The sequence below is a fragment of the Streptomyces sp. NPDC005811 genome (assembly GCF_040630405.1).
Taxonomy (GTDB): domain Bacteria; phylum Actinomycetota; class Actinomycetes; order Streptomycetales; family Streptomycetaceae; genus Streptomyces.
In genome coordinates, this window is sequence record NZ_JBEXXK010000079.1 from 1 (window position 1) to 45553 (window position 45553).

36 protein-coding genes, 1 tRNA gene and 1 pseudogene are annotated in these 45553 nt (G+C 71.0%); 24 read left to right on the plus strand and 14 right to left on the minus strand.

Going from position 1 to position 45553, the window contains the following annotated elements; all coding sequences use genetic code 11:
- Nucleotides 1-109: 109 nt before the first annotated feature.
- Nucleotides 110-2926, minus strand: coding sequence for a penicillin acylase family protein (locus ABZ490_RS47630; protein ID WP_359005650.1), 2817 nt, complete (start codon nt 2924-2926; stop codon nt 110-112).
- A 229-nt stretch (nt 2927-3155) separates the two neighbouring features.
- Between ABZ490_RS47630 and ABZ490_RS47635 the strand changes: the two genes are divergently transcribed.
- From ABZ490_RS47635 to mscL, 6 genes are all read left to right on the plus strand, one after another.
- On the plus strand, nt 3156-4682 hold the full coding sequence (locus ABZ490_RS47635; RefSeq protein WP_359005739.1) for a potassium/proton antiporter: 1527 nt from the start codon (nt 3156-3158) through the stop codon (nt 4680-4682).
- Nucleotides 4683-4961: 279 nt separating this feature from the next.
- Complete coding sequence (locus ABZ490_RS47640) at nt 4962-6215, plus strand: MFS transporter (protein WP_359005653.1); 1254 nt, start codon at nt 4962-4964, stop codon at nt 6213-6215.
- A gap of 67 nt (nt 6216-6282) precedes the next feature.
- Nucleotides 6283-6609: an FmdB family zinc ribbon protein gene (locus tag ABZ490_RS47645; protein ID WP_359005656.1), complete on the plus strand. Its 327-nt coding sequence runs from the start codon at nt 6283-6285 to the stop codon at nt 6607-6609.
- A gap of 99 nt (nt 6610-6708) precedes the next feature.
- Nucleotides 6709-7542 carry an S-methyl-5'-thioadenosine phosphorylase gene (locus ABZ490_RS47650; protein ID WP_359005659.1) on the plus strand — a complete coding sequence of 278 codons (834 nt, stop codon included), beginning with the start codon at nt 6709-6711 and terminating at the stop codon, nt 7540-7542.
- A 184-nt stretch (nt 7543-7726) separates the two neighbouring features.
- A complete protein-coding gene (locus ABZ490_RS47655) occupies nt 7727-8281 on the plus strand; it encodes a hypothetical protein (protein ID WP_359005662.1) in 555 nt (184 codons plus the stop codon).
- A 138-nt stretch (nt 8282-8419) separates the two neighbouring features.
- Nucleotides 8420-8896 carry a large conductance mechanosensitive channel protein MscL gene (gene mscL, locus ABZ490_RS47660; protein WP_359005665.1) on the plus strand — a complete coding sequence of 159 codons (477 nt, stop codon included), beginning with the start codon at nt 8420-8422 and terminating at the stop codon, nt 8894-8896.
- Nucleotides 8897-8948: 52 nt separating this feature from the next.
- Here mscL and ABZ490_RS47665 read toward each other — a convergent pair whose 3' ends face one another.
- Nucleotides 8949-9131, minus strand: coding sequence for a hypothetical protein (locus ABZ490_RS47665; RefSeq protein WP_359005668.1), 183 nt, complete (start codon nt 9129-9131; stop codon nt 8949-8951).
- Between the two features lie 62 nt (nt 9132-9193).
- Between ABZ490_RS47665 and ABZ490_RS47670 the strand changes: the two genes are divergently transcribed.
- The 4 genes from ABZ490_RS47670 (at nt 9194) to ABZ490_RS47685 (ending at nt 13789) form a co-directional block, all read left to right on the plus strand.
- Nucleotides 9194-10408 (plus strand): low temperature requirement protein A, encoded by a 1215-nt coding sequence (locus tag ABZ490_RS47670; protein WP_359005671.1) that lies wholly within the window; start codon nt 9194-9196, stop codon nt 10406-10408.
- 36 nt (nt 10409-10444) lie between these two features.
- Nucleotides 10445-11470: a P1 family peptidase gene (locus ABZ490_RS47675; protein ID WP_359005674.1), complete on the plus strand. Its 1026-nt coding sequence runs from the start codon at nt 10445-10447 to the stop codon at nt 11468-11470.
- Between the two features lie 143 nt (nt 11471-11613).
- Entirely contained in the window at nt 11614-12840 is a 1227-nt protein-coding gene (locus ABZ490_RS47680) for an Ig-like domain-containing protein (RefSeq protein ID WP_359005742.1), read from the plus strand.
- A gap of 202 nt (nt 12841-13042) precedes the next feature.
- Nucleotides 13043-13789, plus strand: a complete 747-nt coding sequence (locus ABZ490_RS47685) for a DUF6227 family protein (RefSeq protein ID WP_359005677.1) — start codon at nt 13043-13045, stop codon at nt 13787-13789.
- Nucleotides 13790-13953: 164 nt separating this feature from the next.
- Here ABZ490_RS47685 and ABZ490_RS47690 read toward each other — a convergent pair whose 3' ends face one another.
- From ABZ490_RS47690 to ABZ490_RS47700, 3 genes are all read right to left on the minus strand, one after another.
- Nucleotides 13954-16062, minus strand: coding sequence for a fructose-specific PTS transporter subunit EIIC (locus ABZ490_RS47690; RefSeq protein WP_359005680.1), 2109 nt, complete (start codon nt 16060-16062; stop codon nt 13954-13956).
- A gap of 118 nt (nt 16063-16180) precedes the next feature.
- Entirely contained in the window at nt 16181-17128 is a 948-nt protein-coding gene (gene pfkB, locus ABZ490_RS47695) for a 1-phosphofructokinase (protein ID WP_359005745.1), read from the minus strand.
- Between the two features lie 26 nt (nt 17129-17154).
- Nucleotides 17155-17916, minus strand: a complete 762-nt coding sequence (locus ABZ490_RS47700) for a DeoR/GlpR family DNA-binding transcription regulator (protein WP_359005683.1) — start codon at nt 17914-17916, stop codon at nt 17155-17157.
- Between the two features lie 203 nt (nt 17917-18119).
- On the opposite strand from ABZ490_RS47700, the gene ABZ490_RS47705 reads away from it, so the two are divergent.
- The gene (locus tag ABZ490_RS47705) at nt 18120-19106 is read left to right on the plus strand and encodes a YafY family protein (protein WP_359005686.1); all 987 of its coding nucleotides are present in this window, start codon (nt 18120-18122) and stop codon (nt 19104-19106) included.
- 1 nt (nt 19107) lies between these two features.
- Here the strand turns inward: ABZ490_RS47705 and ABZ490_RS47710 are convergent, their stop codons facing one another.
- Both ABZ490_RS47710 and ABZ490_RS47715 read right to left on the minus strand, forming a co-directional pair.
- Nucleotides 19108-19716: a TetR family transcriptional regulator gene (locus ABZ490_RS47710; protein WP_359005748.1), complete on the minus strand. Its 609-nt coding sequence runs from the start codon at nt 19714-19716 to the stop codon at nt 19108-19110.
- 459 nt (nt 19717-20175) lie between these two features.
- Nucleotides 20176-21171 carry a sigma-70 family RNA polymerase sigma factor gene (locus ABZ490_RS47715; protein ID WP_359005689.1) on the minus strand — a complete coding sequence of 332 codons (996 nt, stop codon included), beginning with the start codon at nt 21169-21171 and terminating at the stop codon, nt 20176-20178.
- 213 nt (nt 21172-21384) lie between these two features.
- Here ABZ490_RS47715 and ABZ490_RS47720 point away from each other — a divergent pair, with 213 nt between their 5' ends.
- Nucleotides 21385-21912: an N-acetyltransferase family protein gene (locus tag ABZ490_RS47720; RefSeq protein WP_359005692.1), complete on the plus strand. Its 528-nt coding sequence runs from the start codon at nt 21385-21387 to the stop codon at nt 21910-21912.
- 19 nt (nt 21913-21931) lie between these two features.
- Here the strand turns inward: ABZ490_RS47720 and ABZ490_RS47725 are convergent, their stop codons facing one another.
- Nucleotides 21932-22717 (minus strand): class III extradiol ring-cleavage dioxygenase, encoded by a 786-nt coding sequence (locus ABZ490_RS47725; RefSeq protein ID WP_359005695.1) that lies wholly within the window; start codon nt 22715-22717, stop codon nt 21932-21934.
- A 129-nt stretch (nt 22718-22846) separates the two neighbouring features.
- On the opposite strand from ABZ490_RS47725, the gene ABZ490_RS47730 reads away from it, so the two are divergent.
- The gene (locus ABZ490_RS47730) at nt 22847-23356 is read left to right on the plus strand and encodes a MarR family transcriptional regulator (RefSeq protein WP_359005698.1); all 510 of its coding nucleotides are present in this window, start codon (nt 22847-22849) and stop codon (nt 23354-23356) included.
- Nucleotides 23357-23388: 32 nt separating this feature from the next.
- Here the strand turns inward: ABZ490_RS47730 and ABZ490_RS47735 are convergent, their stop codons facing one another.
- The gene (locus ABZ490_RS47735; protein ID WP_359005701.1) at nt 23389-24921 is read right to left on the minus strand and encodes an MFS transporter; all 1533 of its coding nucleotides are present in this window, start codon (nt 24919-24921) and stop codon (nt 23389-23391) included.
- Nucleotides 24922-25052: 131 nt separating this feature from the next.
- Nucleotides 25053-25706 (minus strand): TetR/AcrR family transcriptional regulator, encoded by a 654-nt coding sequence (locus tag ABZ490_RS47740; protein ID WP_359005751.1) that lies wholly within the window; start codon nt 25704-25706, stop codon nt 25053-25055.
- Between the two features lie 240 nt (nt 25707-25946).
- On the opposite strand from ABZ490_RS47740, the gene ABZ490_RS47745 reads away from it, so the two are divergent.
- The 3 genes from ABZ490_RS47745 to ABZ490_RS47755 all read left to right on the plus strand — a co-directional run bounded on the left by ABZ490_RS47745 (nt 25947) and on the right by ABZ490_RS47755 (nt 29552).
- Nucleotides 25947-27266 carry a M6 family metalloprotease domain-containing protein gene (locus ABZ490_RS47745; protein ID WP_359005704.1) on the plus strand — a complete coding sequence of 440 codons (1320 nt, stop codon included), beginning with the start codon at nt 25947-25949 and terminating at the stop codon, nt 27264-27266.
- 127 nt (nt 27267-27393) lie between these two features.
- Nucleotides 27394-29025, plus strand: a complete 1632-nt coding sequence (locus ABZ490_RS47750) for a helix-turn-helix domain-containing protein (RefSeq protein ID WP_359005707.1) — start codon at nt 27394-27396, stop codon at nt 29023-29025.
- A gap of 128 nt (nt 29026-29153) precedes the next feature.
- Nucleotides 29154-29552 (plus strand): VOC family protein, encoded by a 399-nt coding sequence (locus ABZ490_RS47755; RefSeq protein WP_359005710.1) that lies wholly within the window; start codon nt 29154-29156, stop codon nt 29550-29552.
- A gap of 40 nt (nt 29553-29592) precedes the next feature.
- Here ABZ490_RS47755 and ABZ490_RS47760 read toward each other — a convergent pair whose 3' ends face one another.
- The 3 genes from ABZ490_RS47760 to ABZ490_RS47770 form a co-directional block, all read right to left on the minus strand.
- Nucleotides 29593-30708, minus strand: coding sequence for a LacI family DNA-binding transcriptional regulator (locus ABZ490_RS47760; RefSeq protein WP_359005713.1), 1116 nt, complete (start codon nt 30706-30708; stop codon nt 29593-29595).
- Nucleotides 30709-30783: 75 nt separating this feature from the next.
- Nucleotides 30784-32754 (minus strand): beta-L-arabinofuranosidase domain-containing protein, encoded by a 1971-nt coding sequence (locus tag ABZ490_RS47765; RefSeq protein WP_359005716.1) that lies wholly within the window; start codon nt 32752-32754, stop codon nt 30784-30786.
- A 322-nt stretch (nt 32755-33076) separates the two neighbouring features.
- Nucleotides 33077-34090: a hydroxyacid dehydrogenase gene (locus tag ABZ490_RS47770; RefSeq protein WP_359005719.1), complete on the minus strand. Its 1014-nt coding sequence runs from the start codon at nt 34088-34090 to the stop codon at nt 33077-33079.
- A 384-nt stretch (nt 34091-34474) separates the two neighbouring features.
- Between ABZ490_RS47770 and ABZ490_RS47775 the strand changes: the two genes are divergently transcribed.
- The 8 genes from ABZ490_RS47775 (at nt 34475) to ABZ490_RS47810 (ending at nt 45245) form a co-directional block, all read left to right on the plus strand.
- The gene (locus ABZ490_RS47775) at nt 34475-35806 is read left to right on the plus strand and encodes an extracellular solute-binding protein (protein ID WP_359005722.1); all 1332 of its coding nucleotides are present in this window, start codon (nt 34475-34477) and stop codon (nt 35804-35806) included.
- Nucleotides 35807-36012: 206 nt separating this feature from the next.
- Nucleotides 36013-36966: a sugar ABC transporter permease gene (locus tag ABZ490_RS47780; RefSeq protein ID WP_359005724.1), complete on the plus strand. Its 954-nt coding sequence runs from the start codon at nt 36013-36015 to the stop codon at nt 36964-36966.
- Complete coding sequence (locus tag ABZ490_RS47785; protein WP_359005727.1) at nt 36963-37829, plus strand: carbohydrate ABC transporter permease; 867 nt, start codon at nt 36963-36965, stop codon at nt 37827-37829. The genes ABZ490_RS47780 and ABZ490_RS47785 overlap by 4 nt, the downstream gene beginning before the upstream one ends.
- An 11-nt stretch (nt 37830-37840) precedes the next feature.
- On the plus strand, nt 37841-41260 hold the full coding sequence (locus tag ABZ490_RS47790; RefSeq protein ID WP_359005730.1) for a Tat pathway signal sequence domain protein: 3420 nt from the start codon (nt 37841-37843) through the stop codon (nt 41258-41260).
- 140 nt (nt 41261-41400) lie between these two features.
- Complete coding sequence (locus ABZ490_RS47795; protein WP_359005733.1) at nt 41401-42564, plus strand: alginate lyase family protein; 1164 nt, start codon at nt 41401-41403, stop codon at nt 42562-42564.
- Nucleotides 42565-42584: 20 nt separating this feature from the next.
- Entirely contained in the window at nt 42585-44192 is a 1608-nt protein-coding gene (locus ABZ490_RS47800; RefSeq protein WP_359005754.1) for a glycoside hydrolase family 43 protein, read from the plus strand.
- Nucleotides 44189-44983, plus strand: coding sequence for an alpha/beta hydrolase (locus tag ABZ490_RS47805; RefSeq protein ID WP_359005736.1), 795 nt, complete (start codon nt 44189-44191; stop codon nt 44981-44983). The genes ABZ490_RS47800 and ABZ490_RS47805 overlap by 4 nt, the downstream gene beginning before the upstream one ends.
- 189 nt (nt 44984-45172) lie before the next feature.
- Nucleotides 45173-45245 (plus strand) — tRNA-Arg (locus ABZ490_RS47810).
- A 92-nt stretch (nt 45246-45337) separates the two neighbouring features.
- On the opposite strand, the pseudogene ABZ490_RS47815 reads toward ABZ490_RS47810, so the two are convergent.
- Nucleotides 45338-45466: pseudogene (locus ABZ490_RS47815) on the minus strand (IS5/IS1182 family transposase); the annotation flags it as partial.
- Nucleotides 45467-45553: the final 87 nt, after the last annotated feature.

Below are 45553 nucleotides of genomic sequence, written 5' to 3' on the forward strand. Positions count from 1 at the left end.
CACCGTTGCCGGCCAAGGACGTTCACATGAACTCTCCTCGAAACGATGAATCGCACTTCTTCAAGCGGCTCACGTGAAGGGCCCCTTCCTGGTGTTCGCTCTCAGTCGCTCACGGTTTGAGCACCAGGGTGTCGCTGGTGCTCTTTTCGACCGCCTTCGACGAGAAGGACCAGTCGAGCAGTTCGCCCTTGGCCCACTTGCCGGTCTGGTCGGTGTAGTGGGCGCTGAAGGCGTGCCCGGAGGCACCGGTGAGGTTGATCCACTTCGACTTGTCGAAGTCCTCCAGGTTGACCACCATGCGCATCGACGGCACCCAGACGACGCCGTAGCCGCCGGCCGCGTTCCAGCCGGTCGCGTCGACCGCCGCCTCGCCGCCGCCGAGCTGCCAGGGGCCACGGTTGAGGATGTACTGCAGGAAGCCGGGGCCGCTGGTGCCGAGGGTCTGGTTCTTCAGGAACAGGCGGTGCAGCCGACCCCAGCTCCAGGTGTCGATGTCCTTGCCGAGCTTCGCGGTGAGCTCCCAGCGCGCGTCGATCATGGCGCGCTTGAACAGGTCGTCGCGGTTGTGGTCGGCGCCTTCGCGGCCGGTGGCCGACTTGGGCGTGGTCCACCAGTCGCTGTCCGGCTTGTCCATGAGGTTGCGCACGACCTGGAACCAGCGGTCGCCGCCGTCCGGCTGCGCCTGGTCGGCGTCGCGCTGGCCGCACTCGCGGACCTTCGCGGTGTCGTCGACGGCGTTGGTGGCGTTCGCCGGGTCGACCCACAGGCACTGGCCCTCGACGCGCAGTTCCTTGGGCAGCTTGTTGCCGAAGGCGAGCTTGAGGATGTTGCGCCAGACGGCGTTGAAGTAGGCGGCGGCAGCCGAGTCGGCGTCCTGCGTGCGCTCCCAGTTCTGGAGCAGTTCCTGCGCCTCACGGACGTCCGGGTCGTCGATGTTGATCTTCAACAGAGTGGGGACGAGCAGCTTGGCGATCTCGCTGCTGTTGTCCATCTGCATCTGCCGCATGTCGTCGGTGGAGATCTTGCCGCCGCCCTTGATCTTCTGTTCGATCAGGTCGGTGATGCGCTGGCTGCGGGTGCCGTAGCCCCAGTCCGTGGTGAGCGTGTACGGGTACGTGTCGTCGACCACGGCCTGGTTGGCGGTGACGATGAAGCCGCGCTTCGGGTTGAGCTCGTTGGGCAGTGCCTTGAAGTCGATGTAGCCGGTCCAGGCGTTCTTGGAGTCCCAGCCCGCCACCGGGACCGAGCCGTCGTCGCCCTTCGCGCGCGTGGGGATCTTTCCGGGCAGCTGGTAGCCGATGTTGTCCTCGGTGTCCGCGTAGATCAGGTTCTGCGAGGGCACGTCGAACAGCTTGGCCGCGTCACGGAAGTCGTCCCAGTCCTTGGCCCGGTCCATCGCGAAGACGGCGTCCATGGTGGTGCCGGGCTCCAGCGCGGTCCACTTCAGGGCGACGCCGTAGCCGTCGCCGCGGTCGGGTGCCGCATTGTCGACGCCGGCCTTCTGGCCGACCTTGACGAGTTCCTTGCTGCGGTCGGACAGCAGGGGCATGCCGTCCTCGGTCTGGCGGACGACGATCTTCTTCGCGCTGCCGCCGGCGACCTTGATGGTCTCCGTGCGCGTCTCGAAGGGCTTGGTCTTGCCGTCGTAGAGGTAGCCGTCGCCGGAGAGCTTCTCCAGGTAGAGGTCGGTGACGTCGACGCCGGAGTTGGTCATGCCCCAGGCGACGTTCGCGTTGTGCCCGATGATCACACCGGGCATGCCGGCAAAGGTGTAGCCGGAGACGTCGTACTGGCACTTGCTGGAGACGGTGCGGCAGTGCAGGCCCATCTGGTACCAGACCGACGGCAGTGAGGCCGACAGGTGCGGGTCGTTCGCCAGCAGCGGCTCGCCGGTGATGGTGTGGTCGCCGGAGACGACCCAGGAGTTGGAGCCGATGCCGTTGCCGTTCACGCCGACGGCCGTGGGCAGGTCGTCCAGGACGTCGTAGAGGCCCTCCAGCTGGCCCTGCAGGCCCGTGCTGTCCGCGGAGGCCCCGGTGGCGGTCCCGGAGCCGCTCGTCGAGCTGCCGGTACCCGTGGAGCCGCTGCTGGAGGTGTCGCCGGAGCCGCTGTTCGTGCCGCTGCCGTCGCTGTCCTCGAACGCCTCGCTGAGCTCGTTGTACTCGCCCTGCTGGACGATCGTGTTGGACTTGCCGTCGACCTTGTACGGGTACTCCGGGTACAGGTCGGCGATCTGCTGCGGGCCGAGGCGGCTCGTCATCAGGGCGCGGTCGATCTCGTCCTGCATGTTGCCGCGCAGGTCCCAGGCCATCGCCTTCAGCCAGGAGATCGAGTCGACCGGGGTCCACTCGGTCGGCTTGTAGTCGTTGGCGAAGCCCAGCGCCGCGTACTCCAGGGAGATGTCCGCGCCGTCCTTGCCCTTGAGGTAGGCGTTGACTCCCTTGGCGTACGCCTGGAGGTACTTCTTGGTGGAGTCCGACAGCGTGGTGTCGTACTCCTTCTTGGCGATCCGGTCCCAGCCCAGGGTGCGCAGGAACTCGTCGTTGTCGACCTGGCTCTTGCCGAACATCTCCGACAGGCGGCCGGACGTCATGTGGCGGCGCACGTCCATCTCGTAGAACCGGTCCTGCGCCTGGACGTAGCCCTGCGCCATGAACAGGTCCTCGTCGGAGGACGCGTAGATCTGCGGGATGCCGTAGCCGTCCCGCTTCACGTCCACGGGCCCGGACAGGCCGTCGAGCGTGATCGAACCCTTGGTCTGCGGGAAGGAGGCACGAACCGTACTGATGGACCAGTAGGCGCCGAAAGCGATGCCGCCGATGACGGCCAGCACCAGTACGAGCACGATAAGACGGGCTTTTCGCCCCTTCTTCCTGCCGGACTTGCCGGGCTTGTCACCCGTTGTGGCGGTGGTGTTGGGGGGCATCGCTGTCCTTGCTGTCCTAACGCGAGCGGCAGGCGGTCCTGGAGTGCTGGAGCAACCATAGGCGCAGGGGTCTGCGCCACTTGACGCGGAGTCGGGTACCAGCACGGAAGGATGTTCGATCTTGCCTCTTCGAGCGTCAAGAAATCGTCAAGAGTTAGGTAAGGTAATGAAGTAGTTGGGCCTCGGGGCGGACAGCTTCGTGTCCCATGTACGTGTGCGCCCGCGCGCGATTCGTGCGCGCCAGGGAAGGGAACCGCCGCTGACTGTCCACCACCTCAACCAGCTCCTGCTCGTCTGCTCGCTCGTCCTGCTCGTCGCCGTCGCAGCGGTACGCATCTCCTCGCGCAGCGGGCTCCCCAGCCTGCTCGTGTACCTCGGCATCGGCGTCCTCATGGGCCAGGACGGCATCGGCGACATCCGCTTCGACAACGCCGAGCTGACCCAGGTCATCGGCTATGCGGCCCTGGTCGTGATCCTCGCCGAGGGCGGTCTGGGCACGAAGTGGAAGGAGATCCAGCCGGCCCTTCCGGCCGCCTCCGCGCTGGCGCTCGCCGGCGTCGCGGTGAGCGTGGGCGTCACCGCGGCCGGTGCGCACTATGTGACCGGGCTGGAATGGCGGCAGGCCCTCATCATCGGCGCGGTGGTGTCCTCCACGGACGCGGCGGCGGTGTTCTCCGTCCTGCGCCGCATTCCGCTCCCCGCGCGCGTGACGGGCACGCTGGAGGCCGAGTCCGGCTTCAACGACGCCCCCGTGGTCATCCTGGTGGTGGCGTTCTCCCAGACCGGCCCGGTCGAGCACTGGTACGTATTGGTGGGCGAGATAGCCCTGGAGCTGGCCATCGGCGCGGCTGTGGGACTCACCGTGGGCTGGCTCGGCTCCTGGGGTCTCAGGCATGTCGCGCTGCCCGCCTCCGGCCTCTACCCGATCGCGGTGATGGCGATCGCGGTCACGGCCTACGCGGCCGGCGCCCTGGCGCACGGCAGCGGCTTCCTCGGCGTCTACCTCGCCTCGATGGTCATGGGCAACGCGAAGCTGCCGCACTGGCCGGCCACGCGCGGGTTCGCCGACGGTCTCGGCTGGATCGCGCAGATCGGCATGTTCGTCCTGCTCGGCCTGCTCGTCTCGCCGCACGAACTGGGCGACGACGTGTGGCCTGCTCTCGTCATCGGCCTGGTGCTCACGATGGTGGCGCGCCCGCTGAGCGTAGTGCTGTGCCTGACGCCGTTCCGGGTGCCCTGGCAGGAGCAGACCCTGATGTCGTGGGCGGGGCTGCGCGGCGCCGTCCCCATCATTCTGGCGACCATCCCCATGGTCAGCGGCATCGAGGCCAGCCGTCGCATCTTCAACATCGTGTTCGTCCTGGTCGTCGTCTACACCCTGGTGCAGGGGCCGACGCTGCCCTGGCTGGCCCGCAAGCTGCGCCTGGGCGAGGACTCCGAGGCCGCCGACCTCGGCGTCGAGTCGGCGCCACTGGAGCGGCTGCGCGGGCACCTGCTCTCGGTCGCGATCCCCGAGGGGTCGAAGATGCACGGCGTCGAGGTCAATGAGCTGCGGCTGCCCGCAGGGGCCGCCGTCACGCTCGTCGTCCGCGAAGGAAAATCGTTCGTTCCGCTGCCGACGACCGTGCTGCGGCAGGGCGACGAACTCCTCGTCGTCGCCACCGACCCCGTCCGGGACGCCGCCGAGAAGCGCCTGCGCGCCGTGGGACACGGAGGCAAGCTGGCCGGCTGGCTGGGCACGGGCGGCGGCCGCTGAGGGCACGTCCCGCGCCGCGTACGGTCAGGTCCACGAACCATTAAGGGCAGGTTTCGGAGTGCTCACTCTCACAGGCCATGAGCACGCCACGCCCGGTACGATGAACCCGCACCTTGATCGAACCAACTCTGCCTGACGCAGAGCTGGCGCGACCGTATGGCGGCCGGGACGCCTCCCTCACAGGCCCGGTATCTACCGCAGTAGCGCAAGAGGACAGCTCTCGGCGCCCCTCGCCCGCACAGTGGGGTCGCGCTACCAGGCGGCAGAAAGGCACGGGCCGTGGCATCCACGGTCTCCATCGGATACGGCCGGCTGCTGCGCACGCGCGGCGCGTGGACGTTCCTGCTCCCCGGTTTCGCGGCACGCCAGCCGTTCGCGATGCTCACCATCTCCATCGTGCTCCTCGTGCAGCACACCACCGGCTCGTACGGCGTGGCAGGTGCCGCCGCCGCGGTCACCGGTGTCTCCATGGCCGTGTTCGCGCCGTACGGCGGGCGACTCGCCGACCGCTACGGACAGCGCACGGTGCTCGTCCCCGGCGTCCTCGTGCACGGATTCTCCGCTCTGACACTGACGGCACTCGCCCTGGCCGACGCGCCCTTGTGGGCGCTGTTCGCCGCGGCCGTGCCCACGGGTGCCTCGGTGCCGCAGATCGGGCCCATGGTGCGGGCCCGCTGGGGCGTGAAGCTGAAGGGGTCGCCGCTGATGAGCACCGCGGCGGCCTTCGAGTCCGTCACGGACGAGCTGACCTTCGTCGTCGGCCCGCTGCTGGCGACGGCCCTGTGCACCGCGGTGAACCCGGCCGCCGGGCTGGTCGCCGAGGCCTCGCTGACCCTGATCGGCGGTCTGCTGTTCGCCGCGCAGAAGAGCACTCAGCCGCAGACCGCCACCGCCCACGCGCGCGTGGAGCACGCCTCGGCGCTGCGCATCCCCGGTGTCCGTGTGCTGGTCGTGGCCTTCCTGGGCATCGGTTCGGTCTTCGGCGGCATGCAGGTCTCCCTGGCCGCGTTCACCGAGTCGATCGGCGAGCCCGGCCTCAACGGGGTCCTGTACGGGACGTTCGCCGCCGGCAACATGCTTTCCGGCCTGGTCTGCGGCGCCATCGCCTGGAAGACCGCCCCGCAGCACCGTCTGGTCGTCGGATACGTCGCCCTGGCCCTGACGGCCTCCGGCCTGTGGGCCGCGCACTCGGCGCTCCTGCTGGCGGGCCTGGGCCTGCTGGTCGGCATGTGCATCGCGCCCGCGCTGATCACCGGCTACACGCTGGTCGAGAGCCTGGTGCCGGCCCAGGCGCGCACCGAGGCGTTCACGTGGCTGACGGGCGCGGTCGCGCTCGGGCAGGCGGCCGCCGTGACAGTCGCCGGCCAGCTGGAGGACCACTTCTGGGGAGGCGCCGGATTCCTGGTGCCGCTGGGCGGCACGCTGCTCGCCCTGGTCACGCTGCTGGCGCTGCGATCGCGGCTGGTGGCGCACCCCAGGGGCCGTACCGTGGCACGTGGCGTCGGTCACCGCGTGCCGCTGACAGTGGACTGATCCTCAGGAATACGTCACTATGGACCGTCGTTAGCACTCACTGAGTGAGAGTGCCAGGAGGAAGACAGTGCCGACCTACCAGTACCAGTGCACCGAGTGCGGCGAGGGCCTCGAGGCGGTGCAGAAGTTCACCGACGACGCCCTGACCGAGTGCCCCAACTGCGGTGGCCGCCTCAAGAAGGTGTTCTCCGCGGTCGGCATCGTCTTCAAGGGCTCCGGCTTCTACCGCAATGACAGCCGCGGCTCCTCGTCGAGCAGCTCGCCGGCCTCGTCAAAGCCGTCGACGTCCTCGTCGTCCTCCACGGACTCCTCGTCCTCTTCTTCTTCGTCTTCGTCGTCCTCCTCGGACTCGAAGTCGAGCTCCGGCACCTCGGCGGGCACCTCCGCCGCGTAGGACCTCCTTCTGAGGACCCGGTCGTCGTACGACGACCGGGTCCTCGGTGTTTCCGCGGTCGGGAGCTGACCGTGTTCGATTCCGGCTACTGTGCTGGTCATGGCGAACGCAGAGATCGGCGTCATCGGCGGCTCGGGCTTCTACTCGTTCCTCGACGACGTCACCGAGATCCAGGTGGACACCCCCTACGGGGCGCCCAGCGACTCCCTCTTCCTCGGTGAGATCGCCGGCCGGCGGGTCGCCTTCCTGCCCCGGCACGGGCGGGGTCACCATCTGCCGCCCCACCGGATCAACTACCGGGCCAACCTGTGGGCGCTGCGGTCGGTGGGGGCACGCCAGATCCTGGGCCCGTGCGCGGTGGGCGGGCTGCGCCCCGAGTACGGGCCGGGCACGCTGCTGGTGCCCGATCAGTTGGTCGACCGTACGAAATCCCGGGTGGGGACCTACTTCGACGGGCTGCCGCTGCCCGACGGCACGGTGCCCAACGTGGTGCATGTGTCGCTGGCCGACCCCTACTGCCCGACCGGGCGCGCGGCCGCTCTGAAGGCGGCGCGCGGGCGGGAGTGGGAGCCGGTGGACGGCGGGGCTCTGGTCGTGATCGAGGGGCCGCGGTTCTCGACACGTGCCGAGTCGTTGTGGCACCAGGCACAGGGCTGGTCGGTTGTCGGCATGACAGGCCACCCCGAGGCGGCGCTCGCCCGCGAACTGGAGCTGTGCTACACGTCGTTGACCCTGGTCACCGACCTGGACGCGGGCGCGGAGTCCGGTGAGGGCGTATCGCACGAAGAGGTGCTGACCGTGTTCGCGGCGAACGTGGACCGCCTCCGGGGCGTGCTCTTCGACGCGGTGGCCGCGCTGCCGCCGAACGAGGAGCGAGACTGTGCCTGCGGGAAGGCGCTGGGCGGGATGGATCCGGGCTTCGAGCTGCCGTAGCGGAACTCGTCGTTCGGGTGACGGAGTTTTCCACAATCCGTGGATGATCCACCGGCTCCGGCGGGTGGCGGCGTGAGCGGGCATCGTGGCCTGGCTAGCCGTTCCCTCGCCGCAGGTGGTGATCCCGTTGTCCCCCTTTTCCCCTTCGCCTTCCGCCTCCTCCGCTTCGTCTCCTGCCCACCCGGTGCCTCCGCCGTACGAGGTGCCGCAGTTCGCTCCCGTGCGGGTCAAAGGCGGGTGGTGTCTGCTGCACCGGCTCGTACGGAACCGGCAGCGTGCCGTGGCACTGGGTCTCGCCGTCACGGCAGCCGCGCTCGTGGCGGCGGGACCCAGGGGCGGTGAGCCGGCTCCGGCGCGCGGGCATCCGGACCGCGACACATCCGCCGCCCGCGCCCGCTCCTCATCGGGCGAACCCGTCCGCAAGCGACCCTCGAGCGGGCAGGTGAAGGTGACGGCGCCGGTGCGGATCGCCGACGCGGCGACCGTCCGGCTGCTGCAGCCCGGTGACCGGGTCGACGTCATCGCCGTACCCGCAGACGGCCCCACGGCGGTGGGCGGAGAGGCGCGGGTGGTTGCGCGTGGGGCGCTGGTGACGAAGGTGCCCGAAGCCGTGGACCCGTCCTCGGTCACCGGTGACGGTGACGGAGGAGCGCTGGTCGTGCTGTCGGTGTCCCGCTCCATCGCGACGCGTCTGGCGGGCGCGGGCGGATCGTCCCGGCTGGCGGTGACCTTGTGGTGAAGAAGGAGTCAAGTCCTTCGTTGGAGCTACCGGATGGGGCACGCGTGGCCCAGGGTGACGTAGGTTGCGGAGCTGTTCGTTCCACAACTTGTGTCACCTCGTGTGCCACAAAGCGTCCATACAAGGGGAGTTCCCGCGGTGAGCAAGAAGAACAATCCGAGCATCTGGCACGGCTTCAAGGCCTTCCTGATGCGAGGGAACGTCGTCGATCTCGCCGTGGCGGTGGTGATCGGCGCGGCCTTCACGAACATCGTGAACTCGGTGGTGAAGGGCATCATCAACCCGCTGGTCGGCGCGATCGGGACGAAGAGCCTGGACAGCTACAGCTCCTGCCTGGAAGAGCCGTGCAAGGTCGCGGCGGACGGGACGGTCACAAGCGGCGTGCCGATCCTGTGGGGCACCGTCCTCGGCGCGGCGCTGAACTTCGTGATCACCGCGGCGGTGGTCTACTTCCTGATGGTGCTGCCGATGGCGAAGTACCTGGCCCGGGTGGAAGCCCGCAGGAAGGCGCGCGAGGGCACTCAGGAGATCATCGAGGTGACCGAGCTGGAGGTGCTGAAGGAGATCCGCGACGTGATGGTGGCCCAGCGGGGTCCGGGGTCCGCCGGACGGTAGTCGCCGCCTACCGGAGGCTGTGCGGCGCCGTTCGGACGGTGCGCGGCATGGTTCAGAGGTGGTGGGGCGGCTTCTCGTCCAGGAAGCGCCTGAGGTCGGCCGCGCTGTCGCCGGAAGAAACCGGACGCTCGCCCCAGCCGCCGTCGGTGTCGTCCGAGGACTGCTGGTCCAGCGGGTCGTCGAAGGACAGCGCTGCCTTCGGGTCGCGCGGCTCGGGGGCGGCGGGGGTGCTCATGCCTCCAGGGTACGTCTCCCCCGGCCAGGACTTTTCGGCGCACATCTGCTGTGCTGAGGCCCATGACGTCCAGTACTGCTCGCGATCAAGCGAGACCCCTGCGCAGACTCACCGCTCGGGGGCGAGGGGAGTCGCACCGGGTCGCCTCCCCGCTCGAACTCTTCTTCGACCTGTGTTTCGTGGTTGCCGTCGCCCAGGCGGGCGTGCAGTTGGTGCATGCGGTGGCCGAGTCCCATGCGGGGGAGGGCATCCTCAACTACGCGATGGTGTTCTTCGCCATCTGGTGGGCGTGGATGAACTTCACGTGGTTCGCGTCGGCGTACGACAACGACGACGTGCTGTACCGGGTGGTCACGCTGGTGCAGATCGCCGGGGTGCTGGTGCTAGCGGCGGGAATCTCGCGGGCGTTCGAGGACCACGAGTTCGCGGTCGTCTTGCTGGGCTACGTGATCATGAGGTTCGCGCTGAGCTGGCAGTGGCTGCGCGTCGCGTGGTCGGCCGAAGGCCCGGAGCGGACGATGGCGCTGCGGTACGCCGGGGGCGTGCTGCTGTGCCAGGTGGGCTGGGTGGGGCTGGTGGTCCTGCCGGAGGGCGGCAGGACCTGGCTGTTCCTGGTGATGGCAGTGCTCGAGATGTGCGTGCCGGTGTACGCGGAGAAGGACCATCCGACGACCTGGCATCCGCACCACATCGCGGAGCGGTTCGGACTGTTCACGATCATCGTGCTGGGCGAGACGATCGCGGCGGCGACGGTCGCCGTGAAGTCGGCCGTCGCCGAGAACGACGCGCTGGGCGAGCTGCTGCCGATCGCGGTGGGCGGTCTGCTGATCGTCTTCGCCGCGTGGTGGATCTACTTCGTGGTGCCGATCCACGGGCATCTGCGGTCCAACCAGCAGTCGTTCGTGTGGGGCTACGGTCACTACTTCGTGTTCGCCTCTGCCGCGGCGATCGGTGCGGGCCTGGAGGTGGCGGTGGAGCAGGCGGTCGGCAAGGTGCATCTGTCGACGCTCGCCGCGTCGGCGGCGGTGACGCTGCCGACGGCGTTGTATCTGCTGACGGTCTGGTTGCTGCACGCCCGTTTCTTCAAGGTGGGCCTGGCCCAGCAGTTGGTGCTGCCTGGCTCCGCGCTGCTGGTGATCTGCTGCACCTTCGTCGGCGACTGGGCGGTCCTCGCGGCCGGTCTGGTGGCGGCGCTGACGGTGGCGACGGGGACGACGCTGACGGCACGCGCGGCCGCGCGGGAGAGCGCGGCAGGCGCCGGGGACGGAGCGGGATAGCCGTACCGGCGCCGGGGCTGGGCGAGACTGGCTGCCATGACAGTTGACGCTCTGACGGATATTGCGGGCGTGCGGGTGGGGCATGCCACCCGGGCCGGCGACGGTTGGCTCACGGGCACCACGGTCGTGCTCGCGCCGGAGGGCGGCGCCGTGGCCGCCGTGGACGTGCGCGGGGGTGGTCCCGGCACCAAGGAGACCGACGCCCTCGATCCGCGCAATGTGGTGCAGCGGGTGGACGCGGTCGTGCTGACGGGCGGCAGCGCCTACGGGCTGGACGCGTCGTCCGGGGTGATGGCCTGGCTGGAGGAGCGGGGGCGCGGGGTGCCCGTGGGGGTGGACCCCGCGCACGTGGTGCCGGTGGTGCCCGCCGCCTGCGTCTTCGATCTGGGGCGAGGCGGTGACTTCCGGGCCCGGCCGGGTGCGGAGCTCGGGCGGGCCGCGGTCGAGGCGGCCGCGGCGAGCGCGCCGGGGGCGCCGGTGCCGGAGGGGGGTGTGGGGGCCGGGACGGGGGCGGCGGTCGGGCCGATGAAGGGTGGGATCGGCAGTGCGAGTGTCGTCCTCGGCTCGGGGATCACGGTGGCGGCGCTGGTGGTGGCCAACGCGGTGGGGTCGGTGACGGATCCGGAGACGGGGGTGCTGTACGGGGAGTTGTTCCAGGGGCGGGTGGAGTATCCCGAGGCGCGTGTGCATGAGCTGGCGCGCCAGAGGCTCGCGGAGAGCGCCGCGCGGAACGCCCCTCCCCCGCTGAACACGACGCTCGCGGTGGTCGCCACCGACGCGGAGCTGACGAAGGCGCAGGCGCAGAAGCTGGCGGGTACGGCGCACGACGGGATCGCGCGCGCGGTGCGTCCGGTGCATCTGCTGCACGACGGCGACACCGTGTTCACCCTGGCCACGGGCGCCCGTCCACTGGCCCCCGCGCATCCCCTGGCGCTGAACGGGATCCTCGCGGCGGGCGCCGATGTGGTGACGCGGGCGATCGTGCGGGCCGTGCGGGCCGCCGGGTCGGTGGCGGGGCCGGGTGGGGCCTGGCCGTCGTACACGGAGCTGTACGGGGGCTGAGGAGCCGGCGGTGGGGTGATTGTCTTGGTTCTGTCACGTCCTCGCGTTCATTGGGCCAAGGAGGGAACCCCGGCGGATGCCGGGGCCCTCCTTTCTCACGTACTGGAGCGGATCACGCACATCACATGAAGCTGGAGCAGCCCGTGACAACGGCGGACATAGCAGCGCGGCGCGTACTGGGAGCCTGTGCCGTCCTGGTGGCCGGCGCCCTGACCCTGACCGCCTGTGGGGGAAGCGCCGACGCCAAGAGCGGTGACGACGGCAAGGGCGGCAAGGGGACCTCACCCAAGACGTCCACCGCGAAGATCGTCATCTCGGCCAAGGACGGCTCGACGGGCGCGTCCATCAACACGACCGGGGTGAAGGTCAATGACGGGCGGCTGACCGAGGTGAAGATGACGGTGGCCGGTACGGCGCAGGCCGTCGCGGGCGCGCTGTCGGCCGACGGCAGCAGCTGGAAGCCGAAGGAGCAGCTGGAGCGCGGGACGAAGTACGAGATCTCGGCGACCGCCAAGGACGGGAGCGGCAAGGTCGCCGCCGCCAACTCGATCTTCACCACGGTCACTTCGGCGAGCAGTTTCATCGGGACGTACACGCCGGACGACGGGACGACGGTCGGGGTGGGGATGCCGGTGTCGTTCACGTTCGACAAGGTGATCAGCGACAAGAAGGCCGTGCAGTCGCACATCACGGTGACGTCGAGCAGTGGGCAGCAGGTGGCGGGGCACTGGTTCGGGGCGCAGCGGCTCGACTTCCGGCCCGAGGAGTACTGGAAGGCCGGCTCCAAGGTCACGATGAAGATCGACCTGGACGGGGTCGAGGGCGCGAACGGCGTCTACGGGGTGCAGAAGAAGACGGTCAGTTTCGAGATCGGCCGTTCGCAGGTGTCCACGGTGGACGTGAACACGGAGATGATGACGGTCGTGCGGGACGGGCAGGTCCTGCGGAAGGTGCCGATCTCCTCGGGCAGCCCTCAGCACACCACGTACAACGGCCAGATGGTGATCTCGGAGAAGTTCACGCAGACGCGGATGAACAGCCAGACCGTCGGTCTGGGCGGGGAGTACGACATCCCGGACGTGCCGCATGCGATGCGGCTGACGACGTCGGGGACGTTCATCCACGGCAACTACTGGTACGACAGGGGGAACCCGCCGTTCGGCCGGGTGGGTACGAGCCACGGGTGTGTGGGGCTCGCGGATGTGCAGGGCGCGCAGGGCGACACGACGGCGAAGTGGTTCTACGACAACTCGCTGATCGGGGATGTCGTGATCGTGAAGAACTCGCCGGACAAGACGGTGGCGCCGGACAACGGGCTCAACGGCTGGAACATGTCGTGGGCCGAGTGGACCGCGGGGAGCGCGGCCTGAGCAGGGTGAAGCGGATGCCGGTGTTCCGGGGCAACAGGCCTCCCACCGGCGGTTTCTGAGGGATCGTGGGACCGCGCGGGAACTTTTCGCGCGGTCCGCGCGTTTTCCCCGACGTAGGTTTCTCGGTTCCCGGACATGATGTCGGACCGAGGGGCTACGGTATGCACCCACAAGGTGACATGCAGCAACGCCGGGAGAAACCTTGAGCGTTCCGTACGAGACTGCAGCGTACGAACCAGCCGAGTCGCCCGAGTCTCCGGAGGAGCATCTCGCGCGGCTGCTAGGTCGTGCCCTGAACTCGTTCGAGCTGCCGGACGACGTCCTTCGGCGGCTCGACTGCGCGCTGGCGCACGACAGCTCGCTGCACTCCGCGCATCACAGCGCGGGTCTGCACCGTGAGACCTACCGGCACACCTGGCTGCTGGCCGACGGGTGTGCGCTGACGCTGTGGGAGCTGGTGCACAACGCCACTCCGGGCAGCGAACCGCAGCATGAGGTGTACGTCGACGAGGAGGAGTTGCGGACGGCGACCGCGCGGTTGCCGTTGCCGCCGGACGAGCCGGATTTCGAGCTGCCGGTGCTGGCGCCGCTGGAGCCGGTGTCCGCGCCGCGGCATGTGTATGTGCCGGACGACTCGGCGGACCATGCGCGCCGGCTGCTGCGGCGCGCGGAGAACGCCGACCGGCCGGGTGCGGACACGGCCGAGCTGTTGAGGTCGGCGTTCGCGCATCAGATCACGCAGGCGTTCGGGCGGCCGTGCCGGGCGGGCCGGGTCGGTCTGGGGTTCTCGCTGTACGAGCACGCGTTCCTGTTGCGTGACGGGCGGGAGATCTCCCTGTGGGAGGTGGAGCACACGGCGACGCCGGACGGGCGGCACATGTGCGAGGTGTACGAGTCGGAGGCCGAGGCGCGGGAGGCGATGGAGCGCCGGGCGGCGCAGGTCTCCTGACGTCCGAACCGTCCGCCGGCCGCCGACAGCAGGCAGAAAAGGCAGTAGGCGGTAGGCAGTAGGCGCTGACCGGTAGGCAGTGGGCAGAAATCGAGCGGCCGGTCGCGGCCCCGTTGTGCGGGGCCGCGACCGGCCGTCGGTGCAGGTGGCGTGGGGCCTGTGGGTCAGGCCGCGACCGGCTGCTTGGGTTCCGTCGCGGTGGCGGTGGCGTCGCCGCGGGTGGCCGGGGTGGGCATGCTGCCGGGTGCCGGCTTGCGCAGGCCCTTGAGGACGACGACCAGGGCCGTGGTGACGCAGACACCCGCCGCGATGGCGATCAGGTAGAGGAACGGGTTGCCGATCAGCGGGACCACGAAGATGCCGCCGTGCGGGGCCCGCAGGGTGGCGCCGAAGGCCATCGACAGGGCGCCGGTGACCGCGCCGCCCACCATCGAGGAGGGGATCACGCGCAGCGGGTCGGCCGCGGCGAACGGGATCGCGCCCTCGGAGATGAAGGAGGCGCCGAGGACCCAGGCGGCCTTGCCGTTCTCGCGTTCGGTCTCGGTGAAGAGCTTGCCGCGCACGGTCGTGGCCAGGGCCATCGCGAGCGGCGGGACCATGCCGGCCGCCATGACCGCGGCCATGATCTTCATGGCGGAGTCGCTGGGGCTGGCGACGGCGATGCCGGCGGTGGCGAAGGTGTACGCGACCTTGTTGACGGGGCCGCCGAGGTCGAAGCACATCATCAGGCCGAGGAGGGCGCCGAGGAGGACGGCGTTGGTGCCGGTGAGGCTGTTGAGGCCGTCGGTGAGGGCTTTCTGGGCGGAGGCGATGGGCTTGCCGATGACGACGAACATCAGGAATCCGACGATCGCCGAGGAGATCAGCGGGATCACCACGACGGGCATGATGCCGCGGACCGCCGGCGGGATCTTCACCTTCTGGATCGACAGCACCACACCACCGGCGATCAGACCGGCGGCGAGGCCGCCGAGGAAGCCCGCGTTGATGGTGACGGAGATCGCGCCGCCGACGAAGCCGGGCACGAGTCCGGGCCGGTCCGCCATGCCGTAGGCGATGTAGCCGGCGAGGACGGGGACCAGGAAGCCGAAGGAGACGACGCCGATCTGGAAGAGCAGGGCGGCCCAGCTGTCGCTCTGGGTCCACACGAAGTGGTCCATGACCGACGGCGCCTTGTTGATCTTGTATCCGCCGATCGCGAAGCCGAGGGCGATGAGCAGACCGCCGGCCGCGACGAACGGGACCATGTAGGAGACGCCCGACATCAGCCACTTGCGGAGCTTGGTGCCGTAGCCCTCGGAGGAGTCGCCCGCGCGTTCCACCGGCGTGCCGGGCGCGGCGGCGGCGGTGGCCTCGCCGCGTTCCGCCTTGCCGCGCACCTCGGTGATCAGCTCGGCGGGGCGGTTGATGCCCGCCTTCACGCCGACGTCGACGGTGGGCTTCCCGGCGAAGCGGTCCTTCTCGCGGACGGGGACGTCGTGGGCGAAGATCACGCCGTCGGCTGCGGCGATGACGGCCGGGTCGAGCCGGGTGAAGCCCGCCGAGCCCTGGGTCTCGACGGTGACCTCGACGCCCGCCTCGCGGCCCGCGTTCTCCAGGGACTCGGCGGCCATGTAGGTGTGGGCGATGCCGGTGGGGCAGGAGGTGACGGCGACGATCCGGAAGGGGCGCGCCGCGGGCTCGGGGGTGGTGGCCGTGTCGGTGTCGGCGGAGGCCGCCGCCGACACCGACACGGAGTTCTCGGCGGAGCCCACGGAGGCACCCGCGGCCTCGGTCCCACCCTCACCCTCACCCTCACCCTCGGCACCGGTGCCGGTGCCGGCGGCCGGGGCTTCCTCGCCGCGGATCAGGGCCGCCGCGGCCGCCGGGTCGCCGACCGCCCGCAGGGCGTCGGTGAACTCGGCGTTCATCAGCTGGCGGGCGAGGGACGACAGGATCGTGAGGTGGGCGTCGTCGGCGCCGGCGGGGGCGGCGATCAGGAAGATCAGGTCGGCGGGGCCGTCGGCGGCGCCGAAGTCGATGCCGGCGGCGCTGCGGCCGAAGGCGAGGGTCGGCTCGGTGACGTGCTCGCTGCGGCAGTGCGGGATGCCGATGCCGCCGTCGAGGCCGGTGGGCATCTGGGCCTCACGGGCGGCCACGTCGGCGAGGAAGCCGTCCAGGTCGGTCACCCGGCCCTGGGTCACCATGCGTGCGGCGAGGGACCGCGCCGCGGCTTCCTTGGTGTCGGCGGACAGGTCGAGGTCGACCAGGTCCGCGGTGATCATGTCGCTCATCGCGGGCTCCTTCGCACGCGTATCGCCCGGGACGTGGGGTGGGCGCGGGTGAGGGTGGGGACGGGAGTGGGGGTGGGGTGGGGAGAGGGAAGGCGGGCGGCGCGTAACAGGAGGGTCGTCATGACGCCGGCTCCTTCAGTTCGCGGTCCACCGGCACGTCCGCGGTGACCGTCACCGCCGCCGGGTCCAGGTCGCCCGGGGTCGGCATGACGCTGCCGGGCAGCTGTACGGCCGCCGCGCCGTGGGCGACGGCGGAGGCGAGCGCCGCCGGGCCGCGGCCGCCGGCGATGAGGAACCCGGCGAGGGAGGAGTCGCCGGCGCCGACGTTGCTGCGGACGACGTCGACGCGGGCGCTCGCGAACCAGGTGCCCGCGTCCTCCACGAGGAGCTGTCCGTCGGCGCCGAGGCTGGCGAGGACGGTACGGGCGCCCATCTCGCGCAGTTCCTCGGCCGCCTTCACCGCGTCGCCCACCGTGGCCAGGGGGCGGCCGACGGCCTCGGCGAGTTCCTCGGCGTTCGGCTTGACCACGTCGGGCCGCTCGCGCAGCGCTTCGAGGAGGGCGCGTCCGGAGGTGTCCAGGGCGATCCGCGCGCCGCCGGCGTGCGCCCGGGCGACGACCTCGGCGTACCAGGAGGGCGCGAGGCCGCGCGGCAGGCTGCCGCAGCAGGCGATCCAGTCGGCGTCGCGCGACTGCTCGCGGACGGTCTCCAGGAGCAGTTCCTGTTCGTCCGGGGAGAGCTCGGGGCCGGGCGCGTTGATCTTCGTCAGGACGCCGTCGGACTCGGCGAGCGCGATGTTGGAGCGGGTGGCTCCGGCGACCGGCACGGGGGCGACCTCGATGCCCTGGGCGTCGAGGAGCTCGGCGACGAGTGCGCCGGGCGCGCCGCCGAGGGGCAGCACGGCGACCGTGCGGCGGCCGGCGGCGGCGACCGCGCGGGAGACGTTGACGCCCTTGCCGCCGGGGTCCATCCGCTCGCCGGTGGCGCGGATGACCTCGCCGCGGTCGAGGGAGGGCACCTCGTAGGTGCGGTCCAGGGAGGGGTTGGGGGTGACCGTGAGGATCACGCCGCCGGGGGTCATGGGGGTGCCGCTCATGCTCGTACTACTTCCGTACCGCCGCGCTCGATGGCGGCCGCGTCGTCGTCGCTCAGCCCGCTGTCGGTGATCAGCAGGTCCACGTCGCTCAGGTCGCCGAAGCGGGCGAAGTGCTCCTGGCCGTGCTTGGCGGAGTCGGCGAGCAGGACGACCCGGCGCGCCGCGGCGACGGCGGCCCGCTTGACCGCGGCCTCGGCGAGGTCGGGGGTGGTCAGTCCGTGCTCGGTGGAGAAACCGTTGGCCGCCACAAAAAGTACATCAGCCCGGATTTCGCCGTAGGCGCGGAGCGCCCAGGCGTCCACGGCGGCGCGCGTACGGTGCCGTACGCGCCCCCCGACGAGATGGAGCTGCATACCGGGGTGGTCCGCGAGGCGGGCCGCGATGGGCAGGCTGTGGGTGACGACGGTGAGCTCGGCCTCCAGCGGGAGCGCGGCCGCGAGGCGGGCGACCGTGGTGCCGGCGTCGAGGATCATCGTGCCCTCGGAGGGCAGTTCCGACAGGGCCGCCTTGGCGATGCGGTCCTTCTCGTCGGTGGAGGTGCCCTCGCGTTCGGCGAGGTCCGGTTCGAAGTCGAGGCGTCCGGCCGGTATGGCACCGCCGTGGACCCGGCGCACCAGGCCGGCGCGGTCGAGGGCCTTCAGGTCACGGCGGATCGTCTCCGCCGTCACCTGGAACTCCTCGGCCAGCGACAGGACGTCCACCCGGCCGCCCTCACGGGCGAGCCGCAGGATCTCCTGCTGCCGCTCCGGTGCGTACATGTCCGCTCGCTTCCGATTGCTTCCGATTACTTCCGGATCATGCCCGAACTTGTGGTTTCGCTGCGAGGCTACGCCCGGATTTCCGGAAAGTAAACAGGTTCGGGCCTGATTCGGGCATGAACGGACTTCCGGATCAACAGGCGGATCAAACAGGTGACCCACTAGGCCAGGTTCCGTCCTACTTCTGCGGCATGCTCGGACGCATGACGACGGACACTCCGGCACGGCTGCTGCAGTTGCTCTCCCTCCTCCAGACGCCCCGCGAGTGGCCCGGCGGTGAGCTGTCCCGGCGGCTCGGGGTGTCCCGGCGTACCGTGCGGCGGGACATCGACCGGCTGCGTGAGCTGGGGTATCCGGTGCAGGCCAGCAAGGGCGCGGACGGCGGATACCGGCTGGTCGCGGGCAAGGCGATGCCGCCGCTGCTGCTGGACGACGAGGAGGCCGTGGCGATCGCGGTCGGGCTGCGGGCGGGCGCCGGGCACGCGGTGGAGGGAGTGGACGAGGCGTCCGTGCGGGCCCTGGCCAAGCTGGAGCAGGTGCTGCCCGCCCGGCTGCGCCGCCGCGTCACCACGCTCCAGGCCGCGACCACCCCGCTGACCAGCGGGGACGGAGCGACCATCGCACCGGAGACACTGACCGTGATGGCGTCCACGGTCGCCGGGCAGGAGCGGCTGCGGTTCGCCTACCGGGCGAAGGACGGCACCGCGTCGCGGCGGCTGACCGAGCCGTACCGGCTGGTGTCGACGGGGCGGCGCTGGTACCTCGTGGCGTACGACGTCGACCGGGCCGGCTGGCGGACGTTCCGGGCGGACCGGGTGAGCAAACCGTTCGCGACCGGGGCGCGGTTCACGCCCCGGGAACTGCCGGAGGGGGACGCGGCGGAGTATCTGCGGCGGTCCTTGCAGGGGCAGGCGCACGAGTACACGTTCGAGGTGGTCTTCGAGGAGCCGCCGGAGGCCGTCGCGGCGCGGCTGCCCGCGTGGATGGGCCGGCCGGTGGAGGACGGGGCGGGCGGGAGCCTGCTGCGGGGGACGACCGCCGATCCGGTGGAGTGGCTGGCGCTGCGGCTGGCGATGTCGGGGTGCGAGTTCTCGGTGCGGGAGCCCCGGGAACTGGTCGAGTGCGTACGGGAGTTGGGGGCGCGGCTGGGGCGGGCGGGGGGCGCGGGGGGCGCGGGGGGCGCGCGTTGAGTCAGGTGCGCTCCGGCTCCCAGGCGAACTCCCGCAGTGCCTCCAGGTTGCGCAGCGCCAGGGCCGCCGGGCCGTCCGGGGCGGTGGCGGGGGTGTCGCTCGCGGCCCAGCTCTGTACGGCGACACGGACCGCGGCGCTCATGACGGCGGCGCCGAAACGCAGGTGCGGCGTGACACCGGCGTTCCCGGCACCGCCCCGCTCACCATCGTCTGTGAGCCGGGCCGCCAGGACGCCCGCCAGTGACTCCTCCGACGCCTGGCAGACCTCCGCCCAGACCTTCCCGAGGGCGGGCACCGACCCCGCCAGGCGGATCAGGGTGCGGACCCATTCCCAGGAGGCGGCCGAGACGCCCCGGCCCGGGACGAGGGTGTGGTGGACGGCGTGGGCGAGGGCGTCGGGGAGCGGAAGGGCGGGCGGGGCCTCGCGGACCGCGTCCACCCAGCGCTGGGCGCCGGCCGCGTAGAGGGGGGCGACGGCCTCTTCCTTGGTGGCGAAGTAGCGGTAGAAGGTGCGCGGGGCGATGCCGGCGGCCTGGGCGATGTCCTCGGCGCGGGTGGCCTTGAGGCCGTGGGCGACGAAGAGGCCCGCCGCGGCCCTGGCGATCTCCATCCGGGTCGCCGCCTTGCGCCGCTCGGTCAGGGAGGCCGTGGCGGGGGTGGAGCTGGTCACGTTCGGCAGGCTATGCCCATGTGACACAATCTGCCATCCGGGCGGGCCACCCCGTGGTTCAGGTACGGGGTGACCCGCCCACCCGGCTGTCGTACGAGGGAATCCGCACGCGCGGACAAGGGCGAGCCGGGCCCCGGCGCCCGGGGGAAGGCGCCGAAGCCCGGCTCGGGGAAAGTCCCGGCGCCGGGGGGATGGTGCGTCGGGACGTGGTCCTAGGGAAGCGGGACGGGGTCGCTCGCAGGTCTCGAACTCCCGTGCCCTGAAGTCTTGTTCCCCGGTCCCCGGCGTTGAAGCGGCGTTGTATCGCCATGTTCGCGCGGGGCGGCACCACCCGGCGCACGCGGGCGGAACCCGCGCGCCCCGGAGGTGCCGAGGATCCGAAGGGAAGCCTCGGCCCGTCTAGGCCGCTGCCTCGAACCCGGTGTCGCGGGCCAGCTTCTTCAGCTCCAGCAGGGCGTGCTTCTCGATCTGGCGGATGCGTTCGCGGGTCAGGCCGTGCTCCTTGCCGACCTCGGTGAGGGTGCGCTCCCGGCCGTCCTCGATGCCGTACCGCATCTTGATGATGGAGGCGGTGCGCGGGTCGAGGCGGTCGATGAGGCCGTCGAGTTCCTCGCTGCGCAGCAGCGTGAGGACCGACTGCTCGGGCGACACCGCCGAGGTGTCCTCCAGGAGGTCGCCGAACTGGGTCTCGCCCTCGTCGTCCACCGACATGTTCAGGGACACCGGGTCGCGGGCCCAGTCCAGGACGTCCGTCACGCGCTCGGGGGTGGAGCCGAGCTCCGCGGCGATCTCCTGGGGCTCGGGCTCGCGGCCGTGCTCGCGGTTGAACTCGCGCTGGACGCGGCGGATCCGGCCGAGCTCCTCCACCAGGTGGACGGGCAGGCGGATCGTGCGCGACTGGTCGGCGATCGAACGGGTGATGGCCTGGCGGATCCACCAGGTGGCGTACGTCGAGAACTTGAAGCCCTTGCGGTAGTCGAACTTCTCGACCGCGCGGACCAGTCCGGCGTTGCCCTCCTGGATCAGGTCGAGCAGGGGCAGACCGCTGCGCGGGTAGCGGCGGGCGACGGCGACGACCAGACGGAGGTTGGAGCGGATGAAGACGTCCTTGGCGCGCTCGCTCGCGTCGACCAGGGCCTCCAGTTCCTCACGGGTGGCGTCCGCGCGGGACTCCTCGTACCCGTCGAGGACCTGTCGCGCGAACACACCCGCCTCGATGATCTGGGACAGCTCGACTTCCTTGGCGGCGTCGAGCAGCGGTGTGCGCGCGATCTCGTCGAGGTACATGCCGACCAGGTCGCGGTCGGCGATCTCGCCGCCATGGGCGCGAACACTGCTTGCCGCGCCGGTCCGGCCACTGGCGGACTGACGACGGGCGACGGCACGGGTTGCCATGCGTGCTCCCTTGCGATGGTGGGGTCAGCGGGTGGTCCTTGGACACCGGGCACTCGGTCGGTGTCCCGGGACTCGCTTCGGGACTCTGCTCGTGTGCCCTGCATCCGATGGAAACAACGACTGGAATCAGGACAGAATTCCCACCGCGCACCCCGGATTTTCTGATCATGCAGTACCCTGTCCGGCCATTGGCGGGCCACACGGGGAGAAGCGATGGCGTCCGAGCACGCAGAGGTGCAGGTCAGGCCGGGAGCCGAAGGGGACCTCGCGGCCCTCACCGACCTCTACAACCACTACGTTCGTGAGACGCCGATCACGTTCGATACCGCGGTCTTCACTCCGGAAGAGCGCCGTCCTTGGCTGCTCTCCCACCCTGAAGACGGCCCGCACCGGCTGAAGGTTGCCGTGGACGCGGACTCACAGGAGATTCTCGGGTACGCCACATCCAGCGCTTACAGGCCGAAGGCCGCCTACTCGACCTCGGTGGAGGTGACCGTCTACGTGGCCCCGCACGCCGGGGGCCGCGGGATCGGCACGCTCCTCTACGAGGCGCTCTTCGAGGCGCTCGCCGGGGAGGATCTGCACCGGGCGTACGCGGGGATCGCGCAGCCGAACGAAGCGTCCACGCGGCTGCACGAACGCTTCGGTTTCCGGCATGTGGGCACCTACCGCGAGGTGGGCCGCAAGTTCGGCCGCTACTGGGACGTGGCCTGGTACGAGAAGGAACTCAAGGGCCCCTAGCCGACAGCCGACAGGATCCTCAGCCGAACTGCACCGACCGCTTCGCCAGCCCCATCCAGAACCCGTCGATCACCGACTTCTGCGCGTCCAGCTCACCGGAGACCTCGGCGGCGCCCATGGTCACGAAGAGCGGGGCGAAGTGCTCGGTGCGGGGGTGGGCGTAGCGCCCGGCCGGGGCCTTGTGGAGGAAGTCCAGCAGGGAGTCCCAGTCGCGGGCCTCCATGGCGCGCCGGCCCCAGTCGTCGAACTCCACCGACCAGGAGGGGATGCCGCCCTGCCGCAGGGCGGCGAGGTTGTGGGTGAAGAAGCCGGAGCCGACGATCAGGACGCCCTCGTCGCGCAGGGGGGCGAGTCTGCGGCCGATCTCCATGAGGCGGACGGGGTCCAGGGTCGGCATGGAGACCTGGAGGACGGGGATGTCGGCGGCCGGGAACATCTCGACGAGCGGGACGTACGCGCCGTGGTCGAGGCCGCGGTCCGGGATGTCCTGGACGGGTATCCCGGGGGCTCGCAGCAGCTTGCGCACGCTCTCGGCGAGCTCCGGTGCGCCGGGTGCGCCGTACTGCACCTGGTAGTAATGCTCGGGGAAGCCCCAGAAGTCGTAGACCAGGGGTACGGGCTCGACGGCGCCGAGGGCGAGGGGGGCCTCTTCCCAGTGGGCGGAGATCATCAGGATCGCCTTGGGGCGGGGCAGGCCCGCGGACCAGGCGGCGAGTTCACCCGGCCAGATCGGGTCGTCCGCGAGCGGCGGCGCGCCATGACTGAGGTACAGGGCGGGCATGCGTTCCTGAGTGGCGGCGGACATGACGGCGGCTCCCTCCGGTTCCCGGTCGGCTCCCAGCCGGACCTTTGCTTGAAATCTAAAACGTCAACATCCAAGAGCATATTCCCAATTGATTTAAAATTCAAGGAGCGTGCGCTTACAGTGGACTACATGAAGACCGCATCCATCTCCGCCGAAGAGCCCCGATGGCTCACCCACGAAGAACAGATCGTCTGGCGCTCCTACGTCCACGCGAGCATGCTGCTCGAGGACCACATGGACCGGCAGCTGCAGCGGGACGCGGGGATGCCGCACATCTACTACGGCCTTCTGGTCAAGCTCGCCGAGTCGCCCGCGCGCCGGCTGCGGATGACCGAGCTCGCCATGCACGCGAAGATCACCCGCTCGCGGCTCTCGCACGCCATCGCCCGGCTGGAGAAGAGCGGCTGGGTGCGGCGCGAGGACTGCGCCTCCGACAAGCGCGGGCAGTTCGCCGTGGTGACCGAGGAGGGGCTGGACGTGCTGCGGCGGGCGGCGCCGGGGCATGTCAGCGCCGTGCGCAACGCGGTGTTCGACCGGCTCAGCGGGGATCAGCAGAAGGCCCTCGGCGAGATCATGCAGATCATCGCCGAGGGCCTTCAGCCGGATGAGGCCGGGGCGGACCTTCCCTGGCTGCGCTAGAGGCGCCGGTCGGAGAAAGCCGGTCGGTCAGGTCAGTGCGCGACCACCGGGATCTGGACCGCGTCCTCCGCGTCCGTCGCGCCCTCGCCCGTGGCCGGGCCCAGTTCGGGCTTGCCGGCGGTGATGAGGGTCAGCGCGATCGCGGCGGCGGCGGCCAGGATGCCGACGGCGAACCAGATGGCGCTGGTGTAGCCGTGCACCATGCCCTCCAGCTGGACCAGCTGCTGCTGGGGCTTGGAGGCGGCACCCGCGATGTGGTCCTTGATGTACGACGTCGTCGCGGACGCGGCGATCGTGTTCAGCAGGGCGGTGCCGATCGCGCCGCCCACCTGCTGCGAGGTGTTGACCATCGCGGAGGCGACACCCGCGTCCCGCGGTTCGATGCCGTAGGTGGCCAGGGACATCGCCGGCATGAACGCCGTACCCATGCCGAGGCCGAGCAGCAGCATCGCCGGCAGCAGGACGGCCGCGTACGAGGAGCCGATCTCCAGTCGGGTCAGCAGCAGCATGCCGAGCGCGGCGACCAGGAAGCCCGGGCCCATCAGCAGGCGCGGCGCGACCCGGGTCATCAGCCGGGTGCCGATCTGGGTGGAACCGGTGATCATGCCCGCGATCATGGGCAGGAACGCGAAGCCGGTCTTGACCGGGGAGTAGCCCTTGACGACCTGCAGGTAGTAGGTCAGGAACAGGAACAGGCCGAACATCGCGATGATCGCGAGGCCGAGGGAGAGGTAGACACCGCCGCGGTTGCGCTCGGTGATCACGCGCAGGGGCAGCAGCGGGGCCTTGACCTTCGACTCGACGATCACGAAGGCGAGCAGCAGCACACCGGAGGCGACGAACATGCCGACGGTCAGGGAGTCGCTCCAGCCGTTGGACTCGGCACGGGTGAAGCCGTAGACCAGCGAGACCAGGCCCAGGGTGGACAGGATGACACCCGGGATGTCGAGGGCGGAGCGGTTGCGGCCGCCCTCGGGCTCACGGATGACGAAGTACGCGCCGGCCGCGGCGACGATCGCGAACGGGATGTTGACGAAGAACGTCCAGCGCCAGTCGAGGTACTCGGTGAGGAATCCGCCGAGGATCAGGCCGACCGCGCCACCGCCGCCGGCGATCGCGCCGTAGATGCCGAAGGCCTTGGCGCGCTCCTTGGCGTCGGTGAACATCACCGCGAGCAGGGAGAGCGCGGCGGGCGCGAGGAGCGCGCCGAAGGCGCCCTGGAGCGCGCGGGCGCCGAACATCATCGCCTCGTTGGTGGCGGCGCCGCCGAGCGCGGAGGCCGCGGCGAAGCCGCCGAGACCGGTGACGAAGGCGCGCTTGCGGCCCCACAGGTCGGCGATCCGGCCGCCGAAGAGCAGCAGTCCGCCGAAGGCGAGGGCGTAGGCGGTGACGATCCACTGCCGGTTGCCGTCGGAGATGCCGAGATCCTGCTGGGCGGAGGGCATCGCGATGTTCACGATGGTGGCGTCGAGCACGACCATCAGCTGGGCTATGGCGATGAAGGCCAGCGCTTTCCAGCGGTTGGCGTCCGGGACGCCGGGGGCCTTGAGGGCTGTTTCGGACATGGAGGTACCCACTTCGGGACTTCGTGACGGAAAAAGAACGTGAAAGAGCGTGAAAGGACGTGACAGAGCGCGGAAGGTCGTCAAGGAGCGTGAAAGGGCGCGGAACGAGCTCTACGAGGTGTTCTGGGTGGTCAGGCCTGGCGCAGGTCCTCCATGGTCACGGCGGTGCCCGGCAGGACGGAGGGGGCCGGGGCCCGCAGTCCGTCCAGGAGCAGTTGGAGGTGGCGGTGGACGAACCGGTCGCTGTAGCTGCATCCGGTGCCGGCCGGGGGGCGGCTGAGCTGGGCGACGGCGACCATGACGTCACCGACGCCTACGTCGTGCCGTAGCTGCCCGGCCGCCTTGGCGCGGTCCATGACCTCCTCGATGATCCGCTCGACGCGCAGACGGGCGGCTTCCAGGTCGGGGTGGTGCTGGTCGAAGGTGCTGGAGACCATCGGGCACAGCGCGCTGACCCGCTCGTCGGCGGAGACGTGCACGAAGCGCTCCAGCGCCGCGAAGGCGTCCCCGGACTCGGCGAGGGCGGCCTGGCCGGCCAGGACCGTGCGGTCCAGGACGGAGCAGACGACCTCGCGGACCAGGGCGTCGCGGTCGGGGAAGTGGCGGTACACCGTGGCATTGCCGACGCCGGCCCGGCGGGCGATGTCGTCGAGCGGTACGTCGGGACCGAGCTCGGTGAACATCTCGCGGGCGGCGGTGACGATCCGCTCCCGGTTGCGCAGGGCGTCGGCCCGGGGGCGGGGCGCCTTGCGTGCGGCGGGAAGCGCCGAGGTCGCGGTCTGCACGGCGTACTCCTCGAAGCAGGGGCGGGGCGATCCGGGGAAGCTCTCCCCGTTTCGCTCGGACACCTGACTAAACGGGGAAGCGATCCCCGGTTATTTCCCGCGGCCGGAACTTTCCTTCGTGACCTGGGTCACATGCACACGATCGGTCGTTCCCAGCGCGCGCCCGCCCGCCCCGCGTCACAGGGTGAGCGAAAGGGTGCAGCCGGTGACCGGGTGGCTGCCCGGAGGGAAAGGCCCCGCATGCAGCCGCAGCCCGTGCGCACCGCCCCGGAGCCCCTCCGCCGCCGGATACGCCCGCGCCGCGTCGCCGTCCTCGCCTCCGTGACCGCGCTGACCTTCGCGGTCAGCACCTCGGCCGGCACCGGCCGCCTCGACCCCGGCCTCGCGCTCGGGCCGACCCGGGCCGGGGCGGGCCCGATCTCGCTGGGCCGTACCGCCGGCCTCGCCCCCTGCCTGATCAGGAGCGGCCCCTCCGTCCAGATGTCCGAGGGCCTGCCGACCCCCGGCGGCTACGCCCGCTCCACCGGCACCGTCCGCGCCCTCACCCTGATGGTCGACTTCTCCGACGCGCCGGGCCGGGGCACCGCGCTCGACCGCTACCACGAGTTCTTCCCACAGACCGAGCAGTGGTTCCGCACCGCGTCCTACGGCCGTCTCGACTACCGCTCCGAGACCCCGGTCCGGCACTGGCTGCGGATGCCGAAGACGTTCCGGGCGTACGGCATAGAGCGCGGCGCGCCCTTCGACCCCGGCTACCGCCGCCTCGTCCAGGACATCGTGGCCGCCGCCGACCCGAGCGTGGACTTCCGCGCGTACGACCTGCTGAACGTGCTGGTCACCCCGAACGCGGGCCCCTCCGCGCTGGACACGGTCCTGTCGGTGACGTTCGCGGGGAACACCGAGGCGCCGGTCGCCGACGGGGTGACCGTCGCCAACGCCTCCTTCGTCTACTCGCGTCAGGACGACGGCTCCGGCTCCTACGGCCGCACCGGCTACCGCGTCCTGCCGCACGAGAACGGGCATGTCTTCGGGCTGCCCGACCTCTACACCCAGGACGGCGGGGGCGCGGTCGGGCACTGGGACATCATGAGCGAGGACTGGGGGGCCAACAACGACCTGCTCGGCTGGCACAAGTGGAAGCTGGGCTGGCTGGACGCGAGCCAGATCGCCTGCTCGGCGGTGCGCGGGTCGGCCGAGTACCGGCTGACCCCGCTGTGGCGGACCGGGGGCCCGAAGCTGGTGTTCGTGCCCGTCGACGCGCGCACCGGTTACGCCGTCGAGCTGCGCACCCGCGGCGGCAACGACGAGACGGTGTGCCGGCCGGGGGTGCTCGTCTACAAGGTGGACGCCGGGATCGACACCGGCATGGGGCCGGTGACCGTGTACGACTCGGCCGAGGACAGCGGGGGCTGCACACGCAGCCCCAACGTCCACGCGGAACTCTCCGACGCGCCCTACGCGCCCGGCGAGTCCTTCACCGACACCGGGCGGGGCATCCGGATCTCGGTGACGGGCGCGGACCTGAAGGGGGACTACCGGGTGCGGGTCACCCGGCGGTGAAGGCGCCCAGGTGGGGGCGGGGGCCGTGAGGCGGGTAAGAGCAAGGTCGTAGGACCGTAGGCCGTGAGCCGTGTGCCGCAGGGCCGCATTACCGTAGGGCTGCCCAGATCCCCGTACGGGAGAACCGATGCCCGCGAAGACCACCACCACCCCCGGCCCCGAGGCGGACGCGCCCGCGGAGGCCGTGGTGCCGCTGATGCGCGGGGTGGCCGTGCTGCGGGAGCTGACCGGCGCGGGCGGGGCGATGCGGCTGAGCGAGCTGGAGCGGGCCACCGGGCTGGCCCGCTCCACCGTGGACCGGGTCGTCGCGACCCTGGTGCGCATGGGGTACGCCCGGCTGGACGGCCGGGACGCGATCCTCACCCCGCGCGTGATGGAGCTGGGCAACGCCTGTCTGGCCGCGCTCCGGCTCCCCGCGCTGCTGGGCGCACGGGCCGACGCGCTCGCCGACGAGCTCGACGAGTCGGTGTCGCTGGCCGTCGCCGACCGGGACGGCATCCGGTTCATCCACCAGGCGACCCGCCGCCGCGCGATGTCCCTGAGCTTTCGCATCGGCGATCTGCTGCCCGCCGAACGCACCGCGCCGGGCCCGCTGTTCGCCGCCGAGTGGACGGACGCCGACTGGCGGCGGTGGCGCGAGCGGCGGGCGGCGGACCCGGAGGACCGGTCCTTCACCGCCGTACCGGCCGCCCCGCACCGGGCGCCCGACGAGGACTTCGTCCGACGGGCCGGGCGGGCGGCCGAGGAGGGCTGGTCCCTCGACGACCAGCTGATCGAGCCGGGCCTGGTGGCGGTGTCGGTGCCGGTACGGGCGCCGGGCACGGGGCGGGTCGTGTGCGTCGCGAACGTCGTCAGCCACACCAGCCGGCACACCGCGGCCGATCTGCGCGACACCCTGCTGCCCCGGCTGCGGATGGCGGTCGCGGCGATGGAGGGCGAGCTGCGGCGGGCGCCGGCGGCCGATCCGGGTCCGCCGCCCGCCGGTCTCGCGCTGTGGACGGGCGCGTCCAAGCAGGAGCTGGGCCGGGAGTTCATCGAGTCCCTGGCCCGCGGGCTGACCGTCCTCACCGCGTTCGGGGAGGGCCGGGCCGAGCTGACGCTGACGGAGGTCGCCAAGGCGACGGGACTGGCCCGGGCCACCGCCCGCCGGGCCCTGATCACCTACGCGCACCTGGGTCTGGTGGGGCCCGGCCGCCCCCGGCAGACCTTCGCCCTCACCCCGCGCGTCCTCTCCCTCGGCTTCCCGCCGCTGTCCCGTACGACGCTCCCCCGCCTCGCGACCCCGCACCTCGCGGCGCTCGCGGAACGGGTCCACGAGTCGACGGCGCTCGCGGTCCTCACCGAAGGGGGCGACGAGATCCAGTACACGGCCGGGGTGGCCGCGCACCATCGGATGAGCGTGGACGTGGACGTGACCGTGGGCACCCGCCGCCCGGCCGCGCTGACGGCGGCGGGACGGGTGCTGACGGGGCGGTACGAGGGCGGCGGTCAGGAGGGCGGCGGTCACCAGGGCGGCGGTCACCAGGGCGTGTTCGCCTTCGTGGACGAGGAACTGGAGCAGGGGCTGCGGTCGGTCGCCGTTCCCGTACGGGACGGGACGGGCCGTGTCGTCGCGGCGCTCGGGATCGCCACCCACACGGCACGGCGGACGGCCGAGGAGTGCGTCCGCGACCTGGCACCCGAACTGACGGCGACCGCGGCGCTCGTCGAGGCGGATCTGCGGGTGGCGGCACGCTTCACGCGCGTACCGCTGTCCTGACACCTGCTTCCTGACACCTGCTTCCTGACCCCCTGCTTCCTGACACCTGCCCCTCCCTTTAGGACAGGTTCCGGCCCAAGCAGCCCCTACGGTCCTCACCACGACCGCACTTCTCCCAAGGAGTCGCCATGCTGCGAGGCCTCACGACCGTCCGCTTCCACGCCGCCGACCTGGCGGCCGCCAAGCGCTGGTACACCGAACTCCTGGGCGTCGAGCCGTACTTCGAGCGGCCGGGCTACGCCGAGTTCCGCATCGGCGACTACCAGCACGAACTGGGCCTGCTGGACAGCAGGTTCGCCGCGACGCTGGGCGCCCACACGGATGCGGCGGGAGGCGCGGTGACGTACTGGCACGTGGACGACGCCGAGGCGACCCTGACCCGCCTCCTCGCCCTGGGCGCCACCCTCCACGAGCCGCTGCGCGCGTTCGGCGACGGTTTCGTGGGCGGCTCGGTGGTGGACCCGTTCGGCAACGTCCTGGGGATCATGCGGAACAGGCACTACCTGGAGGTCCTGGCGAGCCGATGACACCGACGGCCGCGCCGCGCCGGCCGCTTCGGCGTCCCGGTCAGGCGAGTGCGCGTACGGACCGGCGGATGACCAGCTGGGTGCTCAGGACCACGTGGTCGTCGCCGCGCATGCGCTCCGCGCTCTCCAGCGCCAGCCGGACCGCCGTACGGCCCAGGTCCTCGTACGGCACCCGGACCGAGGTGAGGGACGGGACGAGGTCCGCGGCGAACGGAACGTCGTCGAAGCCGACCACCGAGACGTCGGAGGGCACGTCCAGCCCCGCGTCACGGAGCGCGGCGAGCACCCCGAGCGCGACCATGTCGGTGCCCGCGAGGACGGCCGTGAACTCCACCCCGGCCCGCAGGGCGTCCCGCGTGCGCTGGTAGCCGGAGACGCGCGTGTAGTCCCCGGGTACGTCGAGTTCCGCGGCGTACGGCAGTCCGTGGGCGCGCAGGGCGTGGAGGTAGCCTTCGCGCCGCTGCATGCCGGTGCTCTGCCGGGGATCGGCGCCGAGGAAGAGCACGCGCCGGTGGCCCTGGACGAAGACATGGTCGGCGGCCTGGAAGGCGCCCCCGCGGTTGTCGTAGTCCACGACGGTCACGGGGAGGTTCCCGGGCACGGGCGGGCGGCCCACCAGCACCAGCCGGGATCCGGCGGCGTCCAGGGCGCGCGCGTACTCGGCCATCCGCCGGAAGTAGGCCTCGTCCTGCACCGTGCCGCCCACGAGCACGACCGCGGCCGCGTGCTGCTCGCGCATCAGCTGGACCAGGGCGTCCTCCCGCTCCGGGTCCCCATGGGTGGCGCAGACCAGGCTCAGCCGGCCCCGCAGGGCCGCCTCCTGCTCGACCCCCGCGGCGACATGGGCCAGCGACGGCCCGGTGATGTCCCGCAGCACCAGGGCGATGGGGCCCGGGACCCGCCCGGAGAGGGCCTTGGCGTGGACGTTCACCACATAGTGGAGCTGCTCCACCGCGGCCATGACCCGTTCCCTGGTGGCGGTGGAGACGGGGTAGTTGCCGGCCAGTGTCCGGGAAACGGTTGCTACCGAGACACCGGCCTGTACGGCGACATCGCGGATGGTGCTCGGACGGTCACCATCTGCGGCCTTCTTCCGCCGGCGCTTGGCAGTCCTGGGCTCGGAGCCCGCGCCGGAACCATTTCCATTCACCGTCACACCGCGACGTTACTGCATTCGACACTCATACGGCCCCTCCGAAGCGGCTGCTGGTACCCAGATGACGGTAATCGTTTACTGATCATCCGCGGCGCCGGTTCCGGAACCGGCCAGCGGCAGCCAGACCCGCATGGCGCCCGCCTCACGGTTGGCCCATGCGTAGTACGGCACCGCCGTCAGCCCGACACCCGCCCCGGGCCGCGGCTCCCCGGTCCCGAGCGGTCGGTAGGGCCAGGCCCCGGGCTCGTCCGGGGTGAGCGGGCGTCCCGTCGCGCCCACCGTGACGACGCCGCCGAGCAGGTGGGGCCGGCTGTCCACGGTCAGCGGTGCGGCCGGGTCCAGTGCGAGGTCGTCGGGGTCCAGACCGCCGGGCTGGTCGGTCTGTTCGAGGCAGTACACCAGCGGCCCGCGTTCGATGGCGGCGCAGCCCCGGACGGCGTCGACGCGCGGGCCCGCGACGGTGAGCCGGGGCGGCATCGCGAGAGCGAGCCGGACGGTGTCGCCGGGGGCGAAGGCGCGGGTGACCCGCAGCCAGCCGGACTCCGGCGGCCCGTCCAGCACCGTGCCGTTCAGGGCGAGGGTGGAGCGCGTGCACCATGCGGGCACGCGCAGCGCGAGGCTCTTCGGCCCGGCGGGGGTCTCCTCGACGGTCACCGTCACCGTGCCGTCCCACGGGTAGTCGGTCACCACCCGCACGGTGAGGCCGTCGCCGCCGTAGACGCCGGTGGCGTACTGGTGGAGATACAGGCCGTCGGCGCCGGTCGTGGCCATGTAGTGCGGCAGGCTCGCGAGCAGGCGCATCACATTGGGCGGGCAGCAGGCGCAGCGGAACCAGGGGGTGCGGTGCGCGCTCTGGTCGCCGGGACGCTCGTGGGAACGGGCCCGGCGGTGCAGCGGGTTGACGTACAGCCAGGTCCGTCCGTCCAGTCCGGCGCCGGCGAGGAAGCCGTTGAACAGGGTGCGCTCGATCAGGTCGGAGTAGCGGGCCTCGCCGGTGAGCAGGGCCATCCGCCAGGAGAAGTGGATCGAGGCGATGGCGGCGCAGGTCTCGGCGTAGGCGCGGTCGGCGGGCAGTTCGTGGGCGTCGCCGAAGGCCTCCCAGTCGTGCCGGGACCCGACGGCCCCGGTGAGGTAGGTCTTGGTGGCCGCCATGTCCCGCCACAGCCGCTCCACCGCCGCGCGCAGCCCGGGGTCACCGGTCTCGGCCGCCAGGTCGGCGGCCCCGGCCAGCAGGTAGAGCTGGCGTACGGCGTGACCGGCGACCTCGGTCGCCTCGCGGACCGGGGTGTGGTCCTGCCAGTACTCCGGCCCCGGATCGCGGTCGTGGCCGCGGTCGGCTCCGGAGGACAGACTTCCGTGGCCGCGCCGGTCGACGAAGTAGCGGGCGAGGTCGAGGTGGCGCCTGTCCGAGGTGGTCCGGTAGAGCTCGACGAGCGCCGTCTCCACCTCGGGGTGCCCGCAGACCGTGTCGACCTGCCGGCCGGGACCGAAGACGGAGTGCAGATGATCGGCGAGCCGGCCCGCCACCCGCAGCAGCCGGTCGGAGCCGGTGGCCCGGTGGTGGGCGACGGCGGCCTGGATCAGGTGCCCCGCGCAGTACAGCTCGTGGCCCCAGCCCAGCTCGGTCCACGGCTCTCCCCCGCCGAGCTGGTAGTACGTCTGGAGATAGCCGTCCTCCCGCTGGGCGGCGGCGATCAGCCCGACGACGGCCTCGACCTCGGCGGCGAGTTCCCCGTCGGGGCTGTCCGCCAGCTGCCAGCAGGCGGCCTCCAGCCACTTGTGGACGTCGGAGTCCTGGAACTGGAAGTCACCGGCGAAATGCGCGGGTTCGGCTCCGTCCCGGCCGTTCGGGAGGGCGGCGGCACGGAGGTTGGCGAGGTTCCCGGCCGCCTCGAGCCGCTCCGGGCCCTCGGCGAGGGACACCTCGGCGTTGACCCGGCGGCGCTCGGCCCAGAAGCCGCCCTCGACACGGGCCAGGGCGGCGGGACGCAACGGGGACACGGCACCGGCGGTGGGACGAACCGGTCCGGACGGGGCGGTGTTCAAGGGAACCTCCGGGGAAAGGGAGCCGCGGACGGCGTGGCGAGCGGCGGGAGAGGCGGGGGCAGGGAGGGGTGGGGAGGGTCGGGGAGGGGCGGCAAGCGGAGCGCGGCTGAGCTGCGACGGGGAGACGGGGGTATGGAAAGGGGGGTACGGAAAGACGGCGGGGAACGGAGAGACGGAGACGGCGGCGGCGGTCAGGCGCTGAGCCGCGGGCGCGGGTGGGGGCGCGGACGCGCCCGGCGAGGCGGCGAGCAGGGCACGGCTGAGCGGCGACAGGCGACGGGCGACAGGAAGACACGCCGCAAGGCCGGGAAGACGGCGACGGTCAGGCGCTGATGGCGAGCTGGGCCCGGTGCACCGGGTGCGCCAGGGGCAGGCCGGTGCCGATGCGTTCCAGTTCCTGTACGACGGTGGCGCCGAGGCGGGCCAGTTCGTTGCCCAGGGAGCCGGCGATGTGCGGGGTGAGGAAGACGTTGGGGAGGCCGTAGAGCGGGGAGCCGGCGGGCAGGGGTTCCGGGTCGGTGACATCGAGGACCGCGCCGAGCCGCCCGCCGACCAGCTCCTCGGTGAGCGCGGTGTGGTCGACGAGGGCGCCCCGCGAGGTGTTGATCAGGACGCCGCCGTCGGGGATGAGGGCCAGTCGCTCGCGGCTGAGCATGCCCTGCGTCTGCGGGATGTCGGGCGCGTGCACGCTGACGATGTCGCTGGTGCGCAGCAGTTCGTCCAGGGGGAGCGAGACGGCTCCGAGCCGCGCCGCCTCGGCCGCGTCGACGTAGGGGTCGTACAGGCTCACCGACAGGTCGAACGGCCGGAGCAGTTCGAGGACGCGGCGGCCGACGCGGGAGGCGCCGATCAGACCGACCCGGCGGCCGAGGTTGCCGACCGTCGCGTACTCCGTCGCCGCGGGGTACGTCTGCTCGGCGCGGAAGCGCTCGCGCAGCCCGAAGGCGTTCTTGCCGGACAGGAGGATCGCGGCGAGCGTGTACTCCGCCACGGGCAGCGCGTTGGCCTGCACCGCGCTGGACAGCGTGATGCCCCGCTCCCAGAACGGCTCCCCGACCATGTGCCGGACGCTGCCGGCCGCGTGCAGCACCGTCCGCAGCCGCGGCGCCCCCGCCAGGACCGGCGCCCCCAGGTGGGGGCAGCCCCAGCCCGTGATCAGTACCTCGGCCCGGCTCAGGGCCGCCGTCGCCGCCGGATCGCAGAAGTCCTGGACGACGAGCCCGGGATCGACGCGCACGAGCCGGCGGAGCCGGTCCATCAGGGGCGCCGGGAACAGTTCGCGCAGATGGACGGGGTTCATGACGAAGAGCGCGTAAGGCGTTGCCGATGCCGACATGGTGATGCTCCTGCTCGGGCTCAGGGGGTGGCGAGCGAAACGCCGCACGGTTAGTAAACGTATTCCAAGCTAGAAGCCGTGCGGTCGACCGGTCAATGCTCCAGCGCGGGGCGATCCACAGGCGATCCCTCTGACCGCCCTCTCCGATCGAGGTCGCGATCGCCGATCTACGCAGGTCAGACGCATCTGCGGGTAACGTTCTTGAAAGTCTGGCGAAACAATCCGCCGCCTCCCCCTTGTGGATCCGGCCACTTCGGCCGTACGGTCCACGACAAACGGTTACTGCCACTGATGAGCGGTGCCGCTTTCCTTCCCCTTTGCGCCGCACGACCGCGCCGCCTTCCCCACGCTGCAGCGCCGTCTCGTTCCCCTCGTGGAGGACCGATGTCCACATTCCGCATCCGCAGCAGAGCCGTCGTCCCGGTGGCCGCCGCAGCGTCCCTCTCCCTGCTCCTGGCAGCCTGCTCCGACAGCGGTGGCGGCTCCGAGGCCGCGCCGAAGACCCAGGGCAAGGTCACGCTGGAGTTCTGGAGCTGGACCGACGGCATCGAGGCCCAGACCGAGGTGTGGAACAAGGAGCACCCCGAGACGCAGATCAAGTTCGTCAACGCGGCGGGCGAGACCGTCTACCAGAAGCTCCGCGCGGCCGTGAACGCGGGCACGGCCCCGTGTCTGTCCAAGATGGACGGGATGAACCTGGCGAGCTTCGCCGCGGACGGCCTGCTGACCGACATCACGAAGGCCGCCGCCCCGTACGAGAACGCGTACACGACGGCGGCGTGGAACGCGGTCAGCCCCGGCGGCACCACCTTCGGCATCCCGATGGGCTCCTCGCCCCTGTTCACGGCCTACCGCGCGGATCTGTTCCAGAAGTACGGCATCGAGGCGCCGAAGACCTGGGACGACCTGATCGCGGCCGGCAAGAAGGTCCAGCAGCAGGACAAGAACGTCAAGATCTTCAACATGGCCGGTGAGGACCCGAGCACCCTCGTCGACCTGTCCTGGTCCGCCGGCGCCCAGTGGTACAAGGTCGACGGCGACCACTGGGTCATCGACTTCACCTCGCCCGAGGCGCTCAGGGCCGGTGACGTCGTCCAGCAGCTGGTGGACGACGACCTCGCCTCCAACGCCTCCTACGCCGACCCGGGCGTCTTCAAGACCTGGGACCTCGGCAGGACGATCGCGATGACCACCTCCACCTGGCAGCTGCCGATCTACGACACCAACTTCCCCAAGTCCCAGGGCAAGTGGCAGCTCTCGGACGCTCCGCTCTTCGACACCGCGAAGCCTCAGACGTCCAGCAACTTCGACACGACCGCCGTCCTCAAGGGCTGCAAGTACCCCGACCGCGCCGCACAGTTCGCCGCCTGGCTGTCCAGCAGCAAGGAGTCGCTGACCACCCTCACCGACCCGGCCTCCAAGTCCGGCCTGTTCCCCGCGGTCAAGGACGTCTCGCCGTACGTCGACAAGATCATCCCGACCGGGATGTTCAACGGGAAGTCCGACAGCGCGAACGTCATCACCACCGCCGCGTCCCGGGTCGGCGAGCAGTGGCAGTACGGCCCCGACTACGCGGCGATGTACTCCGAGATGCAGAAGCAGTGGGGCAAGGTCATGAAGAAGCAGCTCACCGTCAAGGCGATGCTGACGCACCTGCAGCAGTGGACCCTCGACGACCTCAAGGGCAAGGGCATCAAGGCCGTCGCCGGCAGCTGACCCCGGCACCCACCGCCGCGGCACCGCACCCCACATCGCCGCCGCACCGCACCACCCACGGACCCGCGGCACCACACCACCCACCGCCACCACACCGCACCACCCACGGACCCGCCGCACCGCACCGCCGATCACCGCCGCACCGCACCGCACTGCCCACCGCCCCGCCGCCCGTGCCCGTCGGCGCAGCTCACCTGGAGATATCCGTGTCCACCCAGACGCGACCGCCCGAGGTCGCCACCGACTCCCCGGCCCGGCGGCCCTCCCCCCGCCGGGCCGGGAGGCAGGGGGCCTACAAGGGGGTGCTGTTCACAGTGCCGTTCCTCGTCGGCTTCCTGGTCACCTACGTGCTGCCGATCGGCTACGCGTTCGGTCAGAGCCTGTACGAGAAGCGGAGCAGCGGTCTCGGTTTCGGGCCGACGCGCACCGTCTACACCGGCTTCGAGAACTTCGCCTCCGTACTCGGCGACACCGCCTTCTGGTCGAGCATGCTGCGCACCCTGCTGTTCGGCTCGGTCCAGATCACGGTGATGCTCGGGATCTCGCTGCTGCTGGCGCTGCTGCTCGACGGGGTCGCGGCGCGGGCGGTGCGGTTCTTCCGGGCGGCGCTGCTCATTCCGTACGTCGTGCCCGCGGTCGTGTCCACCGTCATGTGGCTGTTCCTCTACAGCCCCACGGGCAGCCCGCTGCTCGACCTGGCCCACCGGGCCGGCACCGACGTCGACTTCTTCGGCGGCCTGAACACCTATCTGTCCCTGGGCAATCTGCTGACCTGGCAGGGCATCGGCTTCAACATGATCCTCATCTCCGCCTCCCTGCAGGCGCTGCCGCGCGAGCTGTACGAGGCGGCACGGCTCGACGGGGCGAAGGAGTGGCGGATCGCCTGGTCCGTCAAGATCCCGAACATCACCGGGATCCTCGTCCTGACCGGCATGTTCTCGCTGATCGGGCGGCTCCAGCTGTTCACCGAGCCGCTGATGCTGCGGCAGATCGCACCCGAGTCGATCAACACCGACTTCACGCCGATGATGGAGATCTACGACAAGGCGTTCAAGGCCGGCAACTACCAGTACGCCGCCGCCGAGTCGCTGGTCCTGGCCGTCGTCACCGGCATCCTCGCCTTCGTGTTCCACCGCGTGACGAACAGGAAGATGTCATGAGCAGTGTCCCCACCGGAGGCGGAGCACGCCCCACCCGCCGCGCCGTGGCCCTCACCACCGGCCTGCTGGTCCTCTTCCTGCTGTACTCGCTCGCCCCGACCTGGTTCCTGATCGTCTCCGCGACGAAGAACCAGACCGACCTCTACTCCACCTTCGGCCTGTGGTTCTCCGACAACCACCTCGGTGACAACCTCCAGCAGATCTGGACCTACCACGACGGCGTGTTCACCCGCTGGGTCGGCAACTCGATCCTGTACTCGACGCTCGGCGCGGCCGGCTCCACCCTCGTCTCGCTCGCCGCCGGATACGGGCTGTCGAAGTTCGGCTTCCGCGGTCGCGGCGCCCTGTTCGCGGTCATCGTCGGGGCATCGCTGCTGCCCAGCACCCTGCTGGCGTTCCCGCTCTACCTCGTCTTCGCGAAGATCGGCCTCACCGACACCATCTGGTCGATCCTGATCCCCTACTTCATCAATCCCTTCGGGGTCTACCTCGGCAAGGTCTACGCGGACAGCTCGGTGCCCACCGAGCTGATGGAGGCGGCCCGTCTCGACGGCGCCTCCGAGCTGCGGATCTTCTGGTCGGTCTCGCTGCGTCTGATGCGGACCGGCGGCATCACCATCTTCATGCTCGTCTTCATCGACATCTGGAACAACTTCTTCCTCCCCCTGTTCATGCTCAACGGCGAGCGCTCCTTCCCCGTGACCCTGGGCCTCTACTCGTGGCTCCAGCAGGCGCAGACCGCCCGCGACATGAACACCCTCGTCCTCACCGGATCCCTGCTGTCGATCGTTCCGCTCGCGGTGTTCATGTTCGCGCTCCAGAAGTACTGGCGCAGCGGAATCCTCATGGGCAGCCTCAAGTAAAAGGACCAGCCGTGCCCAACGCACCCAGAAGACGTGACGTCCTCAAGTACGCCGGGACCACCGGTGCCGCCGCGGCCGGCCTCGGCCTGCTGGGCGCCCAGCCCGCCGCGGCCGCGCCCGCCGCCGAACCCGCCCTCGCGAAGGCCGTCTGCACCCCCCTGGACATCGTTGTCTTCGGCAACGACTCCTCCGAGTCCGCGCACGGTCTCACCGCCACGCTCTCGGACACCGTCACCGGCGGCCTCGGCCAGAAGGCACGCGTCCTCAACCCCGCTGAGCCGGCCGGCTATTGGGGCGGCACGCTGAAGTTCGACGTCGCCGTCAGCCCGACCGACACCACCTATGTCACCGTCCGGCTGTGGGGCGACGACTACGACGCGACCTCCCAGCAGGCGGCGTCCGGCACGAACATGTGGCGGCTCCAGCTGTTCTGCGACGGCCTCCAGGTCGGCCACCAGGACGAGGGGGCCGTCGACAGCCTCGACATCCTCGACACCTCGCCGCGCGCCCCGGGGCGCTTCTTCTTCCACACCCTTCCGCTGCCCGAGCGGCTCACCCGGGGCAAGAGGAAGGTGACGCTGGAGATCCGGTCGATGGGCCGCATCTGGTCGTACGGCCAGAACACCGACCAGCTCTACTACAGGATGACCACCCCCTCGCGGGGCATCTACCGCCTCTACACGCACACCGAGCCGTACTTCGTACCGCCCAAGGGCGAGGCACAGGGCCCGGCCCCGGATCCCACCGTGCGCGAGGTCGAGGGCCCCGAGGCCCTGGAGGCCGTCCGCAAGCGCGTCGACAAGGACCAGAAGTACTACCTCAGCGGCGCCAACCCGGCGGGCATGGACGCCTGGGCCTTCCAGTCCCTCGCCGAGGGCTACCTCTGGTCCGGCAGCCCGGCGTACCGGAACCCCGTGGCGCTGGACCGGGTCCTGCGGGCGCTCGACGGCCGGTACATGGCCTGGAAGAACGACGCGACCGTGCTGACCGGCTCGGACCAGCAGTGGCAGGGCTTCGGCCGGGTCGGCCTGGTCCTCGCGCTGCTGTGGGAGCACCTGGGCGACCGTCTGGACCGGAAGGTGACCGGTTCGCCGTACGAGATCGCCAATCCCGGCTTCGAGGAGGGCGACGACACCCCGGAGGGCTGGGAGGTGCCGGGCTGGGGCAGGACCGCCGACGCCTCCTGGGCGCGGGACACCACCGTCGCCCGCTCCGGATCCGCGTCCCTCAAGGTGGCGGCGACCGCGTCCAACGGCTTCATCACCGTCTACTCCTCCCCCAAGACCCGGGTCGGCAAGGGCACCTACACCTACGGCGCGTGGATCAGGACGGACGGCGTGACCGGCGCCGGCGCGCACATCGACCCGCTGTTCTTCGACGCGAGCGGCAACCTCGTCGGCAGCGACCACCGCAAGTTCGCCGCCACCGGCACCCACGACTGGGAGTACGTCTCCCTCGACCTGGCCACCCCCGACGGCGCCACGCAGATGGAGATGCACCTGCGGCTGTCGGGTCCCGGCACGGCCTGGTTCGACTCCGTCGACCTGGTCGGGCCCACCGCCCTGCGCAACCCGGGCTTCGAGCAGGGCGACGGCACCCCGTCCGGCTGGGCCGTGCCCGGCTGGGGCAGGACGTCCGACGCCTCCTGGGCGCGGGACACCACGGTCGCCCGCTCCGGATCCGCGTCCCTCAAGGTGGCGGCGACCGCGTCCGACGGCTTCGTCACCGCGTACAACACGGCGAAGTTCCAGGTCGGCGACGGCACGTACACCTACGGCGCGTGGATCAGGACGGACGGCGTGACCGGCGCCGGCGCGCACATCGACCCGCTGTTCTTCGACGCGAGCGGCAACCTCGTCGGCGGCGACCACCGCAAGTTCGCCGCCACCGGCACCCACGGCTGGGAGCAGGTCTCGATCGACCTGGCGACCCCGGCCGGGGCGACGCAGGTCGAGTTCCATCTCCGGCTGTCCGGCCCCGGCACGGCCTGGTTCGACGACCTCTCCGTCACCGCCCCGGCCGGCACCGGCGCGGCGGAGCAGCCGGTCCGACGCGACGCCTACACCGACATGCTCAGGTCCAGCCGCGACCACTGGCGCCGCCACTTCCCGCACTACAGCAACCAGACGCAGATCTGCGCCATCGGCATCTACCAGGCCAACCGCGGCCTCGGCCTGCTCGCCCCCGACCTCGCCCTGCCCGAGGACAAGGCCCGCGGCTATCTGTACCAGTCGCTCGGGATGACGCCCTACCTCGGCCCCGAGGACGCCGACGGCAACCCGACCAAGCCGCTCGGCGAGAGCTACTACCAGGTGACGAAGGCGGGCCTGACCCGCGAACTCGGCTATGTCGGCAGCTACGGCGAGGTCATCGACTGGCTCGTCATGATGTACGAGTCCGTCACCCGCGGACACCAGGGGCAGGACGCGCCCGAGCTGCGCAAGCAGATGGTCGACATCATCAAGGCACGCGGCCGGTTCCGGGTGGTCGACGTCGACGAGACCGGCGCCCGGGTCGCCCGTATCGAGACCGTCATCGGCTGGCGCAACGAGGTCTACCCGGGTGAGATCGCCTATGCCTCCCGTACGGCGTGGGACTCCCACCCGGTGATGTCGGCCGCGGTGTTCCAGGACCCGGACATCGTCGGCTGGACCCAGGAAATGATGGCCGACGGCCAGTTCTACAAGCAGCTGGACCTGCTCATCCACCACTCCTGGACCCGCGTCGGCCTCGCCGGACTGCGTCTCGTCTCCCGCGACTGGGACGCCTTCCAGGCCCTCCCGGCCCGCCCCGGGCGCATCCCCACCGACTGGGACCGGCCCGACTTCGTCTTCACCGACGAGGACAACGGCTGCCTCGCCGTCAAGAACGGCCGTGAACTCCTCTTCGCCTCGCTCTACTGGCGGGCCCGCCAGGGCGTCAACGACTACGCCCGCATCCACCACCTCACCCCCACCGACCAGCGCTCCGCGACGGTCCGCCAGCGCTCCGCCGGCACCACCGACGACACGTTCACCGTCCGCGACTGGATCCTCTGGGACTACGCCATCAACGACCCCGGGGCCGGCGGCATCCCGCCGGGCGGCTTCCCGCCTCCCGGTGACACCCTCCACCAGGCCCTCGCCGGAGACGTGTACCACCTCGCCCCCGTCCCGGCGGACGTCCCCGACCCGGCCCTCGGCGTCCACTTCGAGGGCGTGGAGACCATGCTGGTGGGCCGCGCGCCGTTCTATCTGTGCGAGTACGGCGACTATCTGATCGCCATGAACACGAGCACCGACAGGACGTTCACTCTGCCCGCCCGCCCCGACTTCGGCCCGGCCCGCGACCTCGCCACCGGCAGGAACGTCGGCGCCGGACAGCGCCCCAAGGTCGGCCCGCGCAGCACGCTCGTGCTCTACCGGGGGGCGGGGGCGCGGCGGGAGAGCTGACGGGGGTGTAGGGGGAGGCGGTGCGTTCCCCGAGGGCACCGCCTCCCCCTTCCACGCGACCACCCGCACCACCCGCACGGCTTCCCCCCTTCTCCCCCTTCCGTTGCCCACTCAGCGCCGAGTGAATTGAGGAAGACCGCATGACCGAGCCGCGCCTCCCGTCCCGTCCCGCGTCCGAGAGCACCGCCCCCGGCCGACGCCGATTCCTGAAGATCACCGCCGTCGGCGCCGCCGCGGCCGCCACAGGACTGGGCCTCGTCCCCGAGGCCGACGCCCTCACCTCGTTCATCCATCCCGGGGTGCTGCACAAGCTCTCCGACATCCAGCGGATGAAGACCCGGATCGCCGCGGGCACCGAGCCCTGGCTCAGCGGCTGGAACGTGTTCAGGGCGAACGCGTACGCGCAGTCGACGTACACCATGGCGGGCCCCCTGACGACCATCGACCGCGGCACCACCGAGGTCGGCAACGGGGAGTTCTGGAACGACTGCAACGCGGCCTATCAGAACGCCCTGATGTGGAACCTGACCGGCACCACCGCGCACGCCACCAAGGCGCTGCAGATCATCAAGGCCTGGTCGGCGACGCTCACCTCGATCACCGGCAAGGACGCCCAGCTCGCGGCCTCCATCTACGGGTTCAAGCTCGCGGCCGCCGCCGAGCTCATGCGGTACACCGCGCCGTCGGGCAGCTGGTCGGCAGCGGAGATCACCCGCACCGAGAACCTCTTCAGGAACGTCTTCATCCCGCTGATCAACACCTTCGGCGACGCCGGCTGGGGCACCAACTGCATCAAGGCGATGATGGCCATGGGGGTGTTCTGCAACGACACCTCCGTCTACAACGCGGCCGTAGACGCCTTCTACCTGCACGACTGCTGCAGGATCAGCCGGGTGATCGGCGACACCGGCCAGTGCGTGGACAGCGGACGCGACCAGGCCCACACCCAGCTCATCCTCGGCAGCATGGCCGAGGCCTGCGAGATCGCCTGGGTGCAGGGCCAGGACCTCTACTCCGCCTCTTCCAACCGGCTGCTCGCCGGCTACGAGTACACGGCGAAGTACAACCTCGGCAACGACGTCCCGTACACCGTCTGGGGCTCCTGCCGGGCCACGTTCAACGCCCTCTCCACCATCGAGCGCGGCAACCTGCGCCCGATCTACGAGCTGGCCTTCAACCACTACGTCAAGCGCCGCGGTCTGCAAACCCCCTGGACCTATGCCGCCGTCGCGAAACTCCAGCCGGAGGGCGCCGCGTTCCAGTGCGACCACGTGGGCTTCGGCACCCTGCTGTTCACCCTCTGACCGGAGCATCCGTGACCCAGTTGATCCAGAACCCCGTCCTGCGCGGCTTCGAACCCGACCCGGCGATCCTGCGGGTCGGCGACGACTACTACCTCGCCACCTCCACCTTCGAGTGGTACCCGGGCGTCCGGATCCACCACTCCCGGGACCTGGTGAACTGGCGGCCGCTGGGCGGGATCCTGGACGGCACGCGTCTGCTCGACCTCACCGGCGTCCCGGACTCGGGCGGGATCTGGGCGCCCGGACTGTCGTACGCCGACGGCCTGTTCCACCTCGTGTTCACCGTCGTACACACGTATGCGGAGGGCTGGAAGGACCTCCCCAACCACATCACCACCGCCCCCTCGATCGAGGGCCCGTGGTCGGACCCGGTCCCGTTGCACGGCCGGGGCTTCGACGTGTCCCTCTTCCACGACGACGGCCCCGACGGTGACGGGCGCAGCTGGCTGCTGAACATGCGTTTCGACTGGCGGCCCGGCCACGACTCCTTCTCGGGGATCGAACTCCAGGAGTACGACCGCGGGACGCGGACCCTCCTCGGCGAGCCACGGACGATCTCGGTCGGCACCGCCGCCGGCGTCGCCGAGGGCCCGCACCTGTACCGCCGGGACGGCTGGTACTACCTGGTGCACGCCGAGGGCGGCACCGGCTACGAACACGGCGCGGCGGTGGCCCGCTCGCGCAGCCTGTTCGGCCCGTACGAGGCCGACCCGGCCGGGCCGTTGCTCACCTCCCGGCACGACCCGACGCTGGACCTGCAGAAGGCCGGTCACTGTTCGTTCGTCGAGACTCCCGCCGGTCAGTGGTACGCCGCCCACATCGTCGCGCGCCCCCACACCGAGCGAGGCCGGTGCGTTCTCGGCCGGGAGACCGCGCTGCAGCCGGTGACGTGGACCGAGGACGGCTGGCCCCGCATCGCCGGGGCCGTCCCCGCGGTCACCGTCCCGGCACCGGCCCTCCCCCCGGCCCCCGCGCCCGCGCGGACGCCCGCGACCGACCTCTTCGACACCCCCGCCCTCGGCCCCGACTGGTCCACGCTGCGTCGGCCGGCCGGCCCGGACTGGATCGAACCGGCACCCGGCAGACTGCGCATCCGCGGCGGCCAGTCACCGGTGGGCCGCCGCACCCCGAGCCTGGTCGCCCGCCGGGTGACCGCCCGTCGCTGCTCCTTCCGGACCAGCGTGACCTTCGCCCCCCGTACCCCCGACCACATGGCCGGACTCACCGCCTACTACAACACCCGCAACTGGCACTATCTCCACGTCACGGCGGAGGACGACGGTTCCCCGGTGCTGCGGGCGCTCAGCTGCGAGGGCGGACACCTCGTCGCGCACCGGCCCGAAGTACCCCTCACCCCCGGGCGCGCGGTCGTCCTGCACGCCGACCTCGACCTCCCCGTCCTGCGCTTCTCCTACGACACCGGCCCGGGCATGCGCGCACTGCCGCTCGAACTCGACGCCACGATCCTCTCCGACGAGCACGCCGACGAATTCCACGACGGCCAACTGCGGGTCCTCGGATTCACCGGCGCGATGCTGGGGCTGTGGGCGCAGGACCTCGACGGCACGGGGGTACACGCGGACTTCGCCTACGCCACCTACCTCACCACCCCGGACCGTGACGCATGACGCACCTCGCCCTGGGACGCATCCGCCTCTTCTGCACCGCCCTCGGCCCCGAAACCGGGCCCCCGCTCCTCCTGGTGCACGGCTGGGGCGGAGACGGCCGCGAATGGTCCCCGCACGCCGAGTCCCTCGCGGACCGGTTCCGGGTCCTCGTCCCCGACCTCCGCGGCCACGGCCGCTCCGAGGTGCCCGACCACGGCAACACCCCCGCCGAGATGGCCGACGACCTCGCCGCGCTGCTCGCCCGCCTGGACACCGGCCCGGCGGCCGTCGTGGGCCACTCGATGGGCGGACAGGTCGTCAACCTGCTCGCCGTACGGCATCCCGCCCTCGTCCGCTCCGTCATCGCCCTCGACCCGGCGCACGGCGCGCACGGCGAGGAGGTGACCCACATCCCGGAGCGGCTGACGCGATACCGGGCGGAAGGGGCCCGGGCGGCGGCCGGCCTCATCGCCGGAGCCTTCTCGGCGAACGCGCCGACGGGTCTGCGCACGGCACACCTCCGCACCATGCTCGGCACCCCGGACCACGTCATCGCCCAGGCGTACGCCGGCATGTACACCACCCCGGACGCGGTGGGCGTCCGCCCGCACAGCGAGACGTACCTACGGCATCGCACCCAGCGCGCCCTGACGGTATGGACCTCCCCGGAGGCCACCACCTGGGAACGCACCACCCTGCACGTCCCCGGCTCCCGCGTGGACCACTGGCCCGACACCGGCCACTACCTGCACGAAGAACACCCCACCCGCACGATCCGTCTGATCCGGGACTGGGTGCCGGCCCCGGTATGAGGACGTCATCAACGACAGAACCAGCAGGTCAGAAGCGCCCGCCCCTCGTCGCCACCCCCGTCGGCCCCGATCCCCGCAACCCGCGTCCGCCCACATCCGCTACCCTGTCCTTGGCCAGTGGTTGGTTCGCCGTGTCATCTGCCCCAGCACAACGCAGAGTCCATGACACCACCACTGACCAGTGGTTTTGCCTTCGTAGCTCAGGGGATAGAGCACCGCTCTCCTAAAGCGGGTGTCGCAGGTTCGAATCCTGCCGGGGGCACCGGAAAAGGGCCAGCTCAGGAGGGTTTCCTCCCAGGCTGGCCCTTCGTCGTGTTCGGGGTCGTGCCACACGCGTGCCACTAGGGTCCGTCTTCAAACGGATCTTGCCCAGAGCAGGATCGACGCGAGCGTGACCGCCGCTTCGTAGGAAGTGGCGGTCTTTTCGTATCTGGTGGCGATGCCGCGGAAGCCCTTGAGGCGGTTGAAACAGCGTTCAAGGAGCAAGCCGTAATGCCTGCATAGATGACTCCGAGGACGGGAATGTGCCGGTCATCGGGGTAAATGGCCTGCTCAGGGCCGCTGAGACGG

Coding starts and splice junctions, on each gene's coding strand:
- ABZ490_RS47725 (WP_359005695.1), bottom strand. CDS start 22,717: ATGTCCGCCGCCACTCAGGAACGCATGCCCGCCCTGTACCTCAGTCAT.
- ABZ490_RS47805 (WP_359005736.1), top strand. CDS start 44,189: ATGACGCACCTCGCCCTGGGACGCATCCGCCTCTTCTGCACCGCCCTC.
- ABZ490_RS47755 (WP_359005710.1), top strand. CDS start 29,154: ATGCTGCGAGGCCTCACGACCGTCCGCTTCCACGCCGCCGACCTGGCG.
- ABZ490_RS47705 (WP_359005686.1), top strand. CDS start 18,120: ATGACGACGGACACTCCGGCACGGCTGCTGCAGTTGCTCTCCCTCCTC.
- ABZ490_RS47710 (WP_359005748.1), bottom strand. CDS start 19,716: ATGGAGATCGCCAGGGCCGCGGCGGGCCTCTTCGTCGCCCACGGCCTC.
- ABZ490_RS47675 (WP_359005674.1), top strand. CDS start 10,445: ATGACAGTTGACGCTCTGACGGATATTGCGGGCGTGCGGGTGGGGCAT.
- ABZ490_RS47750 (WP_359005707.1), top strand. CDS start 27,394: ATGCCCGCGAAGACCACCACCACCCCCGGCCCCGAGGCGGACGCGCCC.
- ABZ490_RS47730 (WP_359005698.1), top strand. CDS start 22,847: ATGAAGACCGCATCCATCTCCGCCGAAGAGCCCCGATGGCTCACCCAC.
- ABZ490_RS47690 (WP_359005680.1), bottom strand. CDS start 16,062: ATGAGCGACATGATCACCGCGGACCTGGTCGACCTCGACCTGTCCGCC.
- ABZ490_RS47770 (WP_359005719.1), bottom strand. CDS start 34,090: ATGTCGGCATCGGCAACGCCTTACGCGCTCTTCGTCATGAACCCCGTC.
- ABZ490_RS47715 (WP_359005689.1), bottom strand. CDS start 21,171: ATGGCAACCCGTGCCGTCGCCCGTCGTCAGTCCGCCAGTGGCCGGACC.
- ABZ490_RS47700 (WP_359005683.1), bottom strand. CDS start 17,916: ATGTACGCACCGGAGCGGCAGCAGGAGATCCTGCGGCTCGCCCGTGAG.
- ABZ490_RS47665 (WP_359005668.1), bottom strand. CDS start 9,131: ATGAGCACCCCCGCCGCCCCCGAGCCGCGCGACCCGAAGGCAGCGCTG.
- ABZ490_RS47775 (WP_359005722.1), top strand. CDS start 34,475: ATGTCCACATTCCGCATCCGCAGCAGAGCCGTCGTCCCGGTGGCCGCC.
- ABZ490_RS47720 (WP_359005692.1), top strand. CDS start 21,385: ATGGCGTCCGAGCACGCAGAGGTGCAGGTCAGGCCGGGAGCCGAAGGG.
- ABZ490_RS47785 (WP_359005727.1), top strand. CDS start 36,963: ATGAGCAGTGTCCCCACCGGAGGCGGAGCACGCCCCACCCGCCGCGCC.
- ABZ490_RS47670 (WP_359005671.1), top strand. CDS start 9,194: ATGACGTCCAGTACTGCTCGCGATCAAGCGAGACCCCTGCGCAGACTC.
- ABZ490_RS47630 (WP_359005650.1), bottom strand. CDS start 2,926: ATGCCCCCCAACACCACCGCCACAACGGGTGACAAGCCCGGCAAGTCC.
- ABZ490_RS47745 (WP_359005704.1), top strand. CDS start 25,947: ATGCAGCCGCAGCCCGTGCGCACCGCCCCGGAGCCCCTCCGCCGCCGG.
- ABZ490_RS47650 (WP_359005659.1), top strand. CDS start 6,709: ATGGCGAACGCAGAGATCGGCGTCATCGGCGGCTCGGGCTTCTACTCG.
- ABZ490_RS47735 (WP_359005701.1), bottom strand. CDS start 24,921: ATGTCCGAAACAGCCCTCAAGGCCCCCGGCGTCCCGGACGCCAACCGC.
- ABZ490_RS47795 (WP_359005733.1), top strand. CDS start 41,401: ATGACCGAGCCGCGCCTCCCGTCCCGTCCCGCGTCCGAGAGCACCGCC.